53 protein-coding genes, 4 tRNA genes and 1 pseudogene (2 of these 58 running past the window's edge) are annotated in these 55,997 nt (G+C 64.9%); 42 read left to right on the forward strand and 16 right to left on the reverse strand.

Going from position 1 to position 55,997, the window contains the following annotated elements:
- The 4 genes from groL to gspD all read left to right on the forward strand — a co-directional run.
- Nucleotides 1-1,024: the 3' portion of a chaperonin GroEL gene (gene groL / locus BTO32_RS01035; RefSeq protein ID WP_076722590.1), read on the forward strand. The gene continues 614 nt to the left of window position 1, outside the view; 1,024 of the gene's 1,638 nt are visible here — the last part of the coding sequence; its start codon lies beyond the left edge, outside the window; its stop codon occupies nt 1,022-1,024.
- A 160-nt stretch (nt 1,025-1,184) separates the two neighbouring features.
- The gene (gspN, locus tag BTO32_RS01040; protein ID WP_076722591.1) at nt 1,185-1,976 is read left to right on the forward strand and encodes a type II secretion system protein N; all 792 of its coding nucleotides are present in this window, start codon (nt 1,185-1,187) and stop codon (nt 1,974-1,976) included.
- 2 nt (nt 1,977-1,978) lie between these two features.
- Entirely contained in the window at nt 1,979-2,827 is an 849-nt protein-coding gene (locus tag BTO32_RS01045; protein WP_076722969.1) for a type II secretion system protein N, read from the forward strand.
- 32 nt (nt 2,828-2,859) lie between these two features.
- Nucleotides 2,860-4,809 (forward strand): type II secretion system secretin GspD, encoded by a 1,950-nt coding sequence (gene gspD, locus BTO32_RS01050; protein ID WP_076722592.1) that lies wholly within the window; start codon nt 2,860-2,862, stop codon nt 4,807-4,809.
- 8 nt (nt 4,810-4,817) lie between these two features.
- Here the strand turns inward: gspD and BTO32_RS01055 are convergent, their stop codons facing one another.
- From BTO32_RS01055 to purE, 6 genes are all read right to left on the reverse strand, one after another.
- On the reverse strand, nt 4,818-6,782 hold the full coding sequence (locus tag BTO32_RS01055; protein ID WP_076722593.1) for a M48 family metallopeptidase: 1,965 nt from the start codon (nt 6,780-6,782) through the stop codon (nt 4,818-4,820).
- Nucleotides 6,783-6,791: 9 nt separating this feature from the next.
- Nucleotides 6,792-7,379 (reverse strand): LemA family protein, encoded by a 588-nt coding sequence (locus BTO32_RS01060; protein WP_076722594.1) that lies wholly within the window; start codon nt 7,377-7,379, stop codon nt 6,792-6,794.
- Nucleotides 7,380-7,401: 22 nt separating this feature from the next.
- Nucleotides 7,402-9,462, reverse strand: a complete 2,061-nt coding sequence (locus BTO32_RS01065; RefSeq protein ID WP_076722595.1) for a putative bifunctional diguanylate cyclase/phosphodiesterase — start codon at nt 9,460-9,462, stop codon at nt 7,402-7,404.
- 236 nt (nt 9,463-9,698) lie between these two features.
- Nucleotides 9,699-10,277 (reverse strand): superoxide dismutase [Fe], encoded by a 579-nt coding sequence (gene sodB / locus BTO32_RS01070; RefSeq protein WP_076722596.1) that lies wholly within the window; start codon nt 10,275-10,277, stop codon nt 9,699-9,701.
- 75 nt (nt 10,278-10,352) lie between these two features.
- Complete coding sequence (locus BTO32_RS01075; RefSeq protein ID WP_076722597.1) at nt 10,353-11,471, reverse strand: 5-(carboxyamino)imidazole ribonucleotide synthase; 1,119 nt, start codon at nt 11,469-11,471, stop codon at nt 10,353-10,355.
- Nucleotides 11,472-11,547: 76 nt separating this feature from the next.
- Nucleotides 11,548-12,039 (reverse strand): 5-(carboxyamino)imidazole ribonucleotide mutase, encoded by a 492-nt coding sequence (purE, locus tag BTO32_RS01080; RefSeq protein WP_076722598.1) that lies wholly within the window; start codon nt 12,037-12,039, stop codon nt 11,548-11,550.
- 178 nt (nt 12,040-12,217) lie between these two features.
- Here purE and BTO32_RS01085 point away from each other — a divergent pair, with 178 nt between their 5' ends.
- The 6 genes from BTO32_RS01085 to BTO32_RS01110 all read left to right on the forward strand — a co-directional run bounded on the left by BTO32_RS01085 (nt 12,218) and on the right by BTO32_RS01110 (nt 14,915).
- Nucleotides 12,218-13,141, forward strand: coding sequence for a hypothetical protein (locus BTO32_RS01085; RefSeq protein ID WP_076722599.1), 924 nt, complete (start codon nt 12,218-12,220; stop codon nt 13,139-13,141).
- A gap of 110 nt (nt 13,142-13,251) precedes the next feature.
- The gene (locus BTO32_RS01090) at nt 13,252-14,139 is read left to right on the forward strand and encodes a DUF2846 domain-containing protein (protein WP_084206735.1); all 888 of its coding nucleotides are present in this window, start codon (nt 13,252-13,254) and stop codon (nt 14,137-14,139) included.
- Nucleotides 14,140-14,249: 110 nt separating this feature from the next.
- Nucleotides 14,250-14,477 carry a hypothetical protein gene (locus BTO32_RS01095; protein WP_076722600.1) on the forward strand — a complete coding sequence of 76 codons (228 nt, stop codon included), beginning with the start codon at nt 14,250-14,252 and terminating at the stop codon, nt 14,475-14,477.
- Nucleotides 14,478-14,617: 140 nt separating this feature from the next.
- A tRNA-Val gene (locus BTO32_RS01100) sits at nt 14,618-14,693 on the forward strand.
- 62 nt (nt 14,694-14,755) lie between these two features.
- A tRNA-Asp gene (locus BTO32_RS01105) sits at nt 14,756-14,832 on the forward strand.
- Nucleotides 14,833-14,839: 7 nt separating this feature from the next.
- Nucleotides 14,840-14,915 (forward strand) — tRNA-Val (locus BTO32_RS01110).
- Between the two features lie 49 nt (nt 14,916-14,964).
- On the opposite strand, the gene BTO32_RS01115 is transcribed toward BTO32_RS01110, so the two are convergent.
- Nucleotides 14,965-16,374 (reverse strand): 3-oxoacyl-ACP reductase, encoded by a 1,410-nt coding sequence (locus tag BTO32_RS01115; protein ID WP_076722601.1) that lies wholly within the window; start codon nt 16,372-16,374, stop codon nt 14,965-14,967.
- 168 nt (nt 16,375-16,542) lie between these two features.
- Here BTO32_RS01115 and BTO32_RS01120 point away from each other — a divergent pair, with 168 nt between their 5' ends.
- The 5 genes from BTO32_RS01120 to BTO32_RS01140 all read left to right on the forward strand — a co-directional run bounded on the left by BTO32_RS01120 (nt 16,543) and on the right by BTO32_RS01140 (nt 21,049).
- Entirely contained in the window at nt 16,543-17,853 is a 1,311-nt protein-coding gene (locus BTO32_RS01120; protein ID WP_076722602.1) for an acetyl-CoA C-acetyltransferase, read from the forward strand.
- 112 nt (nt 17,854-17,965) lie between these two features.
- Nucleotides 17,966-18,042, forward strand: a tRNA-Met gene (locus BTO32_RS01125).
- 203 nt (nt 18,043-18,245) lie between these two features.
- Complete coding sequence (locus BTO32_RS01130; RefSeq protein WP_076722603.1) at nt 18,246-18,791, forward strand: rhodanese-like domain-containing protein; 546 nt, start codon at nt 18,246-18,248, stop codon at nt 18,789-18,791.
- A gap of 45 nt (nt 18,792-18,836) precedes the next feature.
- Nucleotides 18,837-20,447: a tetrathionate reductase family octaheme c-type cytochrome gene (locus tag BTO32_RS01135; protein WP_076722604.1), complete on the forward strand. Its 1,611-nt coding sequence runs from the start codon at nt 18,837-18,839 to the stop codon at nt 20,445-20,447.
- Nucleotides 20,444-21,049 (forward strand): cytochrome b/b6 domain-containing protein, encoded by a 606-nt coding sequence (locus tag BTO32_RS01140; protein ID WP_076722605.1) that lies wholly within the window; start codon nt 20,444-20,446, stop codon nt 21,047-21,049. The genes BTO32_RS01135 and BTO32_RS01140 overlap by 4 nt, the downstream gene beginning before the upstream one ends.
- Here BTO32_RS01140 and BTO32_RS01145 read toward each other — a convergent pair whose 3' ends face one another.
- The 4 genes from BTO32_RS01145 to BTO32_RS01160 all read right to left on the reverse strand — a co-directional run bounded on the left by BTO32_RS01145 (nt 21,050) and on the right by BTO32_RS01160 (nt 25,142).
- Nucleotides 21,050-22,012, reverse strand: a complete 963-nt coding sequence (locus BTO32_RS01145; RefSeq protein WP_076722606.1) for an SLAC1 anion channel family protein — start codon at nt 22,010-22,012, stop codon at nt 21,050-21,052.
- A 73-nt stretch (nt 22,013-22,085) separates the two neighbouring features.
- A complete protein-coding gene (locus tag BTO32_RS01150; protein WP_076722607.1) occupies nt 22,086-22,529 on the reverse strand; it encodes a DsrE family protein in 444 nt (147 codons plus the stop codon).
- A gap of 90 nt (nt 22,530-22,619) precedes the next feature.
- Complete coding sequence (locus tag BTO32_RS01155) at nt 22,620-24,095, reverse strand: amidase (RefSeq protein ID WP_076722608.1); 1,476 nt, start codon at nt 24,093-24,095, stop codon at nt 22,620-22,622.
- Nucleotides 24,096-24,134: 39 nt separating this feature from the next.
- Entirely contained in the window at nt 24,135-25,142 is a 1,008-nt protein-coding gene (locus tag BTO32_RS01160) for a hypothetical protein (RefSeq protein WP_076722609.1), read from the reverse strand.
- Nucleotides 25,143-25,360: 218 nt separating this feature from the next.
- Here BTO32_RS01160 and BTO32_RS01165 point away from each other — a divergent pair.
- Both BTO32_RS01165 and BTO32_RS01170 read left to right on the forward strand, forming a co-directional pair.
- Nucleotides 25,361-27,069: pseudogene (locus tag BTO32_RS01165) on the forward strand (autotransporter assembly complex protein TamA).
- A gap of 65 nt (nt 27,070-27,134) precedes the next feature.
- Nucleotides 27,135-30,803, forward strand: a complete 3,669-nt coding sequence (locus BTO32_RS01170; RefSeq protein ID WP_245820249.1) for a translocation/assembly module TamB domain-containing protein — start codon at nt 27,135-27,137, stop codon at nt 30,801-30,803.
- 3 nt (nt 30,804-30,806) lie between these two features.
- Here BTO32_RS01170 and BTO32_RS01175 read toward each other — a convergent pair whose 3' ends face one another.
- Genes BTO32_RS01175 through BTO32_RS01185 form a run of 3 tightly spaced genes read right to left on the reverse strand, consistent with a single transcriptional unit; the run spans nt 30,807 to nt 33,248 of the window.
- A complete protein-coding gene (locus BTO32_RS01175; RefSeq protein ID WP_076722611.1) occupies nt 30,807-31,496 on the reverse strand; it encodes an SIMPL domain-containing protein in 690 nt (229 codons plus the stop codon).
- Nucleotides 31,497-31,501: 5 nt separating this feature from the next.
- Nucleotides 31,502-32,254 (reverse strand): gamma-glutamyl-gamma-aminobutyrate hydrolase family protein, encoded by a 753-nt coding sequence (locus BTO32_RS01180; protein ID WP_076722612.1) that lies wholly within the window; start codon nt 32,252-32,254, stop codon nt 31,502-31,504.
- Nucleotides 32,247-33,248, reverse strand: a complete 1,002-nt coding sequence (locus BTO32_RS01185) for an amidoligase family protein (RefSeq protein ID WP_076722613.1) — start codon at nt 33,246-33,248, stop codon at nt 32,247-32,249. Before BTO32_RS01185 ends, BTO32_RS01180 begins: the two co-directional genes overlap by 8 nt.
- Before the next feature lie 225 nt (nt 33,249-33,473).
- On the opposite strand from BTO32_RS01185, the gene lexA reads away from it, so the two are divergent.
- Together lexA and BTO32_RS01195 are read left to right on the forward strand one after the other, a co-directional pair.
- Nucleotides 33,474-34,082: a transcriptional repressor LexA gene (gene lexA, locus BTO32_RS01190; RefSeq protein WP_076722614.1), complete on the forward strand. Its 609-nt coding sequence runs from the start codon at nt 33,474-33,476 to the stop codon at nt 34,080-34,082.
- Nucleotides 34,083-34,130: 48 nt separating this feature from the next.
- Entirely contained in the window at nt 34,131-34,616 is a 486-nt protein-coding gene (locus BTO32_RS01195) for a cell division inhibitor SulA (RefSeq protein ID WP_076722615.1), read from the forward strand.
- Between the two features lie 32 nt (nt 34,617-34,648).
- Here the strand turns inward: BTO32_RS01195 and BTO32_RS01200 are convergent, their stop codons facing one another.
- Together BTO32_RS01200 and BTO32_RS01205 are read right to left on the reverse strand one after the other, a co-directional pair.
- Nucleotides 34,649-34,909: a hypothetical protein gene (locus BTO32_RS01200; RefSeq protein ID WP_076722616.1), complete on the reverse strand. Its 261-nt coding sequence runs from the start codon at nt 34,907-34,909 to the stop codon at nt 34,649-34,651.
- A gap of 49 nt (nt 34,910-34,958) precedes the next feature.
- Nucleotides 34,959-35,435, reverse strand: coding sequence for a DUF6586 family protein (locus BTO32_RS01205; RefSeq protein ID WP_076722617.1), 477 nt, complete (start codon nt 35,433-35,435; stop codon nt 34,959-34,961).
- Between the two features lie 194 nt (nt 35,436-35,629).
- Between BTO32_RS01205 and BTO32_RS01210 the strand changes: the two genes are divergently transcribed.
- The 23 genes from BTO32_RS01210 to flhB all read left to right on the forward strand — a co-directional run.
- Nucleotides 35,630-36,988: a DUF1329 domain-containing protein gene (locus tag BTO32_RS01210; RefSeq protein ID WP_076722971.1), complete on the forward strand. Its 1,359-nt coding sequence runs from the start codon at nt 35,630-35,632 to the stop codon at nt 36,986-36,988.
- Nucleotides 36,989-37,062: 74 nt separating this feature from the next.
- Complete coding sequence (locus BTO32_RS01215) at nt 37,063-37,392, forward strand: SOS cell division inhibitor (RefSeq protein ID WP_076722618.1); 330 nt, start codon at nt 37,063-37,065, stop codon at nt 37,390-37,392.
- Between the two features lie 70 nt (nt 37,393-37,462).
- Entirely contained in the window at nt 37,463-38,911 is a 1,449-nt protein-coding gene (locus BTO32_RS01220) for a sigma-54 dependent transcriptional regulator (protein WP_076722619.1), read from the forward strand.
- Nucleotides 38,912-39,076: 165 nt separating this feature from the next.
- Nucleotides 39,077-40,315: a sensor histidine kinase gene (locus BTO32_RS01225; protein WP_076722620.1), complete on the forward strand. Its 1,239-nt coding sequence runs from the start codon at nt 39,077-39,079 to the stop codon at nt 40,313-40,315.
- A gap of 12 nt (nt 40,316-40,327) precedes the next feature.
- The gene (locus BTO32_RS01230; RefSeq protein ID WP_076722621.1) at nt 40,328-41,743 is read left to right on the forward strand and encodes a sigma-54-dependent transcriptional regulator; all 1,416 of its coding nucleotides are present in this window, start codon (nt 40,328-40,330) and stop codon (nt 41,741-41,743) included.
- Between the two features lie 246 nt (nt 41,744-41,989).
- A complete protein-coding gene (gene fliE / locus BTO32_RS01235) occupies nt 41,990-42,358 on the forward strand; it encodes a flagellar hook-basal body complex protein FliE (RefSeq protein WP_076722622.1) in 369 nt (122 codons plus the stop codon).
- A 15-nt stretch (nt 42,359-42,373) separates the two neighbouring features.
- The gene (gene fliF / locus BTO32_RS01240) at nt 42,374-44,086 is read left to right on the forward strand and encodes a flagellar basal-body MS-ring/collar protein FliF (protein ID WP_076722623.1); all 1,713 of its coding nucleotides are present in this window, start codon (nt 42,374-42,376) and stop codon (nt 44,084-44,086) included.
- A complete protein-coding gene (gene fliG, locus BTO32_RS01245; RefSeq protein WP_076722624.1) occupies nt 44,079-45,119 on the forward strand; it encodes a flagellar motor switch protein FliG in 1,041 nt (346 codons plus the stop codon). Before fliF ends, fliG begins: the two co-directional genes overlap by 8 nt.
- Nucleotides 45,119-45,925, forward strand: coding sequence for a flagellar assembly protein FliH (locus BTO32_RS01250; RefSeq protein ID WP_076722625.1), 807 nt, complete (start codon nt 45,119-45,121; stop codon nt 45,923-45,925). Before fliG ends, BTO32_RS01250 begins: the two co-directional genes overlap by 1 nt.
- Nucleotides 45,906-47,297, forward strand: coding sequence for a flagellar protein export ATPase FliI (fliI, locus tag BTO32_RS01255; RefSeq protein ID WP_076722626.1), 1,392 nt, complete (start codon nt 45,906-45,908; stop codon nt 47,295-47,297). The genes BTO32_RS01250 and fliI overlap by 20 nt, the downstream gene beginning before the upstream one ends.
- Nucleotides 47,297-47,740: a flagellar export protein FliJ gene (fliJ, locus tag BTO32_RS01260; RefSeq protein WP_076722627.1), complete on the forward strand. Its 444-nt coding sequence runs from the start codon at nt 47,297-47,299 to the stop codon at nt 47,738-47,740. The genes fliI and fliJ overlap by 1 nt, the downstream gene beginning before the upstream one ends.
- 129 nt (nt 47,741-47,869) lie before the next feature.
- Nucleotides 47,870-48,175, forward strand: coding sequence for an STAS domain-containing protein (locus BTO32_RS01265; protein ID WP_076722628.1), 306 nt, complete (start codon nt 47,870-47,872; stop codon nt 48,173-48,175).
- Nucleotides 48,172-49,944: a fused response regulator/phosphatase gene (locus tag BTO32_RS01270; protein WP_076722629.1), complete on the forward strand. Its 1,773-nt coding sequence runs from the start codon at nt 48,172-48,174 to the stop codon at nt 49,942-49,944. The genes BTO32_RS01265 and BTO32_RS01270 overlap by 4 nt, the downstream gene beginning before the upstream one ends.
- A complete protein-coding gene (locus tag BTO32_RS01275) occupies nt 49,937-50,284 on the forward strand; it encodes an Hpt domain-containing protein (RefSeq protein WP_076722630.1) in 348 nt (115 codons plus the stop codon). Before BTO32_RS01270 ends, BTO32_RS01275 begins: the two co-directional genes overlap by 8 nt.
- Nucleotides 50,285-50,360: 76 nt before the next feature.
- The gene (locus BTO32_RS01280; protein ID WP_076722631.1) at nt 50,361-51,461 is read left to right on the forward strand and encodes a flagellar hook-length control protein FliK; all 1,101 of its coding nucleotides are present in this window, start codon (nt 50,361-50,363) and stop codon (nt 51,459-51,461) included.
- Between the two features lie 184 nt (nt 51,462-51,645).
- Complete coding sequence (locus BTO32_RS01285) at nt 51,646-52,152, forward strand: flagellar basal body-associated FliL family protein (protein WP_076722632.1); 507 nt, start codon at nt 51,646-51,648, stop codon at nt 52,150-52,152.
- 35 nt (nt 52,153-52,187) lie between these two features.
- On the forward strand, nt 52,188-53,186 hold the full coding sequence (gene fliM, locus BTO32_RS01290; RefSeq protein WP_076722633.1) for a flagellar motor switch protein FliM: 999 nt from the start codon (nt 52,188-52,190) through the stop codon (nt 53,184-53,186).
- Nucleotides 53,179-53,661: a flagellar motor switch protein FliN gene (gene fliN, locus BTO32_RS01295; RefSeq protein WP_076722634.1), complete on the forward strand. Its 483-nt coding sequence runs from the start codon at nt 53,179-53,181 to the stop codon at nt 53,659-53,661. The genes fliM and fliN overlap by 8 nt, the downstream gene beginning before the upstream one ends.
- A gap of 2 nt (nt 53,662-53,663) precedes the next feature.
- A complete protein-coding gene (fliO, locus tag BTO32_RS01300) occupies nt 53,664-54,104 on the forward strand; it encodes a flagellar biosynthetic protein FliO (protein ID WP_084206736.1) in 441 nt (146 codons plus the stop codon).
- A gap of 8 nt (nt 54,105-54,112) precedes the next feature.
- Nucleotides 54,113-54,874 (forward strand): flagellar type III secretion system pore protein FliP, encoded by a 762-nt coding sequence (fliP, locus tag BTO32_RS01305; RefSeq protein ID WP_076722635.1) that lies wholly within the window; start codon nt 54,113-54,115, stop codon nt 54,872-54,874.
- 8 nt (nt 54,875-54,882) lie between these two features.
- Nucleotides 54,883-55,152: a flagellar biosynthesis protein FliQ gene (fliQ, locus tag BTO32_RS01310; RefSeq protein ID WP_076722636.1), complete on the forward strand. Its 270-nt coding sequence runs from the start codon at nt 54,883-54,885 to the stop codon at nt 55,150-55,152.
- Between the two features lie 3 nt (nt 55,153-55,155).
- Nucleotides 55,156-55,941 (forward strand): flagellar biosynthetic protein FliR, encoded by a 786-nt coding sequence (gene fliR, locus BTO32_RS01315; protein ID WP_076722637.1) that lies wholly within the window; start codon nt 55,156-55,158, stop codon nt 55,939-55,941.
- Nucleotides 55,942-55,961: 20 nt separating this feature from the next.
- Nucleotides 55,962-55,997, forward strand: the beginning of a protein-coding gene (flhB, locus tag BTO32_RS01320; protein ID WP_076722638.1) for a flagellar biosynthesis protein FlhB. It continues 1,101 nt past the right edge of the window; only the first 36 of its 1,137 coding nucleotides appear in the window; its start codon is at nt 55,962-55,964; the stop codon falls past the right edge of the window.

A 55,997-nucleotide genomic window follows, 5' to 3' on the forward strand; every position in this document is an offset into this window, starting at 1 on the left:
CAACAACCAGGAGAACATGTCCGCTGAGCTGGAGGATCCGTACATCCTGCTCGTTGACAAGAAGATCTCCAACATCCGCGAACTGCTGCCGGTCCTGGAAGCCGTTGCCAAAGCTGGCAAGCCGCTGCAGATCATCGCCGAGGACATCGAGGGTGAAGCCCTGGCGACCCTGGTGGTCAACAACATGCGCGGCATCGTCAAGGTCAGCGCCGTAAAAGCGCCGGGCTTTGGTGACCGTCGCAAGGAAATGCTGCAGGACATCGCCATCCTGACCGGTGGTACCGTGATCTCCGAAGAAGTGGGCCTGACCCTGGAGAACACCACCCTGGATGATCTGGGTACCGCTAAGCGCGTAACCGTCACCAAGGAAAACACCACCATCATCGGCGGTGCGGGCGCGGAAGCCGACATCCAGGCTCGCGTCGAGCAGATCCGCAAGCAGATCGAAGAGAGCACCTCCGACTACGACAAGGAGAAGCTCCAAGAGCGTGTGGCCAAGCTGGCGGGCGGTGTGGCCGTCATCAAGGTGGGTGCTGGCTCCGAAGTGGAAATGAAGGAGAAGAAAGCCCGCGTTGAGGATGCTCTGCACTCCACCCGCGCTGCGGTTGAAGAAGGCATCGTACCGGGTGGTGGCGTGACCCTGATCCGTGCCATCGCCGCTCTGGACAAAGTGGATGCCATCAACGAAGAGCAGAAAGCCGGTGTTAACATCCTGCGCCGGGCGATGGAAGCTCCGCTGCGTCAGATCGTATACAACGCAGGTGGCGAGCCCTCCGTTGTCGTGGCCAAGGTGCGTGAAGGCGAAGGTGCCTTTGGCTTCAACGCTGCGACCGAAGAGTACGGCGACATGCTGGAAATGGGTATCCTGGATCCGGCCAAGGTCACCCGCTCTTCCCTGCAGGCCGCAGCCTCCGTGGCTTCCCTGATCATCACCACCGAAGCCATGGTGTCCGACCTGCCGGAAGACGAGAAACCGGCGGCTGCCGGCATGCCCGACATGGGCGGCATGGGCGGCATGATGTAACGCCGACCGGCTTGGACCCTGCCGCGCCCGCAAAGGCGCGGCACGAGCCAAACCCAAACCCCGCGCTGGTTCACACCGGCGCGGGGTTTTTGTTTTTTGTCATGAACTTGTCGGGGGGCTTTGTTAGACTCGGCTTCCGGTCTTTCGTGTGTATGAGTGAATGAGTGACGCCAAGCCGACACGTTTTTTCCGCCTGGGCAAATTGATGGGGCTGTTGCTCCTGGGCCTGGTGACCTACCTGGTCGCCCTGGTGATCTGGGTGCCCGCAGGCTGGCTTTGGCAGCAGGCCTCCGGCCATGTCCGGCTGCCGTCACAGGTTTCGGTGCGCCAAGTCTCCGGTACGCTCTGGGAAGGCGCGGCTGGGCTTGAAGTGCTGGGCTATCCGGTTCGGGTAACCTGGGGGCTCGGCGCGCCGTCGCTGACGGGGCTCAGTTTGCCACTGGAAGTGCGGCTGGATTCCGTCCGCTCCCACCTGGAGGGGCATCTGACCCTGACTTGGCCGGGAGCAGGCTCCCTGGACGCGCGGGGCCGGGTGGATGTTGCCGAGTTCGAAGACCTGATTCGCCGCAGTGGCGGCGCCATGATCGAGGGCGCGGTGGATGTGGAGCGCCTGCACCTGGTTTGGCGGGACCGGAGCCTGTCCGAGGCCGACGGTCTGGCGCGCTGGGGCGGGGGGAGAGTCACGTGGCCCATGGCCGGACAGGTGGGAGCGGCGGATTTTCCGCCCATGCTCGCCGAAATGACCCGGCGCCCAGGCGGGGTCTCCCTGTCGGTAAGGGCCGCGGAGGCCCCCGGCCCCGCGGCGGACGTTCAGGTTTCCTGGGACGGCATGATGGACATTCGCGTCTACAAACGGATGGTGGACCTAGCCGGTCAGCCCTGGTCCGATGCCGCCCGTCCTTCCGACGTGGTGTTCCGGGTGCGCCAACCCCTGGTGCCGGGAGGGCTGTGACGGTGGCCAAGACGTCGGGAATCCCCCAGGCCGCCCTCGCAAGGGGGCTGGCCAACCTGCTGTTGCTGGCGCTGGTGTTGTATCTGGGGGTGGTGCTGGCCCGAGTCACCTGGACTCTCGCCTGGCAGGAGCGGCCGGTTCCGCCGCCGGCACCGGAGGCCGGAACGCCCGGGCCAGGCCGGGTGGAGGCCTATCCGATGGCCAGTTACACATTTTTCGGGCGTCCCAGGGTCGAGGCCGGCGTGCAGGAAGCCGTCAGGCGTTCGGCCCCGGAAACCCGACTGCGCCTGCGTCTGGAGGGCGTTTTGGTGGGCCCCCGTCCGGAAGCGTCCGGTGCTATAGTTGCAGGAAGCAACGGAGAAACGGCCTACTACCGGGTCGGTGAGCTGCTGCCGGGCAACGCGGAACTGGCGGAAGTGGAGGCCGGTCGCATCCTGATCCGCCGTGGTGGCCGCTACGAGTCACTGACGTTCGAAGAGTCCGAGTCGGCCGGAGTGGTTGCGGAAGCGGCCGAGGAACCGGCAGAATCCTCGCCCGATGCGTTCCTTTCGGCCGCGCGGGAGCAGTTGGATACCCAGGGGCTCGCCGCCCTTGCCAGTTACGGCCTGCGTCCGGTTGACGATTCGGGGCAGTCCGGTTACGTCTATGACGGCTCCAGCGCGATGCTGAACGCCCTCAACCTACAGGCTGGGGACGTGATCACCGCGATCAACGGCCAGCGGCTGGGCGACCTGGAACAGGACAAGGCGCTGCTGGAGAGCTGGCGGGATCAGCCCCAGCTGGAAATCGAGATTGAACGGGACGGAACGCTCCTGACCGTCAGCTATGCCATCCCCGAGCAGTGGCGCTGATCGGGGCTCACGATACAGGACGAAAACGCCAGATGCATAACCATAAGACGACTTTGCTACGGGCCCTCGCGCTGTGGCTGCTCTTTTCTCTGATGTCCCTGGCCCATGGCCAGGAAGAAACCTGGCGCCTGAACCTGAAGGATGCCGACATCCGTGCGTTCGTGACCCAGGTCGCCGACATCACCGGTTACAGCTTTGTGGTGGACCCGCGAGTCAAAGGCAAGGTGACGGTGCTGTCCAGCGCGCCCATGAACAAGGACGAGATCTATGACCTGTTCCTGGCGGTCCTGAACGTTCATGGTTTCACCGCCATTCCCGGCGAGGAAGTGATCAAGGTGGTGCAGCAGGTGGATGCCAAGCAGTCCGCCGAATCCCTGTCCCGGTTTCCGGACGTGCCCTCGGAACAGCTGATCACCCGGGTGATTCAGATTGACAACGCCAATGCTCTGGAACTGGTGCCCATTCTGCGGCCGCTGGTGGCCAAGTATGGCCACCTGGCCGGCGTGGCCGCCGCCAATGCTCTGATCGTCAGTGACCATGCCGCCAATATCCAGAGGATCGAACAGATTGTCCGTGAGCTGGACAGCCCCTCCAAGTACGAGGTGGAGGTGATCCAGTTGAAAGAAGCCTGGGTGGGTGACATGGTGACGCTGCTGCAGGAGCTGGCACCCGATGAACTGGGGCGCGCCGGGGGCGAGAATGCCGCCCGTAAATACAGCGTGACCGCCGATGAACGCAGCAACCGGTTGATCCTGCGGGGCGACGAGACCTTCCGGGACAAGATGCGAGGGCTGATTCGCCAGCTGGATCAGCCGTCCGCCACCGGAGGCACCACCAAGGTGATTCGCCTCAAACACGCCGATGCCAAGAATCTCACTGAGATTCTGAAAGGGGTGATGGGCGAGCGGGTCAAGGAAAGTTCCGTCGGTGCTTCCGGCTCCGGGGCTTCGGGGGCGCGCCCGAACAGCAGCTTCTCGGTGTTCGCGGACGAAGGCCTGAATGCCCTGGTGGTTCGGGGGGAGCCGTCCCTGATGCAGGAGGCGGAGCAGATTGTGGAGCAACTGGACATCCGCCGGGCTCAGGTCATGATCGAGGCCGCCATTGTCGAGATCAGCGATGAACTGGGGCAGGATCTGGGCGTTCAGTTCGCGGCCGGCGACGAGTCCGGGGGCTCGACGCCGGTGGTGGGTACCAACTTCGGTAACGTGGGACGCAGCCTTGGCGATGTTCTGACGGCGATTCTCAACGAGTCGGCCATCACGCCGGCACTGGGGGGGATTACCCTGGGGGCCGGTGAGCGTAACGAGGGGGGCATCAGCTGGGGCGTGCTGATCCAGGCGCTGGCCACCTCGAGCGCGGCGAATCTGTTGTCCACGCCCAGCATCATCACCCTGGACAATCAGGAATCGGAGATTACCGTGGGCCAGAACGTGCCGTTCCGCACCGGCGAATACACCCAGACCGGGGACAGCGCAAGCAACCCGTTCACCACCATTGAGCGGCGGGACGTCGGCCTGACCCTGAAAGTGACGCCCACCATCAGCGCCGACGGGCTGGTGCGCTTGGTGGTGGAGCAGACCACCGAAAGCGTGGCGGACAGCATCGAGGACGCCTCGGACATCGTCACCAACAAGCGTGAGATCAAGACCACCGTGCTGGCGGACGACGGCGAAACCATCGTGCTGGGCGGCCTCACCCGGGACGACCTTCAGGTCACCCGCAGCAAGGTGCCCCTGCTGGGCGATATCCCGGTGCTCGGGCGCCTGTTTTCATCGGAGTCGGAGCGGCGGGTGAAGCGCAACCTGTTGGTGTTCCTGCGCCCGACAATCATGCTCGACAAGGCGGAATCCACCGCCGCCACCGACGGCAAGTACCGGACACTTTGGGAGGTGAACCTGGGCATCCGGGAAAAACTGGGCCTGCCCGAGCGCGGAGAGCGCCCGCCCATCGAATCCCTGTTCCAGTCTCCCACCCTCGAATAGACGCCGTCTCACAGAGGCGGCATGGGGCAGTCGAGCTGGTCGGCGATCAACCGCATCAGCTCGTACTCCCTGGGCTCGACCTGGCCATCGTGGCTGACGCAGTGGGCACAGGCATCGATGACCGCCGGCTTGAGCAGGGGCGACAGGCGGTTCAGAGCGGTCAAAGCCTCCTGCAGCTGGCGCATGGTGACCTTTTCCACGCCTGGCGCCTCTTCTTCCCGCCAAGTCATGAACCCCGAAATGGCTTCCCGGTACAGGGTGTTGGCCTCGTCCTGGGTCCGGCTTCCCGCCTTTGCCATCAGGCTCAGCAGTTTGCGTATGGCGGGCAGCGCCGGTTTGTAGGCGCGGTAACGGACCGGCACCGCCTGGCCGGCCTGCCGCTCCAGATGGCGGGCCAGGAAGCTGGTCAGGGCCAGTTCGAACAAAGAAATTTTCTGGTCAGCCGCGGCGAGGCGGCGGACATTGGCGATCAGGGTCCGGCGCTCTTCCGGGTCCAGCTTGCGCAACGCGGGCATGGCCAGCTCCAGGGCTGGGAAGCGTACGCCTTCACCGAGGCTGGCCAGGGTCGGCAGCAGTTTGGCGAGCAGCTCTGGTTGTGGCCCCAGCACCGGATGCTCCGGAAGCAGCGCCAGCTGAGCCTTCTGCTCCTCCCGGGGAAGGTGCCCGATCAGAAGCGCGTAGCACAGCTGTACCGCGCCGGCCCGGGTGTAGAGCAGGGTCCGGAATGTGGCTGGCAGCTGCTCCAGAAAGCGGGTGGCGTAGCGTTCGCTGTCCTGGCTGACGGTACCCACCTGCTGTGACAGTGACCGAGCGGGGACGGGGGCTGCCCGGGCGATGGGGGACATGCTCGCGGCCCGGACCGGCTCATAGACTTGGCGGGCGATATCCCCCAGCCGTGTCGCTTGCGGCTGCGCCGTTACGGACGGGCTCAGTTCGGCGCTGGGGTGAGTGTCCCTGAGCCGGCTGCGCAGACGGGCGAGCAGCCCGGGCTGGATTTTCTGGATCCGCTCCTCGATGGGAGGATGGGAGGCCAGCAGCGCACTGAACGTCATGCGGGTGGCTTCGCCAAAGCACATGTGGTTCATGTCGCTGGCATGGCTGGTGCTTTCCAGATAGCCGCCGTGCAGACCGATCTTGAACAGGGCGCCGCCAATCCCTTCCGGATTACGGGTGAACTGGACCGAGGAGGCATCCGCGAGCAGCTCCCGCTGCCGGGACACCGCCGCCTGGATCAGCCGCCCGAAGAACACCCCGACGTAGCCGATCACCAGCAGTGCCAGGCCAACCGCGCCCAGACCGGCCTGGGCGCGGTTGTCGCGGTTCGAGCGGGAGCCCCGGTGGAATGAGGCCCGCACCAGGAAGCCGCCGATCTGGCCAATCATCAGAATCCCGGCCAGCAGGGCGATCAGCCGCACGTTGATCCGCATGTCGCCGTTGAGGATATGGCTGAATTCGTGCCCGACCACGCCCTGCAGTTCGTCCCGGGTGAGCTGGGCCAGGGCACCGTGGGTGACCACCATAACCGCCTCGCCCGGGGTGTAGCCGGCGACGAAGGCGTTGATGCCGGCTTCCTGGTCCATGACATAGAGCTGGGGGACCGGGACACCGCTGGCGATGGCCATCTCCTCAACGATGTTGCGCAGCTTGCGCTCGTCCGGGTCGCGGGTGTCCGGGTCGATCAGACGGGCTCCGACCATTCGTGCCACCCGCTCGCCACCGTCGGCCAGGTCCGCCCAGCGAACCAGCGAACCCGTGCCGATCAGGCCTACCACGACGCCGGCGGTGATCAGCCCGTGCGACGACAGCAGCCAATGGTGAAAGGGCAGGGAGGAGGTTTCACTCCGTGTCACCAGGTAGCCGACCAGGCAGACGGCCAGGGTGATCAGGATGACGGCGCTGAGGAACAGAAACACCAGCAGGCCGGTGTTGCGCCGGGCGTGCGCCTGGCGCTGAAAAAAACCGGGGTGGGCCATGGCTCAGGGTCAGAAGGAGACTTTCGGCGCCTGGCGGGCGTCCGGGGATTCCAGTTGCAGTTGCGCCGTTTCCTTGAAGGCGAACAGGCCGGCGATGAGGTTGTTGGGAAATTTCTCGCGGAAGATGTTGTAGTTCATGACGCCGTCGTTGTAGGCCTGCCGGGCAAAGGCGACCCGGTTCTCGGTGCTGGAAAGCTCTTCCATCAGCTGCTGGATGGTTTCGTTGGCTTTCAGCTCCGGGTAGTTCTCCGCCACCGCGTAAAAGTTGGCCAGGGCCTTGGTCAGCAGGTTTTCGGCGCTGCCGAGGCGCTGGATTCTGGTGCTGTCGCCGGGGTCCCGGGCCGCGTCCTTTTGGGCGCTGACGGCGTTGTTGCGTGCCTCCATCACCTGGGTCAGGGTGCTTTTTTCGTGGCTCAGGTAGGCCTTGGCGGCTTCGACGAGGTTGGGAATGAGATCGTGACGCCGTTGCAGCTGGACATCGATCTGGGCAAAGCCGTTTTTGAACTGGTTCCTTAGGGAAACCAGCTGGTTGTAGATGTAGATCAGGTAAAGCACGACGATGGCGATGACAACCAGGCCAATGACGGTCGTTCCCATGGTGACTCCTCTCGATGTCAGATCAGGTGTTATTTTCCACGATCTTCTGGTGGAAGCTTTGGACGAAAGTCTCAAATTCCCGGGCCGGCAGTGGCTTGCTGAAGTAGTAGCCCTGGGCAAGCTTACAGCCACGCTGTTTCAGGTAGTATTCCTGTTCGGCGGTTTCCACGCCCTCGGCGACGACCGTCAGGTTCAGGCTGCGCCCCAGGTCGATGATGGTGTTGGCGATGCGGGTGTCTTCCTCGTTGACCAGCAGGTCGCGGATGAACTGCTTGTCGATTTTCAGGTGCTGTACCGGCATTTGCTTGAGATAAGTGAGGGACGAGTAACCGGTGCCGAAATCGTCCACGGCGATGCTGATGCCGGCTCGGTGCAGGGCTCGCAGCTTGTCCACCGCATCCGCGAGGTTGGTCATGAAGCTGGTTTCGGTTACCTCCAGCTCCAGCCGGCCCGCAGGAATCTTGTGCCGGGCCAGGGTGCTGAGGATGTCCTCGACGATGGTGCCCTGGCGCAGCTGGACGGCGGAAAGATTGACTGCAATGCGCAGGGCCAAGCCCTCGGAGGCCCAGCGGGCCGCTTGCCAGCAGGCCTGCTCCAGCACCCACTGGCCAATCTCGACAATCGAGCCGTTGGCCTCGGCCACCGGGATGAATTCGTCCGGTGGCACCAGCCCCCGTTCCGGGTGCTGCCATCGGATCAGGGCCTCGGCGCCGATGATGCGTCCGGTTTCCAGGTTGACCTGGGGCTGGTAGACCAGATAGAGCTCGTGGTTTTTCAGCGCCTTGGACAGGTCTTTTTCCAGCAGCTTCCGGTCCCGGATCTCCTTGTCGATGCTGGCGACATAGAACTGGAAGTGGTTCTGGCCTTTCTGTTTGGCCAGCGCCATGGTCTGCTCCGCGTTCTGCAGCAGCCGGTCCGCCTGGTCCGCGTCCGAGGGGTAGAGGGCAATGCCCATGGTGACGCTGGTGGAAACGGTCTGGTCGCCCAGTGTCATTGGTGCTTTGATGGTGCTCAGGATCAGTTCCGCGGTATTGGCCGCTTCATAGCCGTCCCTCAACCCTTTCTCCAGCACCACGAACTGGTCGCTGCCTAGTCGGGCCACTGTGAAGCGGCCGCTGCCCAGCTTGCTGGTCAGCCGGTCGGCGATGGTTTGCAGGATCATGTCGCCGGTGCGGAAACCGCACTGTTCGTTAAGGGATTTGAAGTCGTCGACGCCGAGCACGGTGAGCGCCAGCAGGGCCTCATGACGTGCGGCCTCCTGGATGTTGCCCTGCAACAGGTCCATGAAGGTTTCACGGCTGGGCAGGCCGGTCAGCTGGTCGTAGCGGGACAGGCGACTGACCCGGTCTTCCGCTTCCCGGTGCCGTTTCTGGCTGTCGCCGATGGCCACCAGCAGGTTGTTGGTGGCATTCACCCACAGGCCCAGCTCGTCGTTCTCGTGCCCGGACGGCAGGTTCACCAGGCGGTCGTCCGGATGCGCGGGATCGACCTGCTTGACCGAGTGCACGATGCGCAGCAATGGGCGGGTGAGCAGTAGGTGAAAGACGATGAACAACAACAGCCCAAGGATAACGGCGGTGGCGACCACCGACGCGAAGGTGACCAGCGCCCGGTTCATCCAGGCCTGGGCGAACGGCGCAGTGTCATAATGGACATCAAGAAAACCGTAGATGACTTCCGGCTCGGTGTCACGGGCCAAAGGCTCCCGGAAATGGCGCTCGCTGCCGAAGATCGGGTCGGTGAGGGGGCGAAACAGGGTCTGGCTCAGCGGGCGGCTTCGGTGGGCCAGCAGCTGGCCGTCGGGATGGGCGATCTGGGCCAGCCGCACTGCATCCTTGGCGAACAGGCCGTCAACGACCTGGCGGGCCAGTTCGGAATCGATACTGAAGACCGCCTGGGTCGCGGCGTCACGGATGGTGGCGATGGTTTCCCTGGCCTGGGTTTCCAAGTCCTGGTTTACGCCGCGGACATCCAGGGCAACCTGCACCGCGCTCACCACGATGCCGGTGATCAGTGCGATACCCAGGGTCCAGCGGAGAATGCGGAAGCCCAGCCGGTGTTCGACTTCATAGGGTGCGTGCATTGGGAGCCATCAATAGTCCAAGTCGGCGACGTCGGTTTGTCACGGGACCTCGAAAGAGAAACTCTACCCAGTGTTATAGTGTGGTCCATTTTAGGCAGTACTGCCTTGAGTATCGGCGATTTTTTCAGATATTTCTCCGGCTGGGTGTTTCAATTTGTTCGGTTTTCGTGCCTGGTAGATACAAAAACGCCCGCGCGACTGCGCGGGCGTGGTGTTTTCGCCTGAAATGACGCCGATCAGGCCAGGTTTTCGTTGACGAAATCCCAGTTGACCAGGTTCCAGAACGCCTCCAGGTAGTTCGGGCGGGAGTTCCGGTAATCGATGTAGTAGGCGTGCTCCCACACGTCCACCGTCAGTACCGGCTTGTCCGGGCCGGTCAGCGGGGTTTCGGCGTTGCTGGTGTTGACGATGGCGACGCTGCCATCGGCTTTCTTGACCAGCCAGGTCCAGCCTGAACCGAAGTTATTGGCGGCCTTGTCGCTGAATTCCTTCTTGAACGCCTCGAACGAACCGAAGGCCTTCTCGATGGCTTCCTTGGCCGCGCCGGTGGGCTCGCCGCCACCGTTCGGGCTCAGGCAGTGCCAGTAGAAGGTGTGGTTCCAAACCTGGGCGGCGTTGTTGAACAGGGGACCGCTGGAGCTTTTGATGATCTCTTCCAGAGACTTGTTGGCGTTGTCGGTGCCTTCGATCAGACCGTTCAGCTTGGTGACGTAGGTCTGGTGGTGCTTGCCGTAGTGATACTCAAGGGTTTCCTGTGAGATGTGCGGCTCCAGTGCATTCTTTTCGTAGGGCAGTGGGGGAAGTTCAAATGCCATGAGGTCGTTCTCCCTGTCTCTCTGTGTTTGTGTGAGTGTGTACGACTACGCAATATAAGGGCGATTTGAGTCAGATCAACCCCTTGCGGTCAAAGAACTTTTAAACTCCGGCGACCCCGGCAGGAACTGAGCGCAGTTCCTCACCCGCCAAACCAGTTCCTCATAACTGTCCGCCAGGATATTGACGTGCCCCAGCTTGCGCCCCGGGCGTTCCGCCTTGTTGTACAGGTGGAGATGGGCATAGGGCAGGGCCAGGATCCGGTCCGTGTCACCGTGTTCGCCGATGATGTTTATCATGCAGCTTAGACCACGCGGGTCGACGTTGCCCAGTGGGTGGCCGCTGATGGCCCGGATGTGGTTTTCGAACTGGCTGGTCATCGCCCCTTCAAGGGTCCAGTGGCCTGAGTTGTGGACCCGGGGAGCCATCTCGTTGGCCAGCAGGCCGTGTTCGGTCTCAAACAGCTCCAGGGTCAGCACGCCGACGTAGTCCATGTCGTTCAGCAGGGCACGGATGTAGCGCTCCGCTTCCTGCTGGACCTGCGGCGACAGCCCGGGCGCGGGCGCGATCGAGTAGCGCAGGATGCCTTCGTGGTGAACATTCTCCGCCATCGGGTAGAAGGCGACATCGCCATCCTCGGCCCGGACAGCGATGATGGACACTTCCCGGGTGAAGTGGACGAACTGCTCGACGATGACCCTTGGGTGGCCGATGACCCGCCAAGCCTCGGCGGCATCCTCGGGGGTTCTCAGGACAGCCTGGCCCTTGCCGTCATAGCCTTCGGTGATGGATTTGGCGACCACCGGGCAGCCCAGCTCTCTGGCAACGTCAGCCAGTGCCTCGGCACTGTCCGCGATGCGCCATTGGGGCGTGGGAATACCCAGGCGCCCGAACAGGGTTTTCTCCGCTTCGCGGTTCTGGCACACCTGAAGGGCCCGGGGGGAGGGGTGCATGGGGCGTTGCTGCGCCAGTTTTTCGGCCACTTCGACCGGCAGGTGCTCGAACTCGTAGGTCACCCGGTCAACCCGGGACAGAAAGTCGTCCAGATAGCGACCGTCGCGGTCGATGATCACCTCGCCGAGCCCGGCGCTGGGGCTACCGGACATGTCGTAAAAGACGAAGTTCTTGGCCAGTGGGTAACCGGCGAGGGCCAGCATGCGGCCCAGCTGGCCGGCGCCTAGGACACCAATTCTCATCAGAGTTCTCCTGCCAGTGCTTGGCAAATGATCGTGTGGCGTTGCGGCACGAACCGCCCCGGCCGGGCCCGCCGGTTTACGGGTTTCTGGGGTCCGGGTTGTCCAGCACGGTTTGTGTCTGGGTTTCCCGGAATTGTTCCACGGCCTTACGCACCGTGTCATCGTGGGTGCCGATGATCTGGGCGGCGAGCAGGCCCGCATTGGTAGCGCCGGCTTTGCCGATCGCCAGGGTTCCCACGGCAATGCCTCCGGGCATCTGGACGATGGACAGCAGCGAATCCAGGCCATTCAGGGCCTTGGACTGGACCGGAACACCCAGCACCGGCAGCGACGTCTGGGACGCCACCATGCCCGGCAGGTGGGCGGCCCCGCCCGCGCCGGCGATGATGACTTTCAGCCCCCGGTCGGCGGCGGTCTTGGCGTATTCGAACAGCAGATCCGGTGTGCGGTGCGCGGACACGACCCGGGTTTCATAGGGTACGCCGAGACGGTCCAGCATGTTGGCGGCGTGTTCCAGGGTGGGCCAGTCGGACTTGGAGCCCATAATGAGTCCTACAAGCGGCTGCATAAGCAACGTCCCGAGAAGAATGGAAAGCCGGCCATTTTAAATTTTGGCCCCGGGTCGTGCAACTTGCCGCCCCGCCAGCATGAGCTGCGTGTCATTTTATCCCGGACATCGGCCCATGTATTATCTGCAACGGTATTTTTTGGCCGATTCCGCGGCCCGGACATGTTCAGGAGCAGCCATGGAACCGATCCGCCCAGACGACGATGAATTGCGAGCAACCGCCGGCAAGGCCGGCCCCCGCCCTCCGGCATCGGATGGCCGGAAGAACCGGCGGGCGCCGGCGCAAGATGCTGCCGGTGCCGGTGGTCGTGCCGCGCCAGCGCACCGGAGCGGTGGTGGAGCCCTGTACTGGCTGGTACTGCTGGTGGTGACCGGTGCCGGGCTCGCGGGCTGGTACCTACAACAGCAACGCCTCGATGCCTTGCAGGCCCAGCTGGAGGAGGCGGATTACTGGGCGCGGCAAAGCAAGTTGGCGCTGGCCCGTTTCGAGGGGGAACTGAGTGAGACCGGGGAAAACCTCCAGGAGCGGGGCCAGACCCTGGAAGCCCGGATTGCCGATAATCACAAGCAGCTCGAGGCCGCCAACAGCGAGATCCGCAAGCTGTGGGTGGTGGCCAACGAGCGCAACAAGGCGCGCCTGGATGCCCTGGACAGCGGCTTGGCGGAGGCGCGTGCGTCCCTGGCGGCGGTACGGACCGACCACGAGCAGCGGCTTGGCCAGTTGAAAACGGATCTGGCGGCCCTGAGTGAGCAGGTGTCGGTGACCCTCGCCGACCTGGATGAGGCGTCCCGCCAGACCACGGATCAGTTGGCTTCTCTGAGCCAGCGGATGGCTGAGGTCGATCAGGTGGTGGACAGCCGGCTGCGCCGTTTCGAGCAGGAGCAGAAACTGACCCTGAGCGGTCTGGAAAGCCGCCTGGCGGCGCTGGAGAAACGCGCCGAGACCGCCGCCGGCAGTAAGGACGTGCGGGCACTGCGCGATGCGCTGTCCTCTCTGGACAAGACCGTGCAGGCCATCGATGCCTCCCGGGCCCAGCTGACATCGCGCCTGGTCCGCCTCTCCGACCGGCTGGATCGGCTGGAGGCGCGGGTGGTGCAGTAACCTCAGACCGGTTTGTAACGGTTTGTAGTCATCCCTTGCGGTAGCTCTCATTTCTTTCCGGGGGCGGTTGCTATCATCGGGCGCAGAGAGTGGGATGAAGAGTAACGATAATGAACAAGCCTGCGCCCCCCGTTTCCCCGGGCCGCCCCGGTCGGACACCGCGGCCGGGTTGGCCGCTGGTGCTGCTCCTGCTGCTGTGCGGCTCCGGGTGCACCGTCTACCAGTCCATCGGCAAGAGCACCGGGGCGTACCTGCATCCGGTGTCCGGTCATGATTTCGTGCACATCGACAACGACCGCTGGGATCACCGCAACGCCCTGCTGTATTTCTATCGTCCCCATTCCCAGTGGGCGGCCGATGAGATCGAGGCGCCCAGCGTCTACATTGATGACCGGCATTACTTCAACCTCCGCGACGGCAGCTATACCTGGCTCGAGGTCCGTCCCGGTGAACGCCACATCACCATGCGCCGGCCGCTGTTGGGGCTGGAGGGCGTCAATTCCTTCAGTCTGCGTCTGATCGCCGACGCGGCCTTCACGGTCGAGGCGGGGCGCGTCTACTACCTCCGGTACAGTGAGCTGTCGGTGCCCGATGAGCGTTATCCGGACCTGGACCCGGATCACCCACTGGTCCGGGGAGACCTGCAGCTGGTGACCCGCCGCTACGCCATGCAGCCGGAGGAAATTGTCGCCACCCGGTTCCTGAACAGCGACCTGCTGGCACCCAATCATGCCGGAACCTCCATCGTTGAGGTAAACGAAGACACCGACTACGCGCGGCGACTGGCCTATCTCGAGAAAGAGCGGGAGCTGGAAATCGAGCGGCTGAAAACCGCTGGGAAATACCGGGATGCGCCCTGGTACTGGCCGTTCGGTGGCGGTCCGACGGTACCGCTGGCGGCGGACCGGGACATCCGGCAGCTGCAGGAGGCGTATGCCCGTCTGCAGGAAGAGCGGGAACGCCGGGCCGATGCCGAGGGCGGCTGGTGGATTTTCTAGGACAGTGGCCCGGCTGCCGAAGGCGTTGGCTTGAGGGTCATTGTCGGTCCGGGCAAGGCGAACTAGACTGGACATCAACACCGTTTGAGCAGAGCAGGGAGAGGCTGAGCATGGGGCTGAATCGGGGGATTCTGGATACTCTGGGGCGTCGGCTGAGGCAGCGTGTGCGGGACGTTCGCGACCGACTGGATGCGATCAACCATGCCCTGGCCAGCCGTTCGGTGCCGGAGGATCGGCGTCCGCAGGTCAGTGAGCTGGCGCTGCGCCGCAAGGCGGAACGGGCCGGGCAGGGGCTGTCCGGAGGCCACGACGAGGCCGGGCGAAAACGCTCGGCGTGAGTAAAAAATGTACGACTTTTAAGGGGTTGCGGTTTTTTTGGGATTTTTTTCGGAAAAGGTTTGACACCGTCGGGGAAATGCTTAAAATGCGCGTCTCAATTGCTGGAGACGGCAATTCGGAAAGCTTTCGAAGCACGAGCGGGTGGTTAGCTCAGCTGGGAGAGCATCGCCCTTACAAGGCGAGGGTCGCAGGTTCGATCCCTGCACCACCCACCATCTTCGAGAGTTTTCAGCATCGCCGGACCACCCCGTCCGGTTTCAGGTTCGGCCGTTGATGCGGAGCGGTAGTTCAGCTGGTTAGAATACCGGCCTGTCACGCCGGGGGTCGCGGGTTCGAGTCCCGTCCGCTCCGCCATTTTCCCGGGTGGTTAGCTCAGCTGGGAGAGCATCGCCCTTACAAGGCGAGGGTCGCAGGTTCGATCCCTGCACCACCCACCAGAATTCCCCGAAAAAGGCAGGTCATCGACCTGCCTTTTTTCGTTTTCCGCTAGCGCCCGATCAGTGACTGGCCGCAGACCCGGACGACATTGCCGTTGATGCCGCTGGACGCGGGGTGGCAATACCAGGCAATGGCTTCGGCCACGTCCACCGGCTGTCCGCCCTGGGACAGGCTGTTCATGCGCCGGCCGGCCTCGCGCAGAGTGACCGGCATGGCGGCGGTCATTTGGGTCTCGATGAACCCGGGAGCGATCGCGTTGATGGTGATGCCCCGTTTCAGATGCCGGGCCATGCCCCGGACATAACCAATCACCCCGGCCTTGGCCGTCGCATAGTTGGTCTGCCCGAAGTTGCCGGCAATGCCGCTGATCGAGGAAATGCAGACGATGCGGCCGTTGTCCCGCAGCAGGTCGCGGCCGAGCAGTTCCTCGTCGATCCGTTCCTCCGCCACGAGGTTGACCGCGAGGGTCATGTCCCAGAAATGCTCAGGCATGTTGGCCAGGGTTTTGTCGCGGGTGATGCCGGCGTTGTGGATCACGAAGTCCAGTCCGCCGAAGTGCTGTTCCGCGAACTCGGCAATGAGCTTCGGAGCCTGGGCGTCGGTGATGTCGCAGGTGAGCGAGTGGCCGTCGAGGTCACCGGTCACCCGCTCCAGATCGTCCCTGGCGGCGGGGATGTCGAGGCCGATCACGGTGGCTCCATCCCGGGCCAGGGTACGGGCGATGGCTTCCCCGATCCCCCGGGAAGCGCCGGTGACCAGCGCCACCTTGCCGCTCAGGGGGGCCACCGGATTGGTGGCGGGGGTGTCGGCGCCCTTGCCAATCACCACCACCTGACCGTCGACATAGGCGGCGCGGGGGGACAGCAAAAAGCGCATGCTGGAGTCCAGCCAGGCGTCGGCACCCGGTGCCATGCGGATCAGGTTGGCGGTGGCGCCCTTCCTACCGATTTCCTTGCCAACGCTGCGGGTGAAACCTTCCAGGGCGTGTTGCGCCGCCGCCTGGGGTGCCTTGCGGCACTGCCCCGGGTCCAGCCCTACCAGCAGGACCCGGCCGTTCCGTTCGAGCGTCCGGAGCGTGGGGTGAAACAGGTCGTACAGGGCCCGCAGTTGTTCCGGCGTGCGGATGCCGGTGCCGTCGAACACCAAGGCGTTGAAGGTTGTCGTGAGTTCCGTGTTGGCCAGGTCGAGAGGCCGGCAGGCATTGCCAGCGCCGGCGGAGTCCGCCAGACTGTCGCGGCCGGTGGCATGGAACAGCCGGGCGGGGCTGGCGCCGAGAATACGGCCCAGGCTGGCGATGGCCCGGCCGCCCGGTGCCGCGCCGAGCAACACCTGGCCCTCGATGAACGGCTGGTCGGTGCGCTTCAGTCGTTGCAGGGGGACCGGGGCAGGCAGCCCCAGGGTCTGGGCAGCGGTCTTGCCAATGGGCGTATTGACGAATCTCAGGTAGAGGTCTGACATCGGGATCGTCCTCGTGCAGGATGTTGGCAACGGATGGACCTTCAGGGTAAGGCATCCGGCCGCTTTTGGATTGACTCAACGGGGGCACGGAAATGTCAGGTTTGCCAATGAGCGGTGGCCTGCGCGCGTTAGACTGGCCCCCATGCCAGTCAAGATCAGGGGGACATCATGGCACAGGCCAACCGAACCGCTAAACCCCGCCCGGCACCGGGCGTACGTCGCGTCGCCGTACTGGGCGGTAATCGCATCCCGTTTGCCCGTTCCAACACCGCCTATAGCCGGATCAGCAATCAGGAACTGCTGACCACCGCGCTGCGCGGGCTGGTGGACCGTTTCGGGCTGGAAGGGCAGCGCCTGGGCGAGGTGGTCGCCGGTGCCGTGATCAAGCACTCGCGGGATTTCAACCTGACCCGGGAGTCGGTGCTCAGCTCCGGACTGGCGCCGGAAACCCCCGCCTATGACATCCAGCAGGCCTGCGGCACCGGCCTCGAGGCGGCGATTCTGGTGGCCAACAAGATTGCCCTTGGTCAGATTGACTGCGGCATCGCTGGCGGCACCGATACCACCTCCGATGCACCCATCGGCGTGAGTGAGGGACTGCGCCAGATCCTGCTGGACCTGAACCGCGCCCGCACCACCGGCGAGCGCCTGCGTATCCTGTCGAGGTTCCGGCCGGGACACCTGCTGCCGGAGATACCCGAGAACGGCGAGCCACGCACCGGTATGTCCATGGGGGAGCACTGCCAGGTGACGGCCCGGGATTGGGAGATCCGCCGCGAGGACCAGGACCGGCTGGCCTGGGAGAGCCACCAGAAGCTGGCCCAGGCCTACGACGAGGGGTTCTTTCAGGATCTGGTGACACCGTTTGCCGGCCTGGAGCGGGACAATGTCCTGCGCCCGGATAGCACCCTGGAGAAAATGGCGTCCCTGAAGCCGGTGTTCGACCGGGACCATGGGACCCTGACCGCCGCCAACAGCACGGCCCTGACCGACGGTGCCTCCTGTGTCCTGCTGGCCAGTGAGGCGTGGGCGCAGGCGCATGGCTTGGAAGTCCAGGCCTGGCTGACCTTCTCGGAAGTGGCGGCGGTCGATTTCGTGGACAGGAAAGAGGGGTTGCTGATGGCTCCGGTCTATGCTGTGCCCCGGATGCTGGCCCGGGCGGGGCTGACCTTGCAGGACTTCGACTTTTATGAAATCCACGAGGCGTTCGCTGCCCAGGTGCTGGCGACCCTTAAGGCCTGGGAGGATCCCGGATTCTGCCGCGACCGGCTGGGGCTGGATGCACCGCTGGGCACCATCGATCGCACCCGGCTCAACGTCAAGGGCAGCAGCCTGGCCACTGGCCATCCGTTTGCGGCTACGGGGGGGCGTATCGTCGCGACCCTGGCGAAACTGCTGCAGCAGAAGGGGCGGGGGCGCGGGCTGATTTCCATCTGCGCCGCCGGTGGTCAGGGCGTGACGGCGATCCTTGAGCGCTGAGCCGTTCCCCGACGTTACGGGATTCCCGAAATTTCCTTTGACATTGACCACTTGGGTTCGTATTATGCCCGCCACGTTGTCCGGGGCCGCCCCGGGTGACCGCCAGTTTTGATGCGGGGTGGAGCAGTCTGGTAGCTCGTCGGGCTCATAACCCGAAGGTCGTTGGTTCGAATCCAGCCCCCGCTACCATTTTTCTTAAAAAGGCAAATCCGGAATCGGATTTGCCTTTTTTGTTTCCGGCGTCCGCCGAACCGTTTTGATTGGCATCAACTTTTGGTTATATAGATATTCCAAAAGTGGTTGATTCACGGCATCTGTACTAAGCTTGGAATATCCGATGACCGGCCGGGCCTGCGCCCCGACCCGGTACCGAAGCCTTACGGGAGATTGCCATGAAACACCTGCTGCTGTCGTTGTCCCTGCTGCTGGGGCTGTCCTTTCAGGTTCACGCCGAAGAGGCGCTGTCGATCACACCGGAAGAGACCTGGGCCCTGGTTCAGGCGCAGGGCGACCGGCTGCTGTTCGTGGATGTCCGGGACCCGGTGGAGATCATGTTCATCGGTTTCACCGATGCCGTGGATGTCAACATCCCCTTCAAGCTGGTGGATCGCACCCGGTTCGATGAAAACAAGGCCAAGTTCGCCATGGTGACCAATCCGGACTTCGCGGCCGAGGTCGAGGCCGCCCTGGCGGCCAAGGGACTGGACCGGAATGCGCTGGTCATTACCATGTGCCGGTCTGGCTCGTCCCGGGGCAAACCCAGCGCCGATTACCTGCTCGAGCGGGGCTTTACCAATGTGAAGTACATCGACCACGGTTTTCAGGGCAGCACCGCCAAGGACGGCAAGATGAAAGGGCTGCGGGTGGTCAATGGCTGGCAGAACGCCGGCTTGCCCTGGTCCATGGACATCAATCCGGACAAGATCTATCGCCCCTAGCGGCGGTGGTACCGGCCAACGGGATCCAGGCGGAGGGCGCGGGTGATGACGACGGGGCCGGTACGGGGTGAACGCGGGGGCTTGGGGCGAGTGGCGGGCGTGATCCTGTTGCTGTCTGCCTTGGTCTCCGTCGCCCAGGGGGCGGACCGGCCGCCGCCCACCGCCGATCACCGCAAGTTTGAGGCGCTCAAGGGGCCGTTCCGCGACGCCACCGAGGTGACCCGGGCTTGCCTGGGCTGCCATACCGAAGCCGCCGAGCAGATCCGCAAGACCACCCACTGGACCTGGACCTATGCCCACCCGGAAACCGGTCAGGTGCTGGGCAAGCGCCACGTCATCAACAGTTTCTGTGGCATGGCGATCAGTAACGAGGCGCGCTGTACCTCCTGTCACGTCGGCTACGGCTGGACCGACATGAAACAGCCCCCGCCATCGTCGGATTCCGCCGTCGACTGTCTGGTGTGTCACGACACCACCGGCGACTACTGGAAATTTCCTACCCTGGCGGGCTTCCCCACCGACGTTCCGCGGGAGTGGCCGTCCGGCTCCGGCAAGATCGTCGAGCCCCCGGATCTGGCCCGGATCGCCGGCCACGTGGGGGCCAGCGGTCGCGCCAACTGCGGCGCCTGCCATTTCTACGGTGGCGGCGGCGATGGCGTCAAGCACGGCGATCTCGACTCCTCCCTGGTTAACCCGCCCCGGACGCTGGATGTCCATATGTCTCCGGAAGGGCTGGATTTTCAATGCTCCGATTGCCACACCACCTGGGGGCACCGGGTGGCCGGTAGCCGCTACCAGGTCAATGCCAAGGACACGCTCGGGATCGACGTGCCCGGGCATACCGACTTCAGCCGCGCCAGCTGCGAGTCCTGCCACGGCAGCACGCCCCACGACCGGCAAAAGCTTGACGATCATGTCGACACCCTGGCCTGTCAGACCTGCCATGTACCGGCGTTCGCCCGAGGTGGCGTGGCCACCAAAATGTGGTGGGACTGGTCGACTGCGGGTCGGCTCGATGCCGATGGCAACCCCATCACCGAATACGACGCCCACGGGCACGTCCGCTATCTCAGCACCAAGGGGGATTTCCGGTATGAGGAACAGGTGGTGCCGGAGTACGCCTGGTTCGATGGCACCGTGGAGTACACCTTGGTGGACCAGCCGCTGGACCTGAGCCAGGTGCCCATCGACATCAACCGGGTGGATGGTGGCCCAGAGGACCCGGGCTCGCGCATCTGGCCGTTCAAGGTCATGAGGGGCAAGCAGCCCTACGACACCGAATTCAAGACCCTGCTGGTGACCCATGTGTTCGGAGCCGACGATTCGGCGCTGTGGAGCAACTTTGACTGGCCGCGAGCCCTGGCGGCAGGCAGCGCCATGTCCGGGGTGCCTTTCAGCGGCCACTTCGGGTTTGTGGAAACCCGCATGTACTGGCCCATCGCGCACATGGTGGCGCCCAAGGAGCAGGCGCTGGACTGCCAGTCCTGCCACGGTGCCCAGAGCCGTCTGGCGGGTTTGGGCGGCATTTACATGCCGGGGTTCCACCACAGTGCTTGGCTGGATCGCCTGGGTTGGCTGGTGGTGCTCCTGACATTGCTGGGCGTCGGGGCCCACGGCGTGGCGCGCCTGCTGCTGAAAGGGAGGAAACGGCCATGACTCGGGTCATGATCTACCGGCGCTTCGAGCGCTTCTGGCACTGGTCCCAGGCGTTGCTGATCTTCGTACTGCTGGCCACCGGTTTCGAGATTCATGGCAGCTACCATAGCCTGGGGTTCGCCCAGGCCGTGCGCGTGCATACTCTGGCCGCCTGGGCCCTGATCGTGTTGTGGCTGTTCGCCATGTTCTGGCATGTCACCACCGGGGAGTGGCGGCAGTACATTCCCACCCGGAAGGGGCTGTTCGCGGTGCTGCACTACTATTTGGTGGGAACCTTCACCGGCGCCGAGCATCCGTACCGGAAAACCAGCAAGGCCAAGCACAATCCGTTGCAGCGCCTTGCCTATCTGTTCTTCAAGCTGGTTGTTTCGCCGGTGATCTGGGCCAGCGGCCTGCTTTACCTGTTCTACAACGACTGGCCGGCCACCTTGTCGGGATTGCTGGCACTGGAGTGGGTGGCCCTGGTGCACACGGCGGCCGCGTTCGCGATGCTGGTGTTCATCATCGCCCACGTCTACATGGCGACCATGGGGCGCACCCTCACCAGTCTCATCCGGCCGATGATCACCGGCTACGAGGAACTGGACGAGCCACCCCGCTGATCAGTCCTCGACGCAGATCGTCCGCCGGCGCACGCCCTGAACGGTCTTGGCCACCAGCACCAGGATCAGTGCCGTCAGCAGGATCAGCAACAGCACCGACAAGCCCCGGAAAAATGGCAGCTGCAGCCGCTCGTACATGAGCAGGGTCGCGATGGTGATCGCGGCCGACGGGAAGGAGTAGGCCCACCAGGACAGGTAGAACTCCAGCTTCAGGAACCGCCGGGCCTGGGTGACCAACATCAGGGTCAGGAAAATGGCCACGTAGTACAGAATCCGGGCGAAGGCGTTGAGATCGCCGGTCAGCTGAAGCCAGGAGACAAACCCGACAGCGGGCGGCGCGATCAGAATGAACAGCGTCGGCAGCAGTTTGCCGGGCAGCGGCTGATGGAAAAACATCCGGTAGAAGATGATGGTCAGCAGCACCAGCCAGAACACCAGCCCGATACTGAAAAAGAACCAGGAAATTTCCGACGAGGCATGGTGGACCCCGGCGATGGGCACCAGGATGTTGCCAACAATGGGAATGAACCAGGCCGGGTTGATGTGGCTGATTTCAAAGTGGGTCTGATGCAGCCAGGCGGACAGGACATACAGGGTGAAGCCCAGGTGCAGTACGGTGCCCACGCTCCAGAGCACCATCGACAGGGGCGGGTGGTACGGCAGCAGCGCGATGCTCAGCAGAATCAGACTGATGGACAGCGTGGGAAAGAAGTTGAGCTTCACCGGGTGGGCGAATTCCGCTTCGACCGCCTGTGGGTACCTCACCACCTTGGCGGCGTAGCCCGCCAGCAGCGCCAGAAACAGGCCCAAGGTCAGCGCCAGCAGAAGACTGCTGACGGCCAGGGGCAGGGCGAACAGGGTTTCCGCCTTGTGCCAAGCGATGGTGAAGCCGGTCATGCCCATGATCACGGCAAACCAGGAAATGGGGAAATGTTGCAGTCTGGGCGTGGTGTGTTCTGTCATGGCTCGACCTTGCGTGACTTGCGCCGGTGGGGGCGTCCTGCCGGCCCCACCGGAGTGAACGGGAAGACGGGCGTCAGAAGGTAAACGTCGGGATGTCGGGGTTGAGCATCTGCCCCGCGATCTCCGGGGGCATGGCGACGCTCACGCCTTCGATCAGGTCCGCCGGGGTGTGCTCGCTGTTCGGCAGGTACAGGGCGCAGACTCTGGCGGAGCCGCCCTTGTCGAGCAACGCGCGCAGCAGCTGGCCGGGGGTGACATTGCGCGGTTTCATCGGTTCGGCCTGGTCGTCCTTCAGGGCCAGGTCGCCGGCCCGGTCGCAGAGCAGGACGTGGACTTTCGCGCCCTGCTGCGCCATGGCATTGGCCAGCACCATGGCCATGCCCTGGGTCTGCTGGGAGGCACTGGACAGGATCACCAGCGCCTCGTCGACGGCGTTGTCGCGGGCCTGGGCAGTGAACGGACCCAGCGTGAGCAGGGCCAGAAGAGCAACGATCAGGGGTCGGGCAGTCTGGAGCATGGCGAGATTCCTTGTCGGTGATGGACTCGTTGTCCACTCACTGTAGGAACCTCGGCCCGGGGCGTCAGTGACAATGTCACCGTCCTGGGGCTAGCCACCCTCCGGTGCCTGGAATCCCGCCAGACCGGCCTGTTCCAGCAATTCGGAAAAACGCAGGGTGGTCAGGTCCATGCCGGGCGCGCCGATGACCTGGACGTTGTAGGGCAGCCCCTGCCGCGTCCGGCCTATTGGTACCGAGGTGGCGGGCAGTCCCAGCAGGGTGGCCAGGGCAATCCAGCAGAACTGGTCCATGTAGGCCCGGGGCCGGCCGGCCACGGTGATCCGGCGCCGGAACACCGGCTGGCTATGGTCATGGGCGATGGCGGCGGTGGGCGTGACCGGGGTCAGCAGCACGTCCACGGACTGGAACAGGGTTTCGATCTGCGCCCGCATCGTTTCCCGGCGTTCGCTCCAGAGGGCCCATTGATACACCGGCTGGTTCACGCCCCGGCCGTACTCGGCGATGTGGGCGGTGGTTGGACCAAACAGGTGCAGCCAGGGCTCAAGGCGGGCGATCCATTTCATCTGCCGGCGTTGGGACGGTTTCAGGGAGGTACTGAGCAGGCTGCCGAGCAGGTTGAAGTAGGGGGGCAGGATCTGGTCCAGGGCCAGCAGCGGGTGCCGGGCCGGCGCCACCTGGGCCCCGGTCGTCTCGAGCGCCTGGGCCAGGGTTTGATAGCCGGACACCAGCTCATCGTCCACCGGGCACAGCGGGTCCTCCAGCCAGAGGCCGACCCGGGTCTGATCGAGCCGGTCGATCGTGGCCGGTGCCATCGCCAGTCGCCAGCTCCGGCTCTCCACTGGCCGCGGCCCGGCGATGACCTCCAGCAGCAGCCGGAGATCCCGGGCGTTGCGGGCCATGGGGCCACCTTCTACCAGGTCGGGGCGGGACTCGGTCCCCGGCGGCCCCGGGATATGCCCCCGGAAGGAAACCAGGGCCCGGCTGGGCTTGTGGCCGAACACGCCGCAGAAATGGGCCGGGGTGCGGATGGATCCGGCCAGGTCGCTGCCCACCTCCAGCGGCGTGAAGCCGGCTGCCAGAGCCGCCGCCGCGCCGCCGGACGAGCCCCCGGGCGTCCGGTCCGGATCGTGGGGGTTGAGGGTGACGCCGAACAGCGCGTTGTAGCTCTGCAGGTCGGTGGCATACAGCGGCACGTTGGTCTTGCCCAGGATGAGGGCGCCGGCATCCACCAGTCGCTGCACCACGTCGGCGTGCCGTTCCGGCCGATGATCCCGCAGAGCCGGCGCACCGGCGGTGCAGGGCAGGCCGGCCACCTCCCAGGTATCCTTCAAGGTCAGCGGCAAGCCGTGCAGCGGCCCCAGTGGCGCGCCGTCCGCCCGTTGCCGGTCCGCCTGCCGGGCCCGTGCCAGGGCGCCGGCCTCGTCGAGGGTGACCACCGCGTTCAGGCGGGGGTTGTGTTCGCGGATGCGGGCCAGCAGCGCCCGGGTCAGCTGCTCGCTGCTCAGCTGGCCGTCGGCCATGCGCCGCAGCAGTTCATGGGCCGGCAGGTAGTGCAGTGCGTCCATGTCGGTTTCCCGGTTGTGGGTGTGCCGTCTTCTTATACGTCAGGGCAACTCCGCACGCCAGTGCTTGACCCGGACTTGGCCCTTTATGGCATCAATGATCTCCAGAATCAGCTCGATCAGCGCCTGGTTCTGAGCCTCGCCTTCAGGCCGGCCATCCCGTTCCGGCAGGAACACATGGACGATATCCTCGATGAAGCCGTGGTTGGCGTTGGAGGCCAGGTCCTCCAGAACTTGGTGAATAACCTGAGCGACGATGTCGCCGACCGCGTTTTCCAGGGCTTCTTGGATGCTCGGGCCGACCACCGGCAGGTAGTTCAGGCGGGCCAGTTCGCTGTTTTGCTTCATGGCCTGGTCCACCCGGCTCTCCAGATAGCGCCGCAGGGCGCCACGGTGGGGTACATAGCCTTCCCGGGCCGCTTGCGCCACCCGTTCTGAGATCCAGTCCGCGAGCATGTCGCGCCGGGGTGACAGGATCTCGTGGCGGATCCGGTCGAACAGCGGCGAACCGCGACGTACCTCGTCCTGGATGCCCGTCAGTACCTTCAGTACGATCCGGTCGGACAGCTCCTCCATGAAGGCTTCGTAATAGAAGTTCAGGAACCGGTACAGGCGGGTGTTGGTAATGTCGATAATCTGATACTGATGCAGCCGGTAAACAATGGAAATGACCCGTAGGATCCGCAGGAAACGTAGACTGCCGACCGGAATGCAGCCGATCAGGTCATACCAGTGAATGAACGGGTAAAAGTACCAGCGGTCATAGACCTTGGCCCGGATGGCATAGCCCCAACGCACGAAGAACTCGGTCAGGAAGACCGCGACAAACAGCAGGTCGTAGAAAATGAAGCGTTCGTGAATGGGGTGATAGGCGGCCTGGAGGGCCGGCAGGTGTGCCTCCAGCAGACGTTGTACGGCGATGAAGCCGTACATGGAATCCCAGACAATGAACGACAAGTTCAGGATCAGCAGGCCGAGCATCAGGAAGTCGATGACGAACCAGATGAGCTGGTGACTGGACTTCAGTTTCTCGCGATTGATGTGCAACATGCCGTGACGGTTCAATCCGTGGTGTGTTGGTAAGTTGCTGACAGGTTAGCCTATTTGCGCGCCGGGAACGACCCGTCCCCGGGGCGGGCGCGCTTGACCGGCCGGCGCTATACTCGCAACCTTGGAAGGAACGCATGCCCGAGTGTTCGGAAACAAGAAGGGATAACCGGAGACTGTCTATCAAGCCCGTACCGAAGCCCCTGCGCCTGTTGTCGTGGATGCTGCTTGTCCTGTCGCTTCCGCTGTCCGCCCTGGCCGGCCAGGTACGGGTACAGCTGGCCGGCGACCATCCTCGGCTTGCGGACAATGTCCGGGCGTTCATCGGCGAGGTGGAGGGGCGCAGCGCCGCGAATCTGCGCCGCTACGCCGCCACCGCCGTGGACCAGGCGAGTCGCGCACTGCGGGCCCTCGGCTACTACCGGCCCCGAATCGACTGGCGGGTGGAGGGCGGCGATGCCGACGACCTGGCGACCCTGATTCTGGACATTGACCCGGGAACGCCGGTTCGGGTCACGGTGCGCCAGGTTCGGTTCGAGGGGCCCGGCGCGGACGACCCGGAGCTGGTGGCCAACCTGCCGGCAAGCCCGGCCGTCGGCGAAATCCTGGATCACGGCGCTTACGACAACCTGCGCGACACCATACAGACCCGGGCCCGGAAGCTTGGCTACTTCGATGGCCGGTTTGTGAACCGGGCCCTGACGGTGGATCCGAACCAGGGAAGCGCGGACCTTACTCTGGTGTTCGCCACCGGCGAACGCTACCGCCTGGGCGCAGTCACCTTCGCCGAGGGGCATGGCTTTGAGGCGTCGCTGTTGCGCAATTTCGTCCGTTTCCAACCCGGCACGCCCTACCATGCCGACGAGATCGCCCGCCTTAATCAGGACCTCTCGGCCAGCGGCTACTTCTCCGATGTCGACATCGACGCGCCGCCGTCGAAGGCGGACCATGGGGTGATCCCGGTGACGGTCCACCTGAGCCGCCGTGACCGTCGCTCGGTGTCGGCCGGCGTCGGTTTCTCCACCGATGTGGGGCCGAGGTTCCGGGGCACCTGGCGCGAGCACTGGATCAACCCGATGGGCCACAAGCGAGGGGCGGAGACCGAGATTTCCCAACCCCGGCAGAACCTCAGTACCTGGTACGAGCTGCCCCTGGACCCACCGATGACCGACCTGATCCGGCTGACCGCGGGGTACCAGCGGGAGGACATCGAGAATGTCGAATCGGAACGGCTGATCCTCGGTCAGCAGTGGCAGCATGAACTCGACAACGGCTGGCTTCAGGTTCTGTCCCTGCGTTGGGAAGGCGAGCGCTTCAACATCGGTAACGATGAGGAAACCGGATCCACCAGCCTGCTGCTGCCGGGCGTGGGGTATTCCAAATTGCACCAGGATTCGTCGCTGGATCCGTCCCAGGGGTATCGGCTGCAGCTGGATGTGACCGGTTCGCACCGGGCCGTGCTGTCCGATGTCGATATCCTGCACATCAGTGCCCTGGCCAAGGGACTGTACACCCTGGCCGGCCGACACCGGTTCCTGGCCCGGTTTCAGTTCGGCGCCGTCGCCACCAACCGTTTCGAAAACGTGCCGCCGTCACTGCGTTTCTTCGCCGGGGGCGACCAGAGTGTTCGGGGCTATGGCTATGAAACCCTGTCGCCGGAAAATGACAACGGTGTACCCGTGGGGGGCGCTACCTGCTGGTGGGCAGCGGCGAGTACCAGTACCAGTTCGCCGATCGCTGGCGGCTGGCGGCGTTCGTCGACCACGGCAACGCCATCAACGACCTGTACGATCCACTGGCCACCGGCGCCGGCCTGGGCCTGCGCTGGATCAGCCCGGTGGGGCCGCTGCGGCTGGATATCGCCAAGGGGCTGGATCCGGAGTTCGGCGGGACCTGGCGACTTCACTTTTCCATGGGGCCTGAGCTGTGACTGGGGCACCTGCGCCGTCACCGGCGCCGAAGAAGGGGCGCGGGCAACGACATCCGTTGCGGTGGGTGCGGGTGGCGCTGGCGGTGCTGTTGCTGGTTCCGCTGCTGACCCTGGGGGCGATCCTGCTGGTGCTGCGCTCGGATACCGGTACCGCCTGGTTGCTGGATCGGGTGCCCGGACTGGACATCACCGCCGGGCAGGGCAGCCTGCTGGCCGAATGGCGGGCCGAGGCGCTGCACTGGCGGGGGTACGGCATCACCCTCGAGCTGCGGGAGCCCGAGCTGGCCTGGTCACCTTCGTGCCTGCTGCACAAGCAACTGTGCTTTGACCGGCTCCGGGCGAACCACATCGACCTGGCCACCGCGCCGGCGTCCGAAGCGGCGCCGGCCAGCCCCGTGCGGTTGCCGGCCATCGACATCCCCCTGGCGCTGCGGATTGCCGACGTCCGTCTGGGCCCGTTTGACCTCAATGGGGACCGTGTCTGGGACCGCTTCGAACTGGATGGCGGCGGTTCGGGGGCCAGCTGGCGCCTTGACCGGGTCCACGTCCGCGCCGGCGAGATCGCGGTGACTGCCAGCGGCCGGGTGGAAACCCGCAACGACTGGCCGCTGGACCTGCAGGTAGCCGCGACCCTACCGCCGCCGTCGGGGGATGCCTGGCGTTGGCACCTGGATCTCACCGGCAGCCTGGACGCCCTGCGCCTGAACGGACACAGTGAAGGCTACCTGGACGCCGAGGTGAACGGCCAGGTTGCGCCGCTGGCGCCGGAGATCCCGGCGCGGTTGCGTCTGACCTCGCGGCACTTCCTGGCCGTCGATACGCTGCCCCCGACCCTGGCCCTGAACGACCTGGCACTGGAGGCCCGGGGCAGCGTCGCCCGTGGTTTCCGGGTCACCGGCCAGGCAGCCTTGCCGGGTACCCGGGGGCCGGTGGCCCTGGCTCTGTCCGGGCGGGTTGACAGCCGGGAAGCGCGGGACCTGACACTGGAGCTGAGCAGCGGGGACGCCGGGCGGGCCACGGTCGCCGGCCGTCTGGCTTGGTCGGAGGCGCTGACCGCGCAGCTGCAGCTGACACTCGACCGCTTCCCCTGGTTTGTACTGGTACCCGACATGGCCGAACCGGCGGTGGACCTTCAGCATCTGACGGCGCAACTGGACTGGCGGGACAACCGTTACCAGGGGCAGCTCCAGGCCCGGACCCGGGGGCCCCTGGGTGAGGCTTCCGTCAGCGCGACGGTGGCCGGAGACACGGCCTCTGTCCGTGTCTCCGAACTGACCCTGGCCAGCGAAGCCGGGGCTCTGTCCGGCGAGGGGCAGGCCCGGTTCGACGGGCCGGTGAGCTGGCAGGCGGCCTTGACCCTGAACGGCTTCAATCCCGGTTACTGGTGGCCGGCCCTGAGTGCCCGGCTGGACGGACAGGTGCACACCGAGGGTGCGCTGGCGCAGGATGGGCCGCCCCGGATCCGGGCCGACTGGAACCTCGGCGGGCAATGGCGGGAGCAGGCTACCGAGGCGGTGGGAACACTGACCGCCGAAGCCGGACAGTGGCGGGTTTCCGGCCTGAACCTCAGGGTTGGGGACAACCGGGTGCAGGGTGAAGGCTCCCTGGGGCAGCAGCTGGCGGGCGTGCTGAAGCTCTCCCTGGCGCAACCGGGCCAGCTGCTGCCCGGGCTGGCAGGCACCCTGGACGCGCGCTTGACCCTGGCGGGGCGGCCCGAGGACCCGGAAGCCAGCCTGTCCGCCCATGGGCACGGACTGGCCTGGCGGGACCTGGCGGCGATCGAAACCCTGGATCTGTCCGCCGGACTGGCGTCCGGCCAGGTACTGGACGCCCGGCTGCGGGCGAACACCCTGACCCTGGGCGACTGGAGCCTGGCATCGCTGAGTGCGGCGGCCCAAGGCCAGCGAGACGATCACCAGCTGCGGCTGGATCTGGAGCACGCTGACGGCAGCTTGGGGCTGCTGTTTGCCGGCGCCTTCCAGCCCGACTGGCAGGGATGGCGCGGGCAGTTGAAACTGGGCGACATCGACCTGCCCGAGCCGGGTCAGCACTGGGCATTGCAGGCGCCGGCGGAGCTGGTCTGGCAACGCGGCCAGCCGGTCCGTTTTGGTGACCACTGCTGGGCTTGGCAGCAAAGTACCGTGTGCGCTGGGGACCAGGTACTGTGGCCCAATCCGGACATCGACTACCGGATCGAGCGCTTTCCGGCGCAGGCCCTGGCACCGCTGCTGCCGGACACCCTGCGCTGGCGATCCGAAATCAACGGCCGGGTCCAGGTCAGCTTGAACGACGACGGCCCCCGGGGCCAGGTGTCACTGGACGCGGGGTCGGGGGTGTTTCAGGTCCTGGCCGACGGCGACTGGCAGGCGCTGGACTATCAGACCCTTACCCTGGATCTGAGCCTGCGGCCGGACCTGGCGAGCGTGAACGTCGAGGTGGCCGGTCGTGGCCTGGGGCAGCTGTCGCTCCAGGCCGACGTGGATCCCGACAGCCCGGACCACCGGATGAACGGGGCATTCCGGTTGCAGGGGCTGGATCTGGCTCTGGCCGGAGTGTTTACCGGCCTGACCGAGGTGGCGGGCGAAATCCAGGGGCAGGGGCGACTGTCCGGACCGCTGCTGAAACCCGAAGTAACCGGTGAGCTGTCGTTGCAGGGCGGACGTGTCATGGACCCGACACTGCCGGTACCGATGGAAGATATCCAGTTGCGGCTGGCGCTTTCCGGGTACCGCGCCGATCTGGAAGGGCGGCTCCGAAGCAACGCCCGCAGCGAGGCTCGGGTTCGGGGCTCACTGGACTGGTCCGGTGTTCCGGAAGGCCGGATTGCCATTCAGGGCAGCCGGCTTCCGTTCAGTCTGGAACCCTACGCACAACTGGAAATCGCGCCGGACCTGGTGCTGGCGTTCGTCGGTAATGATCTGAACGTCACCGGCGAAGTGGCGGTGCCCCGGGGCCGGATCGAAATCGACTCGCTGCCGGAGCAGGCGGTCCAGGTATCCGAGGACGAAGTGATCGTCGGTGTGGAGCGGGAGGCGCCCACGGTCCGGTCGCTGGCCATGGACGTGACCGTGAAAGTGGGCGAGGACCAAGTCAGCTTTGCCGCGTTCGGCATCGCCGGTGATCTGGAGGGTACCCTGCGCATCGGTGACGACATGGATACCCGGGGCACGTTGCGACTGGTCAATGGCAGTTACGAGGCCTACGGCCAGGAACTGGAGCTGCGTACCGCGCGCCTGCTGTTCGTGGGCAACCTGACCCAGCCGTATCTGGAAGTCGAGGCGGTTCGCCAGGTGGATACGGTGACCGCGGGGTTGCGGGTAACCGGTCCGGTCCGGTCGCCGTCCACGGAAGTGTTTTCCGACCCGGACATGCCGCAGTCCGATGCGCTGTCCTACCTGATTCTCGGCCGGGCGCCCCAGAGCCGGGGGGACGAAGGTCAGATCAGCCGCGCAGCCCTGTCGCTGGGGCTGACCCAGGCAAGCAAGGTCACCGGGGCCCTCGGCGAGGAGTTCGGCATACGCCAGTTGACCCTGGAGGCGGAGGGCTCCGGTGAACAGACCTCGGTGGTCGCCAGCGGCTACCTGACCGAGGACCTGAGTGTCCGCTATGGGGTCGGCATCTTCGAGCCGATCACCACCGTGGCGCTGCGCTACGACCTGGGCAAGTACTTTTATCTTGAGGCCGCCAGCGGCCTGGCCGCGTCCCTGGACCTGTTCTACACCCGGGATTTTTGAATCTCAGTCCAGCTCGAAGGTGACCGACACCGAGGCGGTCACATCCCGGACCCCCACCTCGGCCACCACATCTTTGGCTGAACGGGCTTCCGCCATCATCATCGGGACCGGCCGGAAACCGCCGTTGATGCTCATGGTGACCACGTCGCTGCAGCTCTGTCCCAACTCGGTTGCTACGAACTCGCAGCGGCTGCGGGCATCGGCGATGGCCTGGGCCAGGGCCTGCCGCTCCAGTTGCGCCTGGTCGGAATGGTAAAAGTTTTGCGGCCCCAGGTTATAGGTGAACCCCAACGCCTGGGCCTTTGCCAGGATCGGGTTGAGCAGCGACAGGTCATGCAGGTTGAAACTGACCGTCTGGGACGCCACCGCCTGTTGCCGGGGCGGCTCGTTCCGCTCCGTTGCAGGCAGCGTGCGGGTGTAGAGGTTCAGGCGCGCGTCACTGTAGCCGTCGAGCCGCTCGCGCCACGGCTCGATGCCGCTGCGCCACCGCTCCATGAGTGCCTGCACCTGCTCGCTGGCCCGGGCCGCCAGGGCGTGTTCGGCGCTGGCGGTGAACTGCAGCCGGACGCTGTCCGGTTCGTAACGTACCGAGCCTTCGCCGCTGAGCGACAGCTCGCCCGCGAGGGCGGGGGTGGAAATCAGGCCGGCCAGGGCCGCGGCCAGTGCCAGGGGGTGTTGCTTCCGTTCTGTCATGGGGCTTACTCCTTCGACAGGATGGGGGAATCGCCCTCCGGCCCGGGTTCCAGGCGGGAGAGCTTGAAGTTGAGGGCGGCCTCGACAAAGGCCCGGAAAATGCCTCGGTGGCCGGCGTGGTACAGCAGATACTCCGGGTGCCACTGCACGCCGAGCAGCCAGGGACCATCCCGACCCTCGACTGCCTGCACGAAACCGTCGTTGTCCAGCGCCACCACCCGCAGATCCCGACCCAGCCTGCGGATGGCCTGGCTGTGGATACGGTTGGCGCCCACCACCGATGCCTGCATCCACTGGCGCAGACCGCTGTCCGCCACCAGCCGCACCGTCTGCAATGGGAGCAACAGCGGCCGGTGTCGGGTGTGGACGCGCAGCGGCGTCACGTTCTGACACAGGGTGCCGCCCTGGAAAACGTTGATGAACTGAGCGCCCCGGCAGATGCCCAGCACCGGCATACCGAGGGCGCGGGCCTCGGCCAGCAGGCGATGGTCGGTGGCGTCCCGCAGGCGGTCGTAGCGGGCCGTTACCCGGGGCTGCTGGCCGAAAATGGCGGGATGCACATGGGTGCCGCCGGACAGCACCAAGCCATCGAGCTGGTCGACGTTGACCCTCGAACCCGGGCGAATGTAGTGGCTCCGGGCGCCGTACCACCGCAGCGCCAGGCTGATCAGCCGGTGTGCCAGGGAGCGCCGGCGCGGGCCGCTGATGCCGATGGTCAGCCCCGGTAGCTCCAGGGGTGGGGTGTTGTGGTCAGACATAGCCCTTGGCTTGCAACCACTCGTGCACGGTTTCCGGCCAGCGATGGGTGAGGTTGTGGAAGCTCAGCTTGCGGCTGTCCCGGTACAGCGATCTCAGTTCCGCAAGGTGGCTGGCGTGATTGGCGATCTGCTCCAGTACATACCAGTCGTTCCAGACGCTGGAGAACTGCCATTCCGGATTGTCGATGTCGCAGTCGGGCAGCCGGTAGTGCAGGGTGGGGCGGCTTTTGATGCGCGGATCGTCCACGTACTGACCCAACAGCGACGGGTCCAGGTGCGCGAACAGCGGCAGCAGGTCCAGAGCCCGGTTGCGGGTCGGGTTGTACGTCAAGTAGTCACGCATCAGGCGCGCCTGGTCCGGCGCATAATCGTCGGCCATGAGCCGCTCGACGTAGCGGTTGTGCCAAGGCTCGATGTAGGTGGTGAACTTGCGGCTGATGTCGAGCTGATGGCGGGATTTGAGCCATTCGTAGAGACCGGCGAACGCCTGAAGGTAGCGCACCAGCGTGTCCGGATCCAGGGCCGGCAGCTCCGGGTTGAGCTGGAGTCCGAACGCGAAATACAGCGCTTCCCGGCTGCCCAGGGCACCCAGATCCCGCAGCTGCGCCACCAGTTCCTCCACGGTCTGCAGCTGGGACAGGGGAATCGGCGGTGTCACGATTTCCAGGGGAACAATCCGTTCGGCGGCGGCGTCGATCACGTCCATGGCCTGGGTGCTCAGCTCCCGCAAGGCACGGGGCAGCCGTTCGTCGTCCAGTGCCAGATCCTTGATCGGATCGGAATCCAGCTCGACGGTGAAGGTGCCCAACCCGGTATCGACCCGGGTCACATAGCGTGAGGCCAGCTGCGCCTCGCCCTCCAGCAGTCGGGCAACGTGGTGGACCAGTTCATCGTAGCCGAGACCGGACAGTTCGATCTCGACCCCGACCCTTCGCTCCTCGCCCCGTTCGTTCAGGCGGACATCCGGAATCCGGCATGGTACGACATTGGCCATCGGTGATCCTTCCCCTGGTGTGATTCGCTCAATGTGCCACTCACCTTAGCACAAACCCCGGCGCGGGCCGGTTACCTTGCTGACAGGAACGGCGCGCCGGGGTTTACACTGGATAAAACACTGTATATAGTCTGTTCACTGTATAAAAAAACAGGTTCGCGGCCGCGACGGAACCTGCGCCGATGAGCGCGGGGAATCGTTCGCAGGGCCCATGGGAGACATGGAATGAAATTGACTGCCAGGCAACAGCAGGTGCTGGACATCATCCGGCGCTACCTCGAAGAGACCGGTTATCCGCCCACCCGCGCGGAGATTGCCAGCGAGCTGGGGTTCCGCTCCGCCAACGCCGCCGAGGAACACCTGCGGGCGCTGGCCCGCAAGGGGGCCATCGAAATGGTGCCCGGCGCCAGCCGGGGCATCCGGTTGCCGGAAGCCGAGGACGATCCGGGCCTGCCGATCGTGGGGCAGGTGGCCGCCGGCAGCCCGATTCTGGCTCAGGAGCATATCGAGGACCATTGCAGCGTGCCGCCGGACTTCTTCTCGCCGGCGGCGGATTACCTGCTTCGGGTCCGGGGAATGAGCATGAAGGACATCGGCATTCTGGACGGCGACCTGTTGGCGGTGCATCGCACGCAGGACGTTCACAACGGCCAAGTGGTGGTGGCCCGGGTCGGGGATGAGGTCACGGTCAAGCGCTTCCGCAAGGACGGTGGCAAGGTCTACCTGATCGCCGAGAACGAGGCATTCGAGCCGATCGAGGTCGACTTGTCGGAACAAGAGCTGTTTATCGAGGGTCTGGGGGTGGGGGTCATCCGCCGCTCCGATCTGCATTGACGCCTGCCGGCGCCGGAACGAGTGGAAACCGAGACAATCGGGGGTCTTATGGAACAACTGAGTTTCAATCAGCAAAGCCTGGCCTTTCAACCGGGCGGTCGTACGCCATCACCGCTGGCCGCCCCGGGGCGCAGGGCCGTGATCCGGACCCGGCGCCGCGAGCACCCGATGGCGGAAGAGAGCGGTAATGTGACCGAGATTATCCTGCCCCGGGGACAGGTGGAGAATTTCCAGCTGCTGTTGCCCATGTTGACCCAGCTGAACCAGGAGAAACGCTGGCTGGCCTGGATCGACCCACCGCAGGCGCTGGTCAGCAAATGGCAGAAGATGCACGGAATCGTGGCCAGCGAGTTGCTGGTGCTGCGCTCCACGGCGGAACTGCCGGCTCAGCAGCTGGCCGAACGGGCGCTGCGTGCCGGCACCTGCCACGCGGTGGTCATGTGGACGGAAAAGCTGGCCCGTTCCGCCTTGGCTTCCCTCCAGAAGGCTTCGGCCGAGGGCAATAGCCACGGTGTGGTCCTGCGTCAGCGGTAACCGTTCCGTGGCCCCGGTTGCCAGGTCGGGGGTCAGTGCAGGGTGTAGGTGGGCTGGGGGTCGATGATTTCTGCGTCGTCGTCGTCCCAGTCGATGTCGTGGGCGACGTTGCCCACGGCCTCGATGCCGGCGGCAATCATGGCCTTAGCGACGCTCAGTTCCCGGTCTTCCATCATTTCCCGGGCTTCTTCCGAAAAGGAAATCCGCACCAGCGGTGCACTGTCGTCGTCGATGCGGCGCAAGGCATAGTCCCCGTTGCTCAGCTGCACGATTTCAAAAAAGGATGGTGACATTCGTAAACCTGTCTTTGGTTGCGATCCTCGGCGCGGCATGTAGCGAGGGTTACCACTCGCTGTGCCACTCCTCCAGATCCTTGGCGAATTGTTTCAGTGCGGTCAGGGTCGTCAGCAGCCCTGCCGCGGACCGGTCCGGTCCGGGCTCCGTGGCGATGGCAATGATGTTGTCATCGGTCACGGTCTTTCGTGTCGCCGGCGGCTGGCTCTGGTGTTGCTCCAGCTGGTCCAGGTGGCGCCACCAGCTTGTCCCTTCCGCCGCCAGGGCCGTGAGCTGCCCTATCTCCCGGGCGTCCGGGCCAATGCATCCGGCCAGCTCCTCGAGTGTGCCGGGCATGGCCCGGCGTTCCTGATAGTGGCGGGCGATCATCACCAGCAGCAGCTTGCGTGCCCGCAACATCAGCTCCACGGCGCCCTGGGTCAGCGCTTCCTGCCGGGGCGCCGGGGCGGGAGCCTCAAGCTGATCCAGCAGTGTTTTGGCGAGAAACAGCTTTTGTGTGACCAGCGAATACCATTGCGACGCCATGATCGACCCGTGATGACCAGTTGCCCCGGCGACGGCCGGATCTTCGGATGAAAGGTTGCCAGTGTAACATTTTCTGCCCATCAATGCTGCATCCGGCACCTCATACCTGTGTACAAGAAAAAACAAACATTCACTTGAAACGGTCGTTTGAATTTGGCAAAAAGCAGGCGTCAAACGAATCGCTGGAGGTGGATATGCGAAGCCGCATGATGGCGGGGATCGCCGTGCTGCTGTGGGGCATGGCCGGTCAGGCCGTGTCGAAAGTAACCCCGGAAGAGGCCGCCAGGCTCGACCGGGACCTGACGCCCGTGGGTGCGGAGCGGGGCGGCAACGCCTCTGGCACCATTCCACCTTGGACCGGGGGCCTGGCCACGCCGCCGCCGGGCTGGCAGCGCGGCCAGGTGGAGGTGAATCCGTTTCCCGACGACCGCCCGCTGTTCGTCATCACCCGAGACAACCTGCCACTGTACCGGGACCGGTTGACCGACGGCCATATTCGCTTGCTCTCCGAGTATGGCCCGGATTTTTTCATGCCGGTCTACCAGACCCGTCGTACGGCCGCTTTTCCCGAGCATGTGTACGCGAAGTTCCGTGAAAACGCGGTGTCCGCCGAGCTGCTGGAAAACGGCAACGGTGTGCGGAACACCATCATGACCAGCCCCTTTCCGATTCCCGGCAACGGTCTGGAGGTGATCTGGAACCATATCCTGCGTTATCGGGGCGAGGAGATCTCATTTCGCAGCGCCGCGGCCACGCCCCAGACGGACGGTTCCTACAATCCGGTGGTCAGCCAGTATGACTACTTCGTTGCCTACAGCAAGAAGGGGGCGACGTTGGCGGACATCGACAACAAGATTTTCTATCTCAAGACCGAAACCCTGTCGCCCTCGGCGTTGGCCGGCACCCTGACCCTGGTACACGAAACCCTGGACCAGATCCGCTCGCCGCGTCTGGCCTGGCGGTATGATGCCGGCTCTCGACGCTTGCGGCGGTCTCCCAACCTGGCCTACGAAACGGACCTGCCCAACGCGTCCTCCCTGCGCTCCGTGGATCAGAAGGACATGTACAACGGTGCGCCCAACCAGTACAACTGGCGCCTGAAGGGCAGGCGGGAGATCTACGTTCCCTACAATGCCTACCGGCTGCACGACGATCGGGTCAGGCCCGACGACGTGATCCGGCCGCGCCACATCAACCAGGAACTGACGCGCTATGAACTGCACCGGGTCTGGGTGGTCGAGGCAACCCTGCGCACCGGCATCAGTCATATCTACCACCGCCGGGTGTTTTACGTCGACGAGGACAGCTGGCAGATCCTGGCGTCCGAGGAATACGACGCCGCCGGCGCCCTGTGGCGGGTCTCCGAGGCCCATAACATCAGCTTTTACAGTGAGCCGGTGTTCTGGACCACGATGGAGATGACCTACGATCTGAAAGCCCGGCGCTATTACGTCGACGGCCTGAATGACGGCTTTCCGGCGTACGATTTCAGGCCAGGGTTCCGGGCCAAGGACTTCACCGCGTCCGCCGCGCGGCGGGCGGCCCGTCGCTGATCCGGGCGGCGGGGGCTTGTGGTTCGCGGGATGGCCGGCCATGATGCAGGAACTGGCATTAGGAGACTGTTGACATGACCACCCCCCAATCCCATCTGGATACCCTGGACCATCTGCTGGCCGAGCTCGGCCGGGCCCTGGCTGAGCAGGACTGGAGTCGTCTGTCGGAGCTGAATGCGAGGGTTCCGGCGGCGGTGGCGCCGGCCATGGCGGCGCTGCGCTCCGGCGAGCTGGACGCCGAGGCGGTCCGTACCCGGCTGTCGGAGCTGCAGCAGTTCGTCGAGGAGGCGAACCGGCAGGCCTCGGAGGCCCGCCATTCAGCGGAAAAGGAGCTGAAAGGCTTGAGTCGCAACCGGTCGGCGGCCCAGGCCTACCGGAATGTTTCCGCAAACCGGGGCAAATAGCGTCATAAAATTGACTCGCCCTGGCTTACAGTCTTAAATACCGCACAAATCCCCAAAGAGATTGTGGTGAATGTCCAAAAATAACAAGGTGCTGGTGCTGAGTGACGACGACCTGCGAGGCCGGGATATCACGACCATTCTGGAGTTTGTCGGCGAGGAACAGGTCCTGTGCGGTGACGATGCGTTGGCGCTCTTGCGGCAGGCGGGCGAGGACGAGCTGGCGGACGTGTCGGTGGCGATCCTGAACGGTGAGGATGGCCGAGTCCGGGATTGGGTCGGTATGGTCTGCAAAGCGTCCCGGAGTCTCCCCCTGCTGGTGGTCGGTGACCCGGAGCTCAAGGGCCTGAACGACGAGGTGGCCGGTCGGGTGATTGCCCGCCTGGAATGGCCGCTGAGCTACACCAAGTTTGTCGATTCCCTGTATCGGGCCCAGGTGTTCCGGGAACAGTACGGTCACTCCCTGGAGCGGGGCCGGCAGCGGGCTCCGCAACTGTTCCGCAGCCTGGTGGGCACCAGCCGCAAGGTGCAGGAGGTCCGTCGCCTGATGGAGCAGGTGGCGGACAAGGACGTGAGCGTCCTGATCACCGGCGAATCCGGAACCGGCAAGGAAGTGGTGGCCCGCAACCTGCACTATCACTCATCCCGTCGCGACAGGCCCTTCGTGCCGGTTAACTGTGGCGCGATCCCCGCGGAGTTGCTGGAAAGCGAGTTGTTCGGCCACGAAAAAGGCGCCTTCACCGGCGCCATTACCGCCCGGGTCGGGCGTTTCGAGATGGCTGAGGGCGGCACGCTGTTCCTGGACGAGATCGGCGACATGCCCCTGAACATGCAGGTGAAAATCCTGCGGGTGCTGCAGGAACGCACGTTCGAGCGGGTGGGCAGCAACCGCACCCAGACCGCCGATGTCCGGATCATTGCCGCGACCCACAAGAACCTGGAGCTGATGATCGAGTCCGGAGACTTCCGGGAGGATCTGTACTACCGGCTGAACGTGTTCCCCATTGAGATGCCGGCGCTGCGTGACCGGGTGGAGGACATTCCGCTGCTGATCAACGAGCTGATCTCCCGGATGGAAAAGGAAAAGCGGGGTTCCATCCGCCTCAATTCCGCCGCGATCATGAGCCTGTGCCGCCACGATTGGCCAGGCAATGTCCGGGAGCTGGCCAACCTGGTGGAACGGCTGGCGATCATGCACCCCTACGGCGTCATCGGCGTCCAGGAGCTGCCAAAGAAGTTCCGGTACGTGGATGACTACGACGAGAACCGCCCGGTGGAGGATGCCGGTATGCCGTCGGGCGTGCCCGGGCTGGTCGGTCTCGATGCCCCGGCGCTGTTGCCGGTGAACGGCATCGACCTCAAGGACTACCTGTCCAATTTGGAAAAACAGCTGATTCAGCAGGCCCTCAACGAGGCCGGTGGGGTTGTGGCCCGGGCCGCTGAGAAGCTCCGCATTCGACGGACCACCCTGGTCGAGAAAGTCCGCAAGTACGGCCTGCGCGAGGAGGCGGAGGAGGGCTGAGGCCCTCCCGCCCCGACGTAAAATCGTCACTAGGCCATCCCTCGTTTTCCTTACTTTTTGATAATAAAGAAGAAATTCAAGTTGGCACAGTCCTGGCTTGTTCGCTCGTAAACGAGAAATCCTACGGGTGCGGCCCGCCCCGTGGGCCGTCAGGGAGCGAGAAGTATGAGTCAGGCACAGGTTGCGATGAATGCCGAAAGCCGCGTCGCCCAGGGCAATGCGGCGGCGGACGCCAACGACCGCGTGACCGCGTTGTTCCCCCAACAGGGGGGCGAGGCGGTCGATTCCGCGCTTGAGCTTTTCAACCGGATGTCCCGGCAGATCACCGATTCCTACCGTACGCTCGAATCCCGGGTCAACCAGCTCTCTGGTGAACTGACCCAGGAGTCGCTGCAGCGCCAGCAGGAACTGGAGGAGAAGGAGCGTCTGGCCGATCGCCTGACCACCCTGCTCAAGGCCCTGCCCGCCGGCGTGGTGGTGCTCGACAGCCAGGGCGTGGTGGCCCAGGTCAATCCGGCGGCGGTGTCGCTGCTGGGGGAGCCCCTCGAGGGCGAGCGCTGGGTGGACGTGATCCGGCGCTGCTTCGCGCCGAGACGGGATGACGGCCACGAGGTGTCCCTGAAGGACGGCCGGCGTGTCAGCATTGAAATTCGCACCATGGAAAACCAGCCCGGACAGCTGATCCTGCTGACCGACATGACGGAAACCCGTCAGCTGCAGGCGCAGCTCGCGCATGCCCAGCGCCTGTCGGCCATGGGCAAGATGGTCGCCTCCCTGGCGCACCAGATTCGCACGCCCCTGTCGGCGGCGATTCTTTACGGCGGGCATCTGAGCCAGGACGACCTGGACGATGAACTGCGCCGGCGCTGTGCCGAGCGGCTGATGTCCCGGCTGACGCACTTGGAGCAGCAGGTGCGGGATATGCTGATCTTTGCCCGGGGCGAGACCCGGCTGGCAGAAGAACTGCCGGTGGCGACTCTGGTGTCGGCGCTGTCCTCGGCCCTGGAGGGTGTCCGCACGGTGCCCGCTACCCGGGTCGAGCTGGACGACCGGAGCGAAGCGCGGGCCACGCTGATGTGCAACCGCGACGCGTTGGTGGGCGCTTGTACCAATCTGGTGAACAACAGCCTGGAGGCCGGTGCGTCCCGGGTGGTCGTAACCGTCGAGAACCTGCCCGGCACTCTGGTGATTCGCGTGTCGGACAACGGGCCCGGGTTTGCGGCGTCAGAAACGGCTCGGCTGCTGGAGGCTTTCTATACCACCAAGTCCCATGGTACCGGCCTGGGGCTGGCGGTGGTTCAGGCGGTGACCAAGGCCCACCAGGGGCAGTTCACCATCGAGGCTCCGGAGTCGGGCGGGGCGGTCGCGACCTTGACCCTGCCCCTGCTGACGCGCCGAACGTGAGTGGAGAACATCATGGCCCATAACGCCCAGATATTGATCGTTGAAGATGACCACGACCTGCGGGACGCCCTGGTGACAACCCTGGAACTGGCAAAATTCCGGGTCCGGGAGGCGGCCTGTGCCGAGGATGCGCTGGCGCGTCTGGCGGAGTCTCCGGTCGACATGGTGGTGAGCGATGTCAACATGCCCGGGCTGTCAGGCCACGAGCTGCTGGCCGAGGTGCAGCGTCGGTACCCGGGGCTGCCGATGATGCTGATTACCGCCTATGGCCAGATCAGCCACGCGGTGGCTGCGATGCAGGCCGGAGCCATCGACTACCTGGTCAAGCCGTTCGAGCCCCAGGTGCTGGTGGACGCGGTGACCCGGGTGGTGGGCGGTGTACGCCGGGCCTCCGCGGACGAGCCGGTGGCGGAAGACCCGGTCAGTAAGCGCATGTTCCAGCTGGCGGCCAAGGTGGCGAACTCGGATTCCACGGTTCTGATTTCCGGCGAGAGCGGTACCGGCAAGGAGGTGCTGGCCAGATACATCCATCAGCATTCCCCAAGAGCCGGGCAGCCGTTCGTGGCGATCAACTGCGCCGCCATTCCCGAGAACATGCTGGAGGCCATTCTGTTTGGTCACGAAAAAGGCGCCTTTACCGGCGCGGTGGCGTCCGCGCCGGGCAAGTTCGAGCAGGCCAACGGCGGGACTCTCCTGCTGGATGAGATTTCGGAAATGGAACTGGGACTGCAGGCCAAGCTGCTCCGGGTTCTTCAGGAACGGGAAGTGGAACGGGTGGGTGGACGCAAGACCATCGCCTTGGATGTCCGGGTGATTGCGACCACCAACCGGGACTTGGCGGAATCGGTCCGTGAGGGCCGCTTCCGGGAGGATTTGTACTACCGTCTGACGGTTTTCCCGATGCACTGGCAGCCCCTGCGGGAACGCCCGCTGGACATCCTGCCGCTGGCCGGCCATCTGCTCCGGAAGCACTGTCGCAAGATGAAGCTCACCGGCATCACCCTGGCCGACGACGCCCGGGAGGCCCTGGTCCGGCATCCCTGGCCCGGCAATGTGCGAGAGCTGGACAACGCCATACAACGGGCCTTGGTACTGCACCAGGGGAACGTCATTCATGCCGGTGACCTGTGCCTGGACCTGGGCATCACCGGTCGGCCGATGCCAGCGCCCCCGGCGATGCCGTCTCCGGTGCCGGTCGCTGTGGAGCAGGCGGAGCCTGAGTCGGCGCCAAGTCCGTCGGCCGCCTCCCTGGGGGACGACCTGCGCCAGCAGGAATTCCGCATCATCATCGAGACCCTTCGCAAGGCGGGCGGGCGGCGCAACCGGGCGGCGGAACAATTGGGCATCAGCCCCCGCACCCTGCGGTACAAGCTGGCCCAGATGCGCGACGCGGGCATCGACCTCGAAGCCGAGCTCGCCCTGGCCTGACCGTAACTCCGGACTCCTTCGTGTCGGCACCCCTCGGGGTGCCTTTTTTATCCCGGCCGTGGCCCTTTCTACCGGGCGCCAAGCACCGTCAAAACCCCGACATGGGGCGCGTCTGGTCGTAATTTTGTTTCCGTAACGTAATGAAAATAAATTAAAAAAAGTGAATGGCCCAAGATTTGCTTAGGTGTGCCTGTCCGAGTTCTAACAGGCCGGCCGTCCAACACCCGACGGCCCCAGGAGAGAGTGATGGTACAACGTGCCGACATCAACAGCGTTCTGTCCGAGATTCGCAACTTGCGCGCGCAGATGATGCAGAATCAGCGTGTTGAGCAGGAGGCCCATGTGCGCGGCGGCGTCGATCGCCCGCGCCGAGTCGATGAAAGCCGCGAGGTGCCGAGCTTCGGCGACATGCTGGGGCAGGCGGTGAACCATGTGAACGACCTCCAGCAGACCGCCAGTGACCTGCGCACCGCCTATGAACTGGGGGACCCCAACGTCGATCTGACCCGGGTCATGATTGCCGCCCAGAAGTCGTCGGTTTCCTTCGAGGCGCTGACCCAGGTGCGCAACCGGGTGGTTCGGGCCTATGAAGACATCATGAACATGCCGATCTGATAACGGAGCACCGAGATGGCCAGCGTACCCGCCGAAACCACCCAGACCGACGTGCCCGCGACCCAGGGCCGGGCGTCCGAAGAAGGGCGCAGCGACCTGCTGCTCGGTTTCAACCGCCTGACCCTGCTGCGGCAGATCGGTCTGATGGTCGGCCTTGCCGCCAGCGTGGCCCTGGGGGTGGCCGTGGTGCTCTGGGCCCAGGAACCGAACTATCAGCCGGTGGTGGGCGACCTGTCCTCCTACAACCCGCAGGACGTGACCGCGATCCTGGACAGCAACGGCATTGATTACAAGATGGACCCGAGGACCGGGGCGCTGTTGGTGCCGTCGGATCAGGTCTACAACGCTCGCCTCAAGCTCGCCGCCGAAGGCGTGACGGACCAGCGCGCCATGGGTTACGAGCTGCTCGATCAGGAGCGGGGGCTCGGCACGTCCCAGTTCATGGAAACCATCAGCTATCGCCGTGGGCTGGAGGGCGAGCTGGCCCGGACCATCGGCAGCATGCGGGGGGTTCGCAGTGCCCGGGTGCACTTGGCGATTCCCGAGCGCTCGGTGTTCGTGCGCGATGCCCGGGAACCGTCGGCCTCGGTGTTCCTCGAAGTGTTCGCCGGTCGTCGCCTGGATCAGGAGCAGATCGCCGCCATTGTGAATCTGGTGGCCGGCAGTGTCCCGATGATGAAAAAGGACGGGGTGACCGTGGTTGACCAGAACGGCAACCTGTTGACCGGCAACGACCGTCGCAGCGAGGCGGACCTGATTCAGGAACAGTACGAATACACCGCCAAGGTGGAAGAGCGCCTGACCCGCCGGGTGGCCTCCATCATCGCCCCCATCGTGGGCGAGGGGCGGTACCGGGCTGAGGTGACTGCGGACCTGGACTTCTCGGCGGTGGAGCAGGCCGAGGAACTGTTCAATCCCGAACAGCAGGCGGTGCGCAGCGAGCGTGAACTGACCGAGCAGCGCACCGCGGGCAGCGGCCCGGTGGGCATCCCCGGCGCCTTGTCCAACCAGCCGCCCGCCAACCCCACCGTGCCGGAGCAGGTGGATGCGGGCACGGGAGCCGGTGACGCCGCCCAGCAGACGCCGCCGCCGGTGAACGTGCGCCAGGAGGCGACCCGCAACTACGAGCTGGACCGGACCGTCAGCTACCGGCGGCAGGAGCGTGGCCGCATCAAGCGACTGACCGTGGCGCTGGCGGTGGATGACATGAAAGTGGTGGACCCGGCCACCGGCGAGGTCAGCTATCAGCCCTGGCCGGAACAGGAGCTTCAGCGCCTGAGCATGCTGGTTCGCGATGCGGTGGGTTACTCTGCCGTACGCGGTGACAGCGTAACGGTCATGAACACCGCCTTCGCGCCGGAGGAGGCCATCGAATTCGAGACACCGGGGTTCTGGGAGCAGCCCTGGTTCTGGGACCTGATGAAACAGGTGCTGGCAGGCCTGGTGATCCTGGTGCTGGTCCTGGGCCTGCTGCGACCGACGCTCCGGACCCTGTCCGGCGGTGGCCAGGAAAGCCGGCGCGGCGATTCGGAGGCGGGCTACGGTGGGCTGGATGAACTGGAAGGGGGGGATGCTCTCCGCCAAGCCATGGCCTCCCACGACGAACTGCTTTTGCCGGGCGCCACCGACAGCTATGATAGGCAACTGAACGCTTTGAAGGGCCTGATCGCGGAAGACCCGGCCCGGGTCGCGCAGGTCATGCGCCAGTGGGTGAACGTGGATGACTGATCAAGCCGGCCAGGGCGACAACGCCCCGAAAAAACCGCAACGCAAGATTCCCCGGGTAGAGCAGGCGGCGATTCTACTGATGTCCCTGGGCGAGGCGGACGCGGCGGAAATCCTGAAGCACATGGGGCCGAAGGAAGTCCAGCGGGTGGGTGTGGCCATGGCGCAGATGAAGGACGTCAGCAAGGATGACGTCGCCTATGTCCTGAATGAGTTCGTCGAGGCCGTGGGCGGCCAGACCGGCCTGGGGGTCGGCAACGACGAGTACATCCGCACCATGCTTACCCAGGCGCTGGGCGAGGACAAGGCCGCCAGCCTGATCGACCGCATCCTGGTCGGCGGCAACACCACCGGCCTGGACACCCTGAAATGGATGGAACCACGCGCGGTGGCCGACATCATCCGCTATGAACACCCGCAGATTCAGGCCATTGTCATCTCCTACCTGGACCCGGACCAGGCCGCTGAAATCCTGGCCAGCTTGGACGAGAAGGTCCGGCTCGACGTGATGATGCGGGTTGCCTCCCTGGAAAGCGTTCAGCCCCAGGCCCTTCAGGAACTCAACGACATTCTCGAAAAACAGTTCTCCGGCGGTTCCGCCGCGCAGACCAGCCGAATCGGCGGTGTCAAGCGGGCGGCGGATATCATGAACTTCATGGACCGTTCCATCGAGGGCAGCCTGATGGACGCCATCAAGGACATGGATCCCGATCTGGCTTCCACCATCGAGGACCTGATGTTCGTGTTCGACAACCTCAAGGACGTGGACGACCGGGGCATCCAGGCGTTGCTGCGGGAAGTGTCCTCCGAGGTCCTGGTGGTTGCGCTCAAGGGCGCGGACGACAGCGTCAAAGAGAAAATATTCAAGAACATGTCGAAGCGGGCGGCGGAATTGCTCCAGGACGACCTCGAAGCCAAGGGACCGGTCCGGGTCAGCGAGGTGGAATCGGCCCAGAAAGACATTATCACCATTGCCCGGCGCATGGCTGAGGCCGGCGAGATCACCCTCGGCGGCGCCGGTGAAGAAATGATGTGATGAGCGACTCCGACGCCTTCAAAACACCCCAGCGGATTCCCAAGGAACAGCTGACCGCCTACGAACGGTGGGAGCTGCCGCTGCTCGACGAGCAGGGCAACGAAGTGCCCCGGGAGGAGGAGCGTGACCTCAAGCCTCTGACGGCGGCGGATCTGGAAGCCATTCGCCAGGCCGCCCACGAGGACGGTTACCGGGAAGGCCGGGACGCCGGTTATCAGGCGGGCCTGGCCGAGGGCCGGGCGCAGGGGCACGAGGCGGGGCACCGGGCCGGGCTCGCGGAAGGCCGGGAGCAGGGGCAGGCCCAGGCCTATCAGGAAACCCGTGCCGCCGTGAGCGAACAGCTCGCCCGCCTGGAGCAGTGGCTGGCGGAGCTGGTCCAGCCGATCCGACGTCACGAGGAAGAAGTGACGGAGGCCCTGGTCAACCTGACCACCGCCCTGGCTCGGGCCGTGGTCTACCGGGAACTGTCGATGGACTCCTCCCAGATCCGTCAGGTGGTCCGCCGGGCTCTGGAGGCCCTGCCGTCAACCGCGGACAATGTGCGGATTCACGTGCATCCGGATGACCTGGAGCCTGTGCGCGAAGTTGCCGAGCGCCTGGACGCGGCGGCCTCGGTGCTGGAGGACGAGACCCTGACACCCGGCGGCTGCCGGGTGGAAACCCGTCACAGTCTGGTGGACTTCACCGTGGAAAAACGTTTCCAGCGGGCGGTGCAGAGCATGCTGGAAGATTCGTTCGACGCCGGCGACACAGCGCCGCCGGATGACGCCTCCGGGAGCGGAGCCGATGACCTCCCGACTGGTTGACCGGCTCGACCGGTTGCAGCGGAGCCTGACCCGCGCGCCGGCACCGGAGCTGTCCGGTCGCCTGACCCGCATGGTGGGGCTGACCCTGGAATGTGTCGGGTGCCCGATGGTGGTCGGAGACCGTTGCCTGGTGGAAGGCCAGGGTTCAGCCCGGGTGGAGGCAGAAGTGGTCGGCTTCGAGGAGGAGCGGGTCTATCTGATGCCGCTGACCGCGATCGATGGCCTGCGCCCGGGTGCCCGGGTGATCCCCCTGTCGTCCGCAAGCCGGGTGCCGGTGGGGCCGAAGATGCTGGGGCGGGTACTGGGTGGCAGCGGCGAGCCACTGGACGGCCAGGGGCCGCTTCAGGCGGAAGCCCGGGTGCCCCTGTCCGGAGACATCATCAACCCCTTGAACCGGGCGCCGGTCCGGAAATCCATGGATGTGGGCATCCGCGCCATCAACGCTTTGCTGACGGTGGGGCAGGGGCAGCGGCTGGGCCTGTTCGCCGGCAGCGGCGTGGGCAAAAGCATGCTGCTGGGCATGATGACCCGCTTCACCGACGCCGACATCACCGTGGTTGGCCTGATTGGCGAGCGGGGGCGTGAAGTCAAGGAGTTCATCGAGGACATCCTCGGCCCGGAGGGGCTGGCCCGCTCGGTGGTGGTGGCCTCGCCGGCGGACGATTCCCCGCTGATGCGGCTGAGGGCGGCCATGCTGACCACCCGCATCGCGGAATATTTCCGGGATCAGGGCAAGCGGGTGCTGTTGCTGATGGATTCCCTGACCCGCTACGCCCAGGCGCAGCGGGAAATCGCCCTGGCGGTGGGGGAGCCTCCGGCGACCAAGGGCTATCCGCCCTCGGTGTTCGCCAAGCTGCCGCAGCTGGTGGAGCGGACCGGCAATGGTCGGCCTGGCGGTGGCTCGATTACCGCTTTCTACACGGTGTTGACAGAGGGGGATGATCAGCAGGATCCGATCGCCGATGCTGCCCGGGCCATTCTGGACGGCCACATCGTGTTGTCCCGGCGCCTGGCGGAGGAGGGGCACTACCCCGCCATCGACGTGGAGGCCTCGATCAGCCGGGTCATGCCCCAGGTCACCGATGCCGACCACTTCTCCCGGGCTCAGCGGTTCAAACAGGTCTACTCCCGTTACCAGCAGGCGCGGGATCTGATCAGCGTCGGTGCCTATGTTCAGGGCTCGGACCCGGAAACCGATTTTGCCATTCAGCACATGCCTGCCATGCGCCAGTTCCTGCAACAGGGATTGCACGAGCGCGCGCCCCTGGCGGACAGCATCGAACAGCTGATGGCGGTGGTGCCCGAGCGGCGTTCGCCCGAACGGCGCAAAGCCGCTGTTCCCAATCCATCGGCCGGTCGGGAGGCTAGCTGATGCTGCGGTCCAGGCGGTTGCAGGTGGTGCTGGCGGTCGAAGAGCGCAAGGAGCAGGCGGCGCTGGAGCGTCTGACCGAGGCCCGCGAGCGCATGCAGCAGCACCTGGAGCAGGTGCAGAACCTGCAACGTTATCAGCAGGAATACCAAGCACAGATGCGCCAGGGCCGGGAGGGCCCGGTGTCGGCGGCCCGCTTGCAGTCCTGGCAGGCGTTCGTCAGCCAGCTGGATGCGGTCATCCAGCAGCAGCAGCGCCTGCTGGATCAGGCGGAGCGGCAGTTCGAGAACTGTCGTCAGGACTGGCTGCGGGCCTGGGAACGGCGGCGGGGTATGGAAAAGTACATTGACCGTTGCCGTCAGCAGGAGCAGCGGGAACAGGACGCCCGTGACCAGAAGCTGGCGGACGAGTCTGCGGGCCGCGCCTTCGCCCGTCGCCAGCAATAACCCCCACCGGAGCCATGCAAAGCCCTTGCGGTCAGCTATCCTTACCCCTTGAGGACGGCACTCCGGGGCACGCCAGAATTGCCACGAAAGCCACACCCATGGGTTTGTCACTGGTTTGGAGGTAGTTGCATGCCGATACATACACGCCTTGCGGACGACGGCGATACGCTGGTGATCCGGATCGAGGGCCGGTTTGATTTCAGCACCCACCAGGCGTTCCGGGACGCCTACGAGCATGGGGGCTCCAAGGTGGACCGTTACGTGATCGACCTGTCCGACACCACCTATCTCGACAGCTCCGCCCTGGGCATGTTGCTGCTGCTGAGGGATCACGCGGGTGGAGACAGCTCCCGGATCTCGATCCGGAACTGCAACAACGATGTGCGCCGCATCCTGGCCATTTCCAACTTCGAGCAGCTGTTCGCGATCAAGTGACGCCCTCCTGCCTCCGGATTCTGATCGCCGATGACAGCGACTCGGACCGGCTGATACTGAAAACCCTGTTGTGTCGCCTTGGTCACCGGGTTCAGGCTGCCAGGGACGGTGCCGAAGCGGTCGAGCTGTTCCGCCGGGAGGGGGCCGATCTGGTACTTCTGGACGCGCTGATGCCCCGGATGGACGGCATGGAAGCCGCGCGCGAGATCAAGTCACTGGCGGGCGACCGGCTGGTGCCGGTGATTTTCCTCACCTCCCTGTCCGACGCCGAGGATCTGGCCCGATGTCTTGCGTCCGGCGGCGATGATTTCCTGACCAAACCGTACAACCGGATCATTCTGGACGCCAAGCTGAAGGCGTTCGACCGGATGCGCCGGATGCACGAGGCCCTGGCCGAGCAGCACGCGCTGGCCCGGGAGCGCAACCGGCAGCTGCTGGACGAGCAGACCACGGCCCGCCGGGTGTTCGACAATGTCGCCCACACCGGCTGCCTGGACGCGGCCAACATCCGCTATCACGCCTCGCCACTCTCGATTTTCAACGGCGACGTCCTGTTCGCCTCGCCCCGGCCGGATGGTGGTCTGCTGGTCTTTCTCGGGGATTTCACCGGCCACGGGCTGCCGGCGGCCATGGGGGCCATGCCGGTGGCGGAAATCTTCTACGGCATGGCCGCCAAAGGGTTTTCCGGTGCCGACGTGTTGCGGGAAATCAATCAGAAGCTCAAGCGCATTCTGCCGATCGGCATGTTCTGCTGTGGTGCCATGCTGGAGGTGGACTTCAAGGCGGGACAGATTGGCATCTGGAACGGTGGCCTGCCGGAAGGCTGGTTGTTCCGGGCGGGGGCCTCGCCCCGGCCGTTGCCGTCCCGCCACCTGCCGCTGGGCATCCTGCCGCCGGAACAGTTCCGGGCCGACTTGACCGCGTACCCCGCCAGCACCGGCGATACCGTGCTGCTGATGACCGACGGTGTGCTGGAGTGCCAGGCCAGCGACGGCACGCTGTTCGGCGAGGCCGGCGTGCGCCGGTGCCTGCGCCGGCGGCAGCAAGGCGAGCACCCGTTCGATGTGGTGTTCCAGGCCATGGCCGACTTCAGTCACCGGGCCCGGGAAGCGGACGACCTGACCCTGTTTTCCCTGGACATGATCGACCGGACCGGGCTGGCGCTGCGGCCGGAACCGGGGGAGTCCTCGGCGCTGTCCGGCCCCTCGGAATGGCGTTGCGAGTACGAGGTACGCGGGTCGACCCTGGCGGAGTTCAACCCGCTGCCGCTGCTGCTGCACATCTGCATGGAGGTACCCGGCCTGAGAGCCCGCAGCGGTGAGGTGTACCTGCTGCTGTCGGAACTGTACAACAACGCCCTGGAACACGGCATTCTGCGCCTGCCGTCGGACTGGAAACGCAGCCCGGACGGGTTTGGTCAATACTACAGAGAACGGCAACGGCGGCTGGCGGAGGTGTCGGACCACGGCATTGTCTTCCGTCTGCATCATGCCCGGAAACCCTGGGGGGGCCGCTTGCGTGTAACCTGTGAGGACACGGGTGACGGTTTCGACCACGCCAATCACCCGGTGGCCAGGGACTCGGGTCCGGTTGGCGACGGTCCGCGATACGCTGGCCGGGGGCTGATGCTCTTGAAACGCCTGGCCAGAACGGTCACATTTCATGGCAGGGGCAATTGTGTGGAAATCGTCTACGACTGGCGGTTACCCTCCGCCCCTTCAATCACGGACGGATGCCCGCCACCAGCAGCAGGGGGACGCGATGACTGAGAAACCACACCTTGACGAAGAAGCTCTGGCCGAGCTGCAGGACGTCATGGAGGATGAGTTTGAGGTCCTGATACAAACCTACCTGACCGATTCACGGGATCGCATCGCCAGCCTGAAGGAGGCGCTGGCCGCCGGCGACGCGGATGCCGTTGCCCGGACCGCCCACAGTTTCAAGGGCAGCTGCATCAACATCGGAGCCCCCCGGCTCGGAGACCTGTGCCAGGCCGCGGAACAGGCCGGCAAGGTGGCTGATCTGGCCCGGGCCCAGGCCCTGATGGCGGACATCGAGGCGGAATTCGCGGTGGTTACCGGTCTGCTGGAGGGGCTCTCGGTCCGGTGACGTCTGCGAGTGGCATCGCTTTTGCAGTGGTGACGTCAGCGAATGACAGTCAACCGAAAAGCGGCAAGAGGTTGCCATGCCACAACAGATGGTACTTCCACAGACCCCCGCCGAGCTCGGCCTCGAGCGGAGCGCCGGCAAGGCCAGCGCCGGCAAGGCCTCGAAGACCGAGGACAGCCGGTTCGATTCGGTCTCCCAGGCGGAGCGCAAGCGAATGGACCGGCGCCAGAGCGAAGCGGCGGAGCAAAGCGAACGACCGCCGGAAGCCCCGGCCCGTGAGGACGCCGACCCGCCCCGGGAAACCACCACCGACGGGGGGGTGGCCGAGCCGTCGGGCACCACCACGGACCGGGAGGCCGCCTCTGAGGATGCCGAGGCCGACGCGACCCCGGTCTACGTCCCCATCACGTTCGCGGAACTGCAGGCGGCCCTGTCGGCCAGTCCCGGTGAGGATGGCACCGAACTGCCGGCGGCGGGCCAGCTCCCCCGTGTCGGCCTGTTGGCGGGGACCTCGTCGGCGGGGACGGGCACGACGTCCTCCGGTGCCACGGGGCAGTTTCTGGACGCCTTCCTGGGGACCATGGCAGGCAACGACAGTCCCCGGTCCGCGGACGGAACCAGCCCGACCGGGGCGGGCCTTCGCCTCCAGGGCAACCTGGACCTAACGTCCCAAAATGCCACGCTGACCGCCAGCCAACGTACCGCCGCTGAATCGGCCGTGCCCCTGCGCGGCTACGCCACCTCGGTGGACGTTCCGGTGGGCCATGCCGAGTGGGGTGACAAGCTGGTGGGCAAGTTGAGTTGGCTGACCGCCCGCAATCTGTCGGTGGCGGAAATTCACCTGACGCCACCGGACATGGGCCCCCTGGAGGTGAAGGTACGGGTCCATAACGAACAGGCCAATATCACCGTGCACGCGGCCAATCCGGTGGTTCGGGACCAGCTGGAGCTGCATTCCCACCGGCTTCGGGACATGCTGGGAGAGCAGGGACTGTCATTGGCGCGGTTTGATGTTTCCGACCAGCCGGGCAATCAGTCCGGTGGCCAGTCCTCCGGTGATGGTCCGGGCGGCGAACCGGCGGCCGCCCACACGCCGGGGCTTGACGGCGTGGAGCCCGAGCAGCGTGCCGGACACCTGGATCTCAGCTGGAACGGCGAGGTGGACGTCTTCGCCTGACCCGCGCTCTTTCCCGGCTGGCCGGTCCCGGCCAGCCGCAGATGATTTTGCCCATTGCCTCGCTTCAAGGCTAAACTGCGGATTCCGAATCGCAGGGGTGGGCGTTCTGGCTCGGCCTTTGCATAGTCCTTCCAAACGTCACGCAAACAACGGAACGTGACGGATTTCCGGCGAAGCGAAGAGTATGGCTGACAACAACGCATCCGAAGCGGCACCCGCCAAGAAAGGCAAGCTGAAACTGATCCTCCTGATCGTGCTGGTGGTGATCCTGGCGATCGCGCTGTCGGTGGCCGGAACCCTGTGGTTCCTGGGCGGCAGCCTAGCGAGCGGGGATCATGACGAAGCCGCCACCGGTGAGGTCGAGGAAAGCTTCGTTCCCAGCACCTATGCTGACATAGAAAAGGCACTGGTGACGACGATCCAGTCGGAGGGGCGCCAGCGGTACGCCCAGGCCTACCTGTCGTTCGAGGCCCGGAATCCTGACGCGCTGGCGGCGGCTCAGCTGCACCTGCCGTTGATTCGCAGCCAGCTGGTGATGGTGCTGAGCAACAGCGACTTCACCGAGCTGCAGACGCCGGAGGGCCGCCGCGCCTTGGCCGAGCGGATGTTGGCAACGGTGAACCAGGTATTGGAGCGGGAAGGCCAGCCGCCGATCGAGCGGGTGCTTTTCCGGAATTTCGTGGTGCAATAGGGAGCCGGCCCGGCTTCCCGGCGACAGGACCAGTTATGCAGGACTTACTGTCACAGGACGAGATTGACGCGCTGCTCCACGGGGTGGATGACGGCGACATCGACACCTACGAAGAGACCGACGACTCGGGCGTCAAAGCGTACGACCTGGCCAGCCAGGACCGCATCGTCCGTGGTCGCATGCCGACCCTGGAAATGATCAACGAGCGGTTTGCCCGTTATACCCGGATCAGCCTGTTCAACCTGCTGCGACGGAACGCCGACGTCTCCACCGGGGGTGTCCAGATCATGAAGTTTGGCGAGTATGTCCACACCCTGTACGTGCCGACCAGCCTGAACCTGTGCAAGGTCCGGCCGCTGCGCGGCACGGCGCTGTTCGTTCTCGACGCCAAGCTGGTGTTCAAGCTGGTGGACAACTTCTTTGGCGGCGAGGGCCGGCACGCCAAGATCGAGGGGCGGGAATTCACCCCCACCGAAACCCGGATCGTCCAGATGGTCCTGAACCAGGTGTTCCATGACATGTCGGAAGCCTGGCACGCGGTGCTCAAGGTGGACTTCGAATACCTGAGCTCGGAAGTGAACCCGGCGATGGCGAACATTGTCAGCCCGAGCGAGGTGGTGGTGGTGAGCACCTTCCACATCGAACTCGACGGTGGTGGTGGTGAGCTGCATTTCGCCGTGCCGTACTCGATGATCGAGCCGATCCGGGATGTCCTCGATGCCGGCGTCCAGAGTGACATTGACGATGTCGACGAGCGCTGGGTCAATGCCTTGCAGGAGGACATCAAGGATGTTTATGTTCCCATCAACGCGGATGTCTGCCGTCGACGCATTTCCCTGCGGGAAGTGGCCAAGCTCAAGGAGGGCGACATCATCCCGGTGGAGATCCCCGAATTTCTCACGGTCACGGCCAACGGCATTCCGGTCTACAAGGCCACCCTGGGTACCCGTGACGGAAAACTGGCGCTGAAGATTCACGACAAGGCGACACTGCCAAAGGTCAAAAAACAGCTGAAGGTAGGGCGACATGGCTGACGACGACAAAAAAGACGATCAGGAACTGTCCGAAGACGAAAAACTGGCGGCGGAATGGGAGGCTGCCATGGAGGAAGCTGAGGACGCCGGCGCTGATCGTGACGACGAGTGGGCGGCGGCCATGGCCGAGGCGGAAGCGGAGCAGCCCCGGGACGATGTACGTCCGGCCCCCATGGAGGAGTTCGGCGACAGCCCCGCCGGTGGTGGCAATACGCCGGATCTGGATGTGATTCTGGATATCCCGGTGACCATCTCCATGGAGGTGGGCAACACCCAGATTCCCATCCGCAATCTGCTGCAGCTGAACCAGGGGTCGGTCATCGAACTGGACCGTCTGGCCGGCGAACCCCTGGACGTGCTGGTGAACGGCACCCTGATTGCCCATGGCGAGGTGGTTATGGTGAATGAGAAATTCGGTATCCGCCTGACCGACGTGATCAGCCCGTCCGAGCGCATCAAGCGGTTGCAGAAATAGCCATGCGCGGCCGGATCGCCCTGGCGTTGCTGTTGGCGGCGCCGCCGCTGACGGCGGAAGAGACCGCCGGCGCCGCCTCCCGGACGGCGGCGCATGCTCCCGATACCCTGGGCACGCTGGTGAGCCTCGGCTTGGGACTGGTGGCGGTGATCGCCGTCATCTACGGCTGTGCCTGGTTGGTCCGGCGCATGACGGGCATGGGCGGGGTCAACAACCAGGTCATCCGGGTGGTTTCCGTGATGGCCCTGGGTGCCCGGGAACGGATCGCCCTGGTGGATGTGGGGGGGCAGCAGATCCTCCTGGGCATCACCCCCTCCACGGTGCGCACCCTGCATGTGTTCGACTCGCCCGTGGCGGCCGCACCGGAGGCCGGCTCCGGTGATTTCGCCCGCCATCTCCAGGCCCTGATGGGCCGTTCCCGGACCCCGCCCGACAAGGACTAGAGCGCACCATGGTGTACCGACCCTTCCGCTGGCTCTCCCTGGCCCTGCTGCTTTCCGGCCTGGCCTGGCCGACCCTGGCCCTGGCCGACCTGCCCGGCATTCCCGCCCTGACCGTGACCCCCGGGGCCACGGAGGGTACCCAGGAGTATTCAGTCACGCTGCAGATTCTGGCGCTGATGACGGCGCTGACCTTCCTGCCGGCCATGCTCATGATGATGACCTCGTTCACCCGCATCATTGTGGTGTTCGCGATTTTGCGCCAAGCCTTGGGGCTGCAGGCCACGCCCTCCAACCAGATCCTCCTGGGCCTGGCCCTGTTCCTGAGCATTTTCATCATGAAGCCGGTGCTGGAGGAGGCCAACCGGGTAGGGCTGCAACCCTACCTGCAGGAACAGGTGACCTCCCTGGAAGCGGTGGAGCTGGCCAGTCGGCCGTTCAAGGCGTTTATGCTGGCCCAGACCCGCGAGGACGATCTGGCACTGTTCATGCGGATCGCCGACGTTCAGTACGACACGCCCCAGGACGTGTCCTTCTGGGTACTGATGCCGGCGTTCGTCACCAGTGAGCTGAAAACAGCGTTCCAGATCGGTTTTATCCTGTTCATCCCGTTCCTGATCATCGACATGGTGGTGGCCAGTGTGCTCATGGCCATGGGGATGATGATGCTGTCACCGATCATCATTTCGCTGCCATTCAAGATCATGCTGTTCGTTCTGGTGGACGGCTGGGCCCTGGTGATGGGTACCCTGGCCGCCAGTTACGGGCTCTAGGAGGTGCCATGACCCCGGAAACCGTGATCGACATCCTGCGTGAAGCGCTGTGGCTGATCGTCCTGCTGTCCGCGGTGATCATCGGCCCTGGCCTGGTTGTCGGCTTGGTGGTGAGTACCTTTCAGGCGGCGACCCAGATCAACGAGCAGACGCTCAGCTTCCTGCCCCGGTTGCTGGTGACGCTGATCGTCATCATTGTCGCGGGGCCGTGGATGCTGACCCAGTTGCTGGATCATGCCCACCGCCTGATCTCCAGCATTCCCTACCTCATTGGCTAGGCCATGCTGCCGTCGGCCCTGAGCGCGGACCTGATCGGCCAGTGGGTGGGCCAGCACCTGTGGCCGCTGTTCCGGGTGGCCAGCTTTCTGATGGTGATCCCCATCTTCGGTACCCAGCTGGTGCCGGCCAGGGTGCGCCTGGGGCTGGCGCTGCTGATGACCGTCTTGATCGTACCGATGATCCCGCCGGTGCCCCAGGTGGAGGCCCTGAGCGCGGACGCGGTGGTGATCACGCTGCAACAGATCCTGATCGGCGTTGGCCTGGGGTTCGCCCTGACCGCACTCTGGCAACTGTTCGTGGTTGCCGGCCAGATGATCGCGATGCAGATGGGGTTGGGGTTTGCGTCCATGGTGGACCCGGCCAATGGCGTCAACGTGCCGGTGCTGTCGCAGATCTACACCATCACCATCACACTGCTGTTCCTGGCAATGAACGGCCATCTGGTGGCGCTCGACGTGTTCATCGAGAGTTTCCGTACCCTGCCCATCGGTCTGGACGGGCTGGGCCAGGCCGGGGTCTGGGAGGTGGCGCACCGGGTCTCCTGGATGTTCGCCTCCGCCATGCTGCTGGCGCTGCCGGCGGTGACCGCGGTGCTGATCGTCAACATTTCGTTCGGTGTGATGACCCGGGCGGCGCCGCAGATGAACATCTTTGCCCTGGGCTTTCCGATTGGCCTGATTTTCGGCCTGTTCGCGATCTGGGTGCTGCACGCGAATTTCCTGCCTCACTTCGACCAGTATTCGCGGGAAACCTTTGAATTCATGCGACGGCTGCAGGGGCAGCCCTGAGACCGTGACGAGGGGGCCGGGTGGCGGAAGAGAACGACAACAGCCAGGAAAAAACC

The organism is Marinobacter lutaoensis, from assembly GCF_001981305.1.
Lineage (GTDB): Bacteria > Pseudomonadota > Gammaproteobacteria > Pseudomonadales > Oleiphilaceae > Marinobacter > Marinobacter lutaoensis.

Coding starts and splice junctions, on each gene's coding strand:
- gspN (WP_076722591.1), top strand. CDS start 1,185: ATGAGTGACGCCAAGCCGACACGTTTTTTCCGCCTGGGCAAATTGATG.
- gspD (WP_076722592.1), top strand. CDS start 2,860: ATGCATAACCATAAGACGACTTTGCTACGGGCCCTCGCGCTGTGGCTG.
- BTO32_RS01055 (WP_076722593.1), bottom strand. CDS start 6,782: ATGGCCCACCCCGGTTTTTTTCAGCGCCAGGCGCACGCCCGGCGCAAC.
- BTO32_RS01060 (WP_076722594.1), bottom strand. CDS start 7,379: ATGGGAACGACCGTCATTGGCCTGGTTGTCATCGCCATCGTCGTGCTT.
- BTO32_RS01065 (WP_076722595.1), bottom strand. CDS start 9,462: ATGCACGCACCCTATGAAGTCGAACACCGGCTGGGCTTCCGCATTCTC.
- sodB (WP_076722596.1), bottom strand. CDS start 10,277: ATGGCATTTGAACTTCCCCCACTGCCCTACGAAAAGAATGCACTGGAG.
- BTO32_RS01075 (WP_076722597.1), bottom strand. CDS start 11,471: ATGAGAATTGGTGTCCTAGGCGCCGGCCAGCTGGGCCGCATGCTGGCC.
- purE (WP_076722598.1), bottom strand. CDS start 12,039: ATGCAGCCGCTTGTAGGACTCATTATGGGCTCCAAGTCCGACTGGCCC.
- BTO32_RS01085 (WP_076722599.1), top strand. CDS start 12,218: ATGGAACCGATCCGCCCAGACGACGATGAATTGCGAGCAACCGCCGGC.
- BTO32_RS01090 (WP_084206735.1), top strand. CDS start 13,252: ATGAACAAGCCTGCGCCCCCCGTTTCCCCGGGCCGCCCCGGTCGGACA.
- BTO32_RS01095 (WP_076722600.1), top strand. CDS start 14,250: ATGGGGCTGAATCGGGGGATTCTGGATACTCTGGGGCGTCGGCTGAGG.
- BTO32_RS01115 (WP_076722601.1), bottom strand. CDS start 16,374: ATGTCAGACCTCTACCTGAGATTCGTCAATACGCCCATTGGCAAGACC.
- BTO32_RS01120 (WP_076722602.1), top strand. CDS start 16,543: ATGGCACAGGCCAACCGAACCGCTAAACCCCGCCCGGCACCGGGCGTA.
- BTO32_RS01130 (WP_076722603.1), top strand. CDS start 18,246: ATGAAACACCTGCTGCTGTCGTTGTCCCTGCTGCTGGGGCTGTCCTTT.
- BTO32_RS01135 (WP_076722604.1), top strand. CDS start 18,837: ATGACGACGGGGCCGGTACGGGGTGAACGCGGGGGCTTGGGGCGAGTG.
- BTO32_RS01140 (WP_076722605.1), top strand. CDS start 20,444: ATGACTCGGGTCATGATCTACCGGCGCTTCGAGCGCTTCTGGCACTGG.
- BTO32_RS01145 (WP_076722606.1), bottom strand. CDS start 22,012: ATGACAGAACACACCACGCCCAGACTGCAACATTTCCCCATTTCCTGG.
- BTO32_RS01150 (WP_076722607.1), bottom strand. CDS start 22,529: ATGCTCCAGACTGCCCGACCCCTGATCGTTGCTCTTCTGGCCCTGCTC.
- BTO32_RS01155 (WP_076722608.1), bottom strand. CDS start 24,095: ATGGACGCACTGCACTACCTGCCGGCCCATGAACTGCTGCGGCGCATG.
- BTO32_RS01160 (WP_076722609.1), bottom strand. CDS start 25,142: ATGTTGCACATCAATCGCGAGAAACTGAAGTCCAGTCACCAGCTCATC.
- BTO32_RS01175 (WP_076722611.1), bottom strand. CDS start 31,496: ATGACAGAACGGAAGCAACACCCCCTGGCACTGGCCGCGGCCCTGGCC.
- BTO32_RS01180 (WP_076722612.1), bottom strand. CDS start 32,254: ATGTCTGACCACAACACCCCACCCCTGGAGCTACCGGGGCTGACCATC.
- BTO32_RS01185 (WP_076722613.1), bottom strand. CDS start 33,248: ATGGCCAATGTCGTACCATGCCGGATTCCGGATGTCCGCCTGAACGAA.
- lexA (WP_076722614.1), top strand. CDS start 33,474: ATGAAATTGACTGCCAGGCAACAGCAGGTGCTGGACATCATCCGGCGC.
- BTO32_RS01195 (WP_076722615.1), top strand. CDS start 34,131: ATGGAACAACTGAGTTTCAATCAGCAAAGCCTGGCCTTTCAACCGGGC.
- BTO32_RS01200 (WP_076722616.1), bottom strand. CDS start 34,909: ATGTCACCATCCTTTTTTGAAATCGTGCAGCTGAGCAACGGGGACTAT.
- BTO32_RS01205 (WP_076722617.1), bottom strand. CDS start 35,435: ATGGCGTCGCAATGGTATTCGCTGGTCACACAAAAGCTGTTTCTCGCC.
- BTO32_RS01210 (WP_076722971.1), top strand. CDS start 35,630: ATGCGAAGCCGCATGATGGCGGGGATCGCCGTGCTGCTGTGGGGCATG.
- BTO32_RS01215 (WP_076722618.1), top strand. CDS start 37,063: ATGACCACCCCCCAATCCCATCTGGATACCCTGGACCATCTGCTGGCC.
- BTO32_RS01220 (WP_076722619.1), top strand. CDS start 37,463: ATGTCCAAAAATAACAAGGTGCTGGTGCTGAGTGACGACGACCTGCGA.
- BTO32_RS01225 (WP_076722620.1), top strand. CDS start 39,077: ATGAGTCAGGCACAGGTTGCGATGAATGCCGAAAGCCGCGTCGCCCAG.
- BTO32_RS01230 (WP_076722621.1), top strand. CDS start 40,328: ATGGCCCATAACGCCCAGATATTGATCGTTGAAGATGACCACGACCTG.
- fliE (WP_076722622.1), top strand. CDS start 41,990: ATGGTACAACGTGCCGACATCAACAGCGTTCTGTCCGAGATTCGCAAC.
- fliF (WP_076722623.1), top strand. CDS start 42,374: ATGGCCAGCGTACCCGCCGAAACCACCCAGACCGACGTGCCCGCGACC.
- fliG (WP_076722624.1), top strand. CDS start 44,079: ATGACTGATCAAGCCGGCCAGGGCGACAACGCCCCGAAAAAACCGCAA.
- BTO32_RS01250 (WP_076722625.1), top strand. CDS start 45,119: ATGAGCGACTCCGACGCCTTCAAAACACCCCAGCGGATTCCCAAGGAA.
- fliI (WP_076722626.1), top strand. CDS start 45,906: ATGACCTCCCGACTGGTTGACCGGCTCGACCGGTTGCAGCGGAGCCTG.
- fliJ (WP_076722627.1), top strand. CDS start 47,297: ATGCTGCGGTCCAGGCGGTTGCAGGTGGTGCTGGCGGTCGAAGAGCGC.
- BTO32_RS01265 (WP_076722628.1), top strand. CDS start 47,870: ATGCCGATACATACACGCCTTGCGGACGACGGCGATACGCTGGTGATC.
- BTO32_RS01275 (WP_076722630.1), top strand. CDS start 49,937: ATGACTGAGAAACCACACCTTGACGAAGAAGCTCTGGCCGAGCTGCAG.
- BTO32_RS01280 (WP_076722631.1), top strand. CDS start 50,361: ATGCCACAACAGATGGTACTTCCACAGACCCCCGCCGAGCTCGGCCTC.
- BTO32_RS01285 (WP_076722632.1), top strand. CDS start 51,646: ATGGCTGACAACAACGCATCCGAAGCGGCACCCGCCAAGAAAGGCAAG.
- fliM (WP_076722633.1), top strand. CDS start 52,188: ATGCAGGACTTACTGTCACAGGACGAGATTGACGCGCTGCTCCACGGG.
- fliN (WP_076722634.1), top strand. CDS start 53,179: ATGGCTGACGACGACAAAAAAGACGATCAGGAACTGTCCGAAGACGAA.
- fliO (WP_084206736.1), top strand. CDS start 53,664: ATGCGCGGCCGGATCGCCCTGGCGTTGCTGTTGGCGGCGCCGCCGCTG.
- fliP (WP_076722635.1), top strand. CDS start 54,113: ATGGTGTACCGACCCTTCCGCTGGCTCTCCCTGGCCCTGCTGCTTTCC.
- fliQ (WP_076722636.1), top strand. CDS start 54,883: ATGACCCCGGAAACCGTGATCGACATCCTGCGTGAAGCGCTGTGGCTG.
- fliR (WP_076722637.1), top strand. CDS start 55,156: ATGCTGCCGTCGGCCCTGAGCGCGGACCTGATCGGCCAGTGGGTGGGC.